This window comes from Microbispora sp. NPDC004025, assembly GCF_053604425.1.
Genome location: NZ_JBSGHN010000002.1, coordinates 397556 through 454407, shown reverse-complemented (window position 1 = coordinate 454407; position 56852 = coordinate 397556). Strand labels below are relative to the sequence as shown.

At 73.5% G+C, this 56852-nt stretch carries 50 protein-coding genes (2 of these 50 running past the window's edge); 24 read left to right on the top strand and 26 right to left on the bottom strand.

Going from position 1 to position 56852, the window contains the following annotated elements:
• Both ACWEQG_RS06430 and ACWEQG_RS06425 read left to right on the top strand, forming a co-directional pair.
• Window positions 1–392 carry the 3' portion of a ferritin-like domain-containing protein gene (locus ACWEQG_RS06430; protein WP_452282285.1) on the top strand. The gene continues 322 nt to the left of window position 1, outside the view, so the window shows 392 of its 714 coding nt (coding positions 323–714); its start codon lies beyond the left edge, outside the window; its stop codon occupies window positions 390–392.
• A 113-nt stretch (window positions 393–505) separates the two neighbouring features.
• The gene (locus ACWEQG_RS06425; protein WP_452282283.1) at window positions 506–871 is read left to right on the top strand and encodes a hypothetical protein; all 366 of its coding nucleotides are present in this window, start codon (window positions 506–508) and stop codon (window positions 869–871) included.
• On the opposite strand, the gene ACWEQG_RS06420 is transcribed toward ACWEQG_RS06425, so the two are convergent.
• The gene (locus ACWEQG_RS06420; protein WP_452282281.1) at window positions 852–2312 is read right to left on the bottom strand and encodes an MFS transporter; all 1461 of its coding nucleotides are present in this window, start codon (window positions 2310–2312) and stop codon (window positions 852–854) included. The two genes, ACWEQG_RS06425 and ACWEQG_RS06420, sit on opposite strands and share 20 nt — an antisense overlap.
• 79 nt (window positions 2313–2391) lie before the next feature.
• On the opposite strand from ACWEQG_RS06420, the gene ACWEQG_RS06415 reads away from it, so the two are divergent.
• The 3 genes from ACWEQG_RS06415 to ACWEQG_RS06405 are packed head-to-tail and all read left to right on the top strand — an operon-like array spanning window position 2392 to window position 3985.
• Window positions 2392–3261, top strand: a complete 870-nt coding sequence (locus ACWEQG_RS06415) for a helix-turn-helix domain-containing protein (RefSeq protein WP_452282279.1) — start codon at window positions 2392–2394, stop codon at window positions 3259–3261.
• A gap of 53 nt (window positions 3262–3314) precedes the next feature.
• On the top strand, window positions 3315–3650 hold the full coding sequence (locus ACWEQG_RS06410) for a YidH family protein (protein WP_363465278.1): 336 nt from the start codon (window positions 3315–3317) through the stop codon (window positions 3648–3650).
• A complete protein-coding gene (locus ACWEQG_RS06405) occupies window positions 3647–3985 on the top strand; it encodes a DUF202 domain-containing protein (protein WP_452282277.1) in 339 nt (112 codons plus the stop codon). Before ACWEQG_RS06410 ends, ACWEQG_RS06405 begins: the two co-directional genes overlap by 4 nt.
• Before the next feature lie 116 nt (window positions 3986–4101).
• Here ACWEQG_RS06405 and ACWEQG_RS06400 read toward each other — a convergent pair whose 3' ends face one another.
• From ACWEQG_RS06400 to ACWEQG_RS06390, 3 genes are all read right to left on the bottom strand, one after another.
• Window positions 4102–5094: a hypothetical protein gene (locus tag ACWEQG_RS06400; RefSeq protein ID WP_452282275.1), complete on the bottom strand. Its 993-nt coding sequence runs from the start codon at window positions 5092–5094 to the stop codon at window positions 4102–4104.
• Window positions 5094–5657, bottom strand: coding sequence for a hypothetical protein (locus ACWEQG_RS06395; protein WP_452282273.1), 564 nt, complete (start codon window positions 5655–5657; stop codon window positions 5094–5096). The genes ACWEQG_RS06400 and ACWEQG_RS06395 overlap by 1 nt, the downstream gene beginning before the upstream one ends.
• Before the next feature lie 109 nt (window positions 5658–5766).
• A complete protein-coding gene (locus ACWEQG_RS06390; RefSeq protein WP_452282271.1) occupies window positions 5767–6876 on the bottom strand; it encodes a ferritin-like domain-containing protein in 1110 nt (369 codons plus the stop codon).
• A 105-nt stretch (window positions 6877–6981) separates the two neighbouring features.
• On the opposite strand from ACWEQG_RS06390, the gene ACWEQG_RS06385 reads away from it, so the two are divergent.
• On the top strand, window positions 6982–7665 hold the full coding sequence (locus tag ACWEQG_RS06385; protein ID WP_452282269.1) for a TetR/AcrR family transcriptional regulator C-terminal domain-containing protein: 684 nt from the start codon (window positions 6982–6984) through the stop codon (window positions 7663–7665).
• 23 nt (window positions 7666–7688) lie between these two features.
• On the opposite strand, the gene ACWEQG_RS06380 is transcribed toward ACWEQG_RS06385, so the two are convergent.
• Window positions 7689–8282, bottom strand: coding sequence for an aggregation-promoting factor C-terminal-like domain-containing protein (locus ACWEQG_RS06380; RefSeq protein ID WP_452282267.1), 594 nt, complete (start codon window positions 8280–8282; stop codon window positions 7689–7691).
• A 317-nt stretch (window positions 8283–8599) separates the two neighbouring features.
• On the opposite strand from ACWEQG_RS06380, the gene ACWEQG_RS06375 reads away from it, so the two are divergent.
• Entirely contained in the window at window positions 8600–9088 is a 489-nt protein-coding gene (locus ACWEQG_RS06375) for a glutathione peroxidase (protein WP_363465296.1), read from the top strand.
• On the opposite strand, the gene ACWEQG_RS06370 is transcribed toward ACWEQG_RS06375, so the two are convergent.
• Window positions 9078–10082 carry a LacI family DNA-binding transcriptional regulator gene (locus ACWEQG_RS06370; RefSeq protein ID WP_363465298.1) on the bottom strand — a complete coding sequence of 335 codons (1005 nt, stop codon included), beginning with the start codon at window positions 10080–10082 and terminating at the stop codon, window positions 9078–9080. The genes ACWEQG_RS06375 and ACWEQG_RS06370 overlap by 11 nt on opposite strands.
• Window positions 10083–10206: 124 nt before the next feature.
• Here ACWEQG_RS06370 and ACWEQG_RS06365 point away from each other — a divergent pair, with 124 nt between their 5' ends.
• Window positions 10207–11427, top strand: a complete 1221-nt coding sequence (locus ACWEQG_RS06365; protein WP_452282265.1) for an ABC transporter ATP-binding protein — start codon at window positions 10207–10209, stop codon at window positions 11425–11427.
• 6 nt (window positions 11428–11433) lie between these two features.
• Here the strand turns inward: ACWEQG_RS06365 and ACWEQG_RS06360 are convergent, their stop codons facing one another.
• Window positions 11434–12543 carry a hypothetical protein gene (locus ACWEQG_RS06360; RefSeq protein ID WP_452282263.1) on the bottom strand — a complete coding sequence of 370 codons (1110 nt, stop codon included), beginning with the start codon at window positions 12541–12543 and terminating at the stop codon, window positions 11434–11436.
• A complete protein-coding gene (locus tag ACWEQG_RS06355; RefSeq protein WP_452282260.1) occupies window positions 12540–13709 on the bottom strand; it encodes a glycosyltransferase in 1170 nt (389 codons plus the stop codon). The genes ACWEQG_RS06360 and ACWEQG_RS06355 overlap by 4 nt, the downstream gene beginning before the upstream one ends.
• A 165-nt stretch (window positions 13710–13874) precedes the next feature.
• Between ACWEQG_RS06355 and ACWEQG_RS06350 the strand changes: the two genes are divergently transcribed.
• Window positions 13875–15113: a nucleotide sugar dehydrogenase gene (locus tag ACWEQG_RS06350; protein ID WP_452282258.1), complete on the top strand. Its 1239-nt coding sequence runs from the start codon at window positions 13875–13877 to the stop codon at window positions 15111–15113.
• 1 nt (window position 15114) lies between these two features.
• Here the strand turns inward: ACWEQG_RS06350 and ACWEQG_RS06345 are convergent, their stop codons facing one another.
• Window positions 15115–15864: an SDR family NAD(P)-dependent oxidoreductase gene (locus ACWEQG_RS06345; RefSeq protein WP_452282256.1), complete on the bottom strand. Its 750-nt coding sequence runs from the start codon at window positions 15862–15864 to the stop codon at window positions 15115–15117.
• A gap of 51 nt (window positions 15865–15915) precedes the next feature.
• Complete coding sequence (locus tag ACWEQG_RS06340; protein WP_363465313.1) at window positions 15916–16242, bottom strand: carboxymuconolactone decarboxylase family protein; 327 nt, start codon at window positions 16240–16242, stop codon at window positions 15916–15918.
• A 346-nt stretch (window positions 16243–16588) separates the two neighbouring features.
• Here ACWEQG_RS06340 and ACWEQG_RS06335 point away from each other — a divergent pair, with 346 nt between their 5' ends.
• The 3 genes from ACWEQG_RS06335 to ACWEQG_RS06325 all read left to right on the top strand — a co-directional run bounded on the left by ACWEQG_RS06335 (window position 16589) and on the right by ACWEQG_RS06325 (window position 21369).
• A complete protein-coding gene (locus ACWEQG_RS06335; protein WP_452282254.1) occupies window positions 16589–17293 on the top strand; it encodes a hypothetical protein in 705 nt (234 codons plus the stop codon).
• A 13-nt stretch (window positions 17294–17306) separates the two neighbouring features.
• Complete coding sequence (locus tag ACWEQG_RS06330) at window positions 17307–20264, top strand: AAA family ATPase (protein WP_452282252.1); 2958 nt, start codon at window positions 17307–17309, stop codon at window positions 20262–20264.
• A 313-nt stretch (window positions 20265–20577) separates the two neighbouring features.
• Window positions 20578–21369, top strand: a complete 792-nt coding sequence (locus ACWEQG_RS06325; protein ID WP_452282250.1) for a ThuA domain-containing protein — start codon at window positions 20578–20580, stop codon at window positions 21367–21369.
• Window positions 21370–21527: 158 nt separating this feature from the next.
• Here ACWEQG_RS06325 and ACWEQG_RS06320 read toward each other — a convergent pair whose 3' ends face one another.
• From ACWEQG_RS06320 to ACWEQG_RS06310, 3 genes are all read right to left on the bottom strand, one after another.
• Window positions 21528–23033, bottom strand: a complete 1506-nt coding sequence (locus ACWEQG_RS06320; protein WP_452282248.1) for an aldehyde dehydrogenase family protein — start codon at window positions 23031–23033, stop codon at window positions 21528–21530.
• 38 nt (window positions 23034–23071) lie between these two features.
• Window positions 23072–26074, bottom strand: a complete 3003-nt coding sequence (locus tag ACWEQG_RS06315) for a helix-turn-helix transcriptional regulator (RefSeq protein ID WP_452282246.1) — start codon at window positions 26072–26074, stop codon at window positions 23072–23074.
• A 210-nt stretch (window positions 26075–26284) separates the two neighbouring features.
• Window positions 26285–26830, bottom strand: coding sequence for a DinB family protein (locus ACWEQG_RS06310; protein ID WP_363472071.1), 546 nt, complete (start codon window positions 26828–26830; stop codon window positions 26285–26287).
• A 147-nt stretch (window positions 26831–26977) separates the two neighbouring features.
• On the opposite strand from ACWEQG_RS06310, the gene ACWEQG_RS06305 reads away from it, so the two are divergent.
• The 7 genes from ACWEQG_RS06305 to ACWEQG_RS06275 all read left to right on the top strand — a co-directional run bounded on the left by ACWEQG_RS06305 (window position 26978) and on the right by ACWEQG_RS06275 (window position 36947).
• Complete coding sequence (locus ACWEQG_RS06305) at window positions 26978–27985, top strand: SWIM zinc finger family protein (RefSeq protein WP_452282244.1); 1008 nt, start codon at window positions 26978–26980, stop codon at window positions 27983–27985.
• A gap of 421 nt (window positions 27986–28406) precedes the next feature.
• A complete protein-coding gene (locus ACWEQG_RS06300) occupies window positions 28407–29759 on the top strand; it encodes a DUF5691 domain-containing protein (RefSeq protein ID WP_452282242.1) in 1353 nt (450 codons plus the stop codon).
• A complete protein-coding gene (locus ACWEQG_RS06295; protein WP_452282240.1) occupies window positions 29756–30823 on the top strand; it encodes an ATP-binding protein in 1068 nt (355 codons plus the stop codon). Before ACWEQG_RS06300 ends, ACWEQG_RS06295 begins: the two co-directional genes overlap by 4 nt.
• 166 nt (window positions 30824–30989) lie before the next feature.
• Entirely contained in the window at window positions 30990–33356 is a 2367-nt protein-coding gene (locus tag ACWEQG_RS06290; RefSeq protein ID WP_452282238.1) for a DUF5682 family protein, read from the top strand.
• Entirely contained in the window at window positions 33356–34489 is a 1134-nt protein-coding gene (locus ACWEQG_RS06285) for a VWA domain-containing protein (protein WP_452282236.1), read from the top strand. Before ACWEQG_RS06290 ends, ACWEQG_RS06285 begins: the two co-directional genes overlap by 1 nt.
• Before the next feature lie 17 nt (window positions 34490–34506).
• Window positions 34507–35871, top strand: a complete 1365-nt coding sequence (locus ACWEQG_RS06280; RefSeq protein WP_452282234.1) for an MFS transporter — start codon at window positions 34507–34509, stop codon at window positions 35869–35871.
• An 80-nt stretch (window positions 35872–35951) separates the two neighbouring features.
• Complete coding sequence (locus tag ACWEQG_RS06275) at window positions 35952–36947, top strand: enolase C-terminal domain-like protein (protein ID WP_452282232.1); 996 nt, start codon at window positions 35952–35954, stop codon at window positions 36945–36947.
• 4 nt (window positions 36948–36951) lie between these two features.
• Here the strand turns inward: ACWEQG_RS06275 and ACWEQG_RS06270 are convergent, their stop codons facing one another.
• Together ACWEQG_RS06270 and ACWEQG_RS06265 are read right to left on the bottom strand one after the other, a co-directional pair.
• Window positions 36952–38499 carry an LCP family protein gene (locus ACWEQG_RS06270; protein WP_452282230.1) on the bottom strand — a complete coding sequence of 516 codons (1548 nt, stop codon included), beginning with the start codon at window positions 38497–38499 and terminating at the stop codon, window positions 36952–36954.
• A 99-nt stretch (window positions 38500–38598) separates the two neighbouring features.
• Window positions 38599–40092 (bottom strand): alpha/beta hydrolase family protein, encoded by a 1494-nt coding sequence (locus ACWEQG_RS06265; protein ID WP_452282229.1) that lies wholly within the window; start codon window positions 40090–40092, stop codon window positions 38599–38601.
• Between the two features lie 126 nt (window positions 40093–40218).
• Here ACWEQG_RS06265 and ACWEQG_RS06260 point away from each other — a divergent pair, with 126 nt between their 5' ends.
• Together ACWEQG_RS06260 and ACWEQG_RS06255 are read left to right on the top strand one after the other, a co-directional pair.
• Complete coding sequence (locus ACWEQG_RS06260; RefSeq protein WP_452282227.1) at window positions 40219–41319, top strand: exonuclease SbcCD subunit D; 1101 nt, start codon at window positions 40219–40221, stop codon at window positions 41317–41319.
• A 67-nt stretch (window positions 41320–41386) separates the two neighbouring features.
• Window positions 41387–44824 carry an AAA family ATPase gene (locus tag ACWEQG_RS06255; protein WP_452282225.1) on the top strand — a complete coding sequence of 1146 codons (3438 nt, stop codon included), beginning with the start codon at window positions 41387–41389 and terminating at the stop codon, window positions 44822–44824.
• 47 nt (window positions 44825–44871) lie between these two features.
• On the opposite strand, the gene ACWEQG_RS06250 is transcribed toward ACWEQG_RS06255, so the two are convergent.
• Complete coding sequence (locus ACWEQG_RS06250) at window positions 44872–45084, bottom strand: hypothetical protein (protein WP_452282223.1); 213 nt, start codon at window positions 45082–45084, stop codon at window positions 44872–44874.
• Between the two features lie 154 nt (window positions 45085–45238).
• Window positions 45239–46522, bottom strand: a complete 1284-nt coding sequence (locus tag ACWEQG_RS06245; protein WP_452282221.1) for a hydroxyacid-oxoacid transhydrogenase — start codon at window positions 46520–46522, stop codon at window positions 45239–45241.
• Between the two features lie 151 nt (window positions 46523–46673).
• Between ACWEQG_RS06245 and ACWEQG_RS06240 the strand changes: the two genes are divergently transcribed.
• Together ACWEQG_RS06240 and ACWEQG_RS06235 are read left to right on the top strand one after the other, a co-directional pair.
• On the top strand, window positions 46674–47396 hold the full coding sequence (locus tag ACWEQG_RS06240; RefSeq protein WP_452282219.1) for a GntR family transcriptional regulator: 723 nt from the start codon (window positions 46674–46676) through the stop codon (window positions 47394–47396).
• 39 nt (window positions 47397–47435) lie between these two features.
• Window positions 47436–48419, top strand: a complete 984-nt coding sequence (locus ACWEQG_RS06235) for a threonine ammonia-lyase (RefSeq protein ID WP_452282217.1) — start codon at window positions 47436–47438, stop codon at window positions 48417–48419.
• 19 nt (window positions 48420–48438) lie between these two features.
• Here ACWEQG_RS06235 and ACWEQG_RS06230 read toward each other — a convergent pair whose 3' ends face one another.
• From ACWEQG_RS06230 to ACWEQG_RS06220, 3 genes are read right to left on the bottom strand one after another with little or no spacing between them, the layout of a single operon-like run.
• Entirely contained in the window at window positions 48439–48984 is a 546-nt protein-coding gene (locus ACWEQG_RS06230) for a hypothetical protein (RefSeq protein ID WP_452282216.1), read from the bottom strand.
• Complete coding sequence (locus ACWEQG_RS06225; protein WP_452282214.1) at window positions 48981–49739, bottom strand: MerR family transcriptional regulator; 759 nt, start codon at window positions 49737–49739, stop codon at window positions 48981–48983. The genes ACWEQG_RS06230 and ACWEQG_RS06225 overlap by 4 nt, the downstream gene beginning before the upstream one ends.
• Before the next feature lie 41 nt (window positions 49740–49780).
• Window positions 49781–50491 carry a M50 family metallopeptidase gene (locus ACWEQG_RS06220; RefSeq protein WP_452282874.1) on the bottom strand — a complete coding sequence of 237 codons (711 nt, stop codon included), beginning with the start codon at window positions 50489–50491 and terminating at the stop codon, window positions 49781–49783.
• A gap of 89 nt (window positions 50492–50580) precedes the next feature.
• Between ACWEQG_RS06220 and ACWEQG_RS06215 the strand changes: the two genes are divergently transcribed.
• The gene (locus ACWEQG_RS06215) at window positions 50581–51075 is read left to right on the top strand and encodes an N-acetyltransferase family protein (RefSeq protein WP_452282212.1); all 495 of its coding nucleotides are present in this window, start codon (window positions 50581–50583) and stop codon (window positions 51073–51075) included.
• On the opposite strand, the gene ACWEQG_RS06210 is transcribed toward ACWEQG_RS06215, so the two are convergent.
• The 6 genes in view from ACWEQG_RS06210 to ACWEQG_RS06185 are tightly spaced (at most 28 nt apart) and all read right to left on the bottom strand, a layout consistent with a single transcriptional unit that may run on beyond the window.
• Window positions 51072–52100, bottom strand: coding sequence for a JmjC domain-containing protein (locus ACWEQG_RS06210; RefSeq protein ID WP_452282210.1), 1029 nt, complete (start codon window positions 52098–52100; stop codon window positions 51072–51074). The genes ACWEQG_RS06215 and ACWEQG_RS06210 overlap by 4 nt on opposite strands.
• A 6-nt stretch (window positions 52101–52106) precedes the next feature.
• Entirely contained in the window at window positions 52107–54335 is a 2229-nt protein-coding gene (gene asnB / locus ACWEQG_RS06205; protein WP_452282209.1) for an asparagine synthase (glutamine-hydrolyzing), read from the bottom strand.
• On the bottom strand, window positions 54335–55777 hold the full coding sequence (locus ACWEQG_RS06200) for an MFS transporter (protein WP_452282207.1): 1443 nt from the start codon (window positions 55775–55777) through the stop codon (window positions 54335–54337). The genes asnB and ACWEQG_RS06200 overlap by 1 nt, the downstream gene beginning before the upstream one ends.
• Window positions 55778–56263 (bottom strand): hypothetical protein, encoded by a 486-nt coding sequence (locus ACWEQG_RS06195; protein ID WP_452282205.1) that lies wholly within the window; start codon window positions 56261–56263, stop codon window positions 55778–55780.
• On the bottom strand, window positions 56260–56529 hold the full coding sequence (locus tag ACWEQG_RS06190; RefSeq protein ID WP_363470670.1) for a PqqD family protein: 270 nt from the start codon (window positions 56527–56529) through the stop codon (window positions 56260–56262). The genes ACWEQG_RS06195 and ACWEQG_RS06190 overlap by 4 nt, the downstream gene beginning before the upstream one ends.
• A 28-nt stretch (window positions 56530–56557) precedes the next feature.
• Window positions 56558–56852, bottom strand: partial view of a class I SAM-dependent methyltransferase gene (locus ACWEQG_RS06185; RefSeq protein ID WP_452282204.1) — the 3' portion only. It continues 425 nt past the right edge of the window; 295 of the gene's 720 nt are visible here — the last part of the coding sequence; the start codon falls outside the window, past its right edge; it ends in the stop codon at window positions 56558–56560.

Below are 56852 nucleotides of genomic sequence, written 5' to 3'. Positions count from 1 at the left end.
CCGCCTTCGTCCGGCTGCGGCGGCTCCTCGGACTGCGCACCGAGCTGATGGTCCTGATGCTCGCGGAGGTCGTCGCGCTCGGCTACTACCGGGCCGTGCGCGACGGCGTCCCGGACCTCCTGGCGGCGGAGGTCGCGGGCCGGATCCTCGCCGACGAACTGCGCCATGTGCCCTTCCATCGGGACCGGCTGCGGCGGTCCTTCCGGGAGTCGTCCCGGTTGTCGCGGGTGATCGTCTCGGCCCTGTGGTGGTCGCTGCTTGCGGGCGTGCTGACCGTGGTCGTGATCGGTCACGGGGATGCCCTGCGCGTGGCCGGGGTGTCGCGGACGGCCTTCGCCTGTGAGGTCACCGGTTATTTCCGCGGGGTCGTCGCCGAGGTCATGGCGCGGTGAGGAACGGGACCCGGCTTCGGCTCACGGCGGCCGGCGGTGCGGGCGGAGGGCCGCGGAAAGGAGCCCGACTTGATCCCGCGGCGGGCGGGCGGCGGTTGGGTAGGGTGACCGGCATGCGACTCCTCCCGTTCGCCGCCGCCTGCGCGGCCGCCGTCCTGTTGGTCACCGGCTGCGCGACGGCGGACAAGGCCCAGTCGTGCGCCGAGGCGACGCAGCTGATCAGCCGGACCGTCAGCGAGATCGGCAAGGTCGTCGACGACCCCGCCGCCATGCGCCAGAAGCTCGAGGACGGCGCCGCCGACCTGGAGGGCATGGCGAACAAGGCCGCCGACACCACGCTCAGGGACGCCCTCCAGGGGCTCGCCGACAGCCTGCAGAAGCTGAACGTCGACGACGCCAACGCGGCGGTGGACGCGGCGCAGAAGGTCGCCACCGACGGCGCGAAGTACCTGGGCCAGGTCAGCGAGGCCTGCCTGTAGACCCGGTGCCGGTACCGCGGCCGGTCGACGTGCCGGCGTCCCGCGGCCCGGTCGCCTGGGCCGCCGTACGGGCGGGCGCCGGTGAAAGGGCCAGCGCGGCCGCCACGCCGATCACGGAGATCGCGGCGGCGATCCAGACGGCCGAGCGCAGGCCCTCGGAGGTGGCGGCGCGCAGGGCCTGCCCGGTGAGGCCGGCGGTGTCGCGGCCGGCCGCGGACACCAGGACGGCGAGGCCGGCGGCGGACCCCGCCTGCAGGACGGTGGAGGACAGGCCGGAGACCACGCCCTGCTCGTGCGGGGCCACGCCGGTCGAGGCGACCATGAACATGGTGGCGAACGACAGGCCCGCGCCCAGGCCGTAGCCCGCGAGGCCGGGCAGCAGGCCGAGGTAGGACGCGCCGGGCGACAGGAGCGACGCCAGCGCGGCCGTGCCCGCCGCGCCGACGCCCAGACTGACCACGAGTGTGCCGCGCAGCCCGAGCCGCGGGATCAGCCGCTCGGCGGCCAGGTTGCCCGCCGTGATCGCGAGGGTCGGCCCCAGGAAGGCCAGACCCGACTCGACGGCGCCGTAACCGAGCACGTCCTGGAAGTGCAGCGTGAGGAAGTACGGCACGCACTGCAGCGTCAGGCCGTAGACCAGGATGGCCACGGCCCCGGCGCTCGTGTGCCGGTTGGCCAGCAGCCGCGGCGGCAGCAACGGGGTGCGGCCGCGCCTCTCGATCACGAAGAACCCGGCGAGCAGCGCCGCCCCGACGACGGCGGAGGCCAGGACGGCGGGGGAGGCCCAGCCCCGTTCGCCGGCCTGCGCGACGGTGAACACCAGCAGCGTCCCGCCGGCGGTCCCGGTGAGCGCGCCGGGAAGGTCGAATCCGCCCGCCCGCCGCCTCCCGTCGGGCGTCAGGACGACGAACGCGGCGGCGGCCGCGGCCACCGCCGGCGGCACGTTCACGAAGAAGACCGCCTGCCAGCCGAACGCGCCGGTCAGCAGCCCGCCGAGCAGCGCGCCGAGGCTCAGCCCGGCCGCACCGCTCACCGCCCACACGGTCATCGCCCGGGTACGCGCCCGGCCCTCGGCGAACATGGTGACGACCAGAGAGAGGGTCGCGGGCATCAGCACCGCGCCGCCGAGCCCCTGCAGCGCCCTGGCTCCGATCAGCGGGGCCGGGGAGGCGGCCAGCCCGCCCAGCAGCGAGGCGGCGCCGTACAGCAGCAGGCCGGAGACGAACATCCGCCGTCTGCCGAGCAGATCGGACAGGCGGCCCCCGAGCAGCAGGAAGCCGCCGAAGGGCACGGCGTAGGCGCTGACCACCCACTGCAGCGCGTGCGGGGAGAAGCCGGCCTCGCGGGCGATCTGCGGCAGCGCGACGTAGACGATGGTGAAGTCCAGGGCGGTGATCATGCTGCCCAGGCCGAGGAGGACGAGAGGGATCACGGATCGCATGGCCGGAAGCCTGGCCGCGGCCGCGGACCCCAGCCATCCCCGCGTTCTGACTACTCAATCTCTGCCTAGGCTGGCGATCGTGAACCGTGGAGCGGAGCTGAGCGAGTTCCTGAAGTCCCGCAGGGCGCGGCTGCGGCCCGAGGACGTCGGCCTGCCCTACCGCGGCAACGGGACACGGCGGGTGCGCGGGCTGCGCCGGGAGGAGCTGGCGCTGGCGGCCGGGGTGAGCGTCAGCCATTACACGCGCCTGGAGCAGGGCAACGGCCGCAACGTCTCGGCGGAGGTGCTGGACGCGGTCGCCGACGTGCTGCGGCTCACCGGGGACGAACGGGCCTACCTGCACGCGCTGGCCCGGCCGGCGCAGCGCGGCCGCGACCTCGCGCCGGCTCCCGTCAGACGGGGGCTGCAGCGGGTGCTGGACTCGCTGGTGCTGACTCCGGCCTTCGTCCTCGGCCGGCACGCGAACGTGCTCGCCTGGAACACACTGGCAGCGGCGGTCTTCGCCGACTTCGCCGCCATCCCCGCGGAACGCAGGACCATCGCGCACCTGATCTTCCTAGACGAGGAGATCAGGCGCATGCACGGCGAGGGATGGGCGCGGCTCGCGCGGGAACACGTGGCCCAGCTGCGCGTCCTGGCCGCGCGCTATCCGAAGAACGCCCAGATCATGGAGCAGGTGGACACGATCTGCCGGCAGAGCCCCGAGTTCCGCGAGCTGTGGAACGAGCACCACGTGGCCGCCGCGACGTACCGCGAGTACGTCCTCGATCACCCGGTCGTGGGCGAGCTGCGGCTGTCCGCCGAGCTCGTCGGCCTGCCGGGCGACCCGGAGCTGCAGGGCATGGACCTGTTCGCGGCGGAGGCCGGGTCGGAGTCGGAGCGGAAGCTGCGGCATCTGGCCGCCACCACCACACGCGTGCCGTCCGGTGCTTCGCCCGACGGTCGATGAAAACGGCAACCCCGACAAATCTAGGGGAAAAGGGGCGGAAATAGCGTTCTCGTATGGAAGAGAACGAACCCGACCCCCGCTTCGTCCTCGCCAACGAGCGCACGTTCCTCACCTGGATCACCACCTCGCTCGCGCTGAGCGCGGGCGGCATCGGCATCGCGGTCGTTCCCGAGGGCGTCTTCGTGCCGTGGGTGCGCACCCTGCTCGCCGTCGTGCTCGTGCTGCTGTCGGCCGTGGCCGCGGGCTCGGCCTACCCCCGCTGGCGGCACATCGACCGGGCGCTCCGGCAGGACCGCGCGCTTCCGCCGCCCGCCTTGGCCCCTCTGTTCGGGTACGGCGTGGCGGGGGTGGCCGTTCTGGCCCTCGTCCTGATCCTCCTGTCGAGGTGACCGGGCCCGTGGGCGGCGTGCCGAGGCCGGGTCTGCACAGCGAGCGGACCCGGCTCGCCTGGGTCCGTACCGCCGTGACGATGTCGGGTTCCGCCATGGTGATGGCGGGGCTCGCCGTACGGCACGACCTGCCCGGCCTCGCCGCTCCTTTCGCGGCCGCCGCGCTGGCCGGGGCGGTCCTGCTTCTGCGTACCGGGGTTCGCCATCGCCGCCTGGAACGGGCGCTGCGGTACGGTCACCCGCTCGACCATCGGCGGGACGGGCTCATCGCCTGGGCCGGCGCGCTGGCCGTCGCCGCCGCGGCGCTGGTTCTCGTGCTGATGCTGGCCATGTGAACCACCCGAGGCCGAGCGGAACCGAACGTGGGCAACCGGCCGCGTGCCGGGACCCGGAGCGGCGCGGCGGCCGAGGCCGAGCGGCACGTCACCGAGCGGATCGCGGCCGGGAACCCTCAGATCGCCGGCACGGCCTCCATGCTGTGCGGGCGCGGGCTGGTCTGCAGCCGGATGCCGCCGATGGCCGTCACCGCCGCCCTGTCCGCGTTCTCGCCCGCCCACGTCTCCGCCTTCGCGCGCAGACTCCTGCTGGGGGACAGCAGAGTGTCCGCCATCTTCGTGAAGAGACTCGTGCAGGCCTTCGCCCCGACGCCGATTTTGCAGTCGGCCTTCACGGACACCACCTTGTCGGGCCCGTCGTACCAGATGAAGACGGACATCTGCTGCCTGGCGGAGTCGCCGGGCCGGCAGATCATTCCCGTCTTGGCGCCGGTCAGCGGATCGGATGCCGCGGACTTCGCGCATGTCCAGCCATTGGCCGCCTGCAGCCACTTCACCGCGACCATGTCGACCGTCACCTTGGGCAGGTACCGCTGCTTCGCCGTGGGGAACCTCGCCGGGAAGGCAGGCGCGGAGGCGTCCGTCACCGGTTCGGTGGTCGCCAGGCCGATGGCGGCGCCGGTGGCTCCGCCCAGCGCCAGCGCCGCGATCAGCGTGCCCGCGGTGACCAGCACGAACACCGCCGTTCCACGTCGGCGGCCTTGGGGGGCCACGCCGGGAGGAGGGGGACCCCCGGCGCCGGGCGGCGCGTAGGGCGGCCCCTGCTGGGCGGCGTACGGCTGAGCCGGCTGCGGCCCGGGCGGCTGCGGCCAGGGTGAGGCGACGGACGGATGACCGGTCGTCGCGGGCCCCGGCGGCGGTGGCACGGTGACGCCCCGCCGGCCGGGAGAGCCGGGAGGCGCTGGCACGGTGCCGCCTTGCCAGGCGGCGGACCCGGGGGGCGGTGGCACGCCGAGGTCCTGCTGCGCGGAGAACCCGGGGGATGGTGGCACGCCGGGGTTCCGCTGGGCGGGGGACCCGGGAGGCGAAGGCTGCACCGGCTGCCAGGCGGCGCCGTCCCACCAGAACCTGCCGTCGGGAGAGTACGGCCGGCCGGGGGGCGCCGCCATCAATATCTCCTCTTCATCGTGAGTTCGACGGACCGGGTGTTCGCCTCGCGCTCCAGCGCGTACTCCCAGTCGAGAACGAAGGTGATGTCCCCGTCGCCCGTGATCTGCTCGGCCAGCCAGCCGTGGACCTTCTTGACCGTCGAGGGATCGTCACGGTGCGGCAGGGCCGCGAACCACGACATGTAGTCCAGCCCGGCCGCCGCAGTGGTGCTGTCCGGGTTGACGATCCTGGCCTCGACCTTGCCGATGTACTCGTAGAAGTCCGCCACGTTGGGGACGCGGAAGAGATCCGCTTCGAACCGTACCTTGCCGACCTTGAGCTCACAGGACCAGAACTGCCTCTTGTCGGCGCAGGTGTGCCCCTGACCCTGCAGAGCCTCGACCACGGTGCCGATCCTGATGCCGGGGATGCAGTCGTGGCCGCAGTATCTCGTGTCCTGTTCGCGGTCGGCGCGCGCGACGGCGTACGAGCCCAGGCCGGCGATCAGGAAGAGCACCAGGCCGATCGCCCCGACCATGAGCCGGCGGGACCCGCGGCCACTCCGCGTCAACTCCAGTGTCACGAAGACGGAGTATGGCAAGGATCCCGCACGGGTGGGGACAACGGCCGCGAATCAACTGCCCGATGTGCGGCCGGGACGTGGGGATCGCCCCGGCCGCCCAGAGTGACGGTCAGTCGGCGGCGGCGATGGTGCCGGCGACCTCGTCCGCCCGCTCCTTCTCCTCGCGCGCGAAGCGCTCCGCGTCGAGCCGGTCGGCGATCTCCTCGTCCTGCCGCATCAGCGCGTCGAGGCTCTGCCCGGCCATGTCGAGCACGCCCATGTCGGCGTACGCCTGCCGCAGGCGGGGGCTCCACAGGCCGATGTCCTTCACGCACGGCACGATCCGGCTGAACAGCAGCGCGCGGAACAGCCGCAGGTACTCCGACCGGTCGACGCACTCCATGGCGTCGCCGACCTCCTGTCGCGACAGGCCGAGGTTCTCCCAGATCTCCTGGCCGCGCAGCCGGTCGCGCATGAGGTAGCACCCCTCGATCACGAAGTCCTCGCGCTCGCGCAACTCGGCGTCGGACAGGTTCCGGTAGTAGTCGCGCAGCGCCATCCGGCCGAAGGCCACGTGCCTGGCCTCGTCCTGCATCACGTACGCCAGGATCTGCTTGGGCAGGGGCTTGGTGGTGACGTCGCGCATGACTCCGAACGCGGCCAGGGCCAGGCCCTCGATCAGCACCTGCATGCCGAGGTAGGGCATGTCCCAGCGCGAGTCGCTCAGCGTGCTGTCCAGCAGCGCCTTGAGGTGCTGGTTGATGGGGTAGGCCAGGCCGACCTTCTCCTGCAGGAACCGCGCGTACGTCTCGGCGTGCCGCGCCTCGTCCATCGTCTGGGTGGCGGCGTAGAACTTGGAGTCGAGATCGGGGACCGACTCCACGATGCGGGCCGAGCAGATCATCGCGCCCTGCTCGCCGTGCAGGAACTGGGAGAACTGCCAGGCGGCGTTGTGCCTGCGCACCTCGTCGCGCTGCCGCCGGTCCATCCGCTCCCACAGCGGGGTGCCGTGGATCGCGAGGGTGGTGTCGGGGACGCCGAGCACGTCGTACGGGTCGACCTCGATGCCCCAGTCGATCCGCTTGACGGAGTCCCACTGCTTGTCCTTGCCCTTCTGGTAGAGGGCGAGCATGCGGTCCCGGCCGTCGTCGTACTCCCAGGTGAAACGGGCCGCGCCGGTCATCTCCACGTCCCAGGTGGAGAGCTCGGCGGGGATGGTGTAGAGCTCGTGGGTCGACACGGGGGACCTCCTCTGACGTACACCGTACGTTTCCCGCGAGCGTGTCACGTATGCTGTACGTACGTCAATGGAGGCCGGACGTCCGCGGTGAGGGAGGATTCGGTCATGCTCAACCGGAACCGCATCGTCACCGCAGCCGTGGAGCTCATCGAGAGGGAGGGCGCCGACGCCGTCTCCATGCGCAGGATCGCCGCCGAGCTCGGTGTCGGCGTCATGTCGCTGTACAACCACGTGCCCAGCAAGGCCGCGCTGCTCGACGCCGTCGCCGAGGACGTGCTGTCGCGGATCGGCTTCACCGACGACCCGTCCGCCCACTGGACCGAGCGGGTGCGCATCCAGGCGCGGGCCTTCCGGCGCATCGCCCACCACTACCCCCGTTCGACGATGGTCGTGGTGAGCAGGCAACTGGGGTCGACGGCGGGCCTCCTCCCGGTGGAGCGCGCCCTGGCGACCCTGCGCGACGCGGGCTTCGACGGCCGGGAGGCCGTCCGCATGCTGCGCATGTTCATCGCGTACGTCGTCGGCTCGCTGCTGCGGGAGGTGGGGGTGACCCCGACGTTCGCCCCGGTGCCGGTCGACGCGGTGCGGGCCGGCGCGGCGATCGCGGATGTGGATCCGACTCTGTTCCCCGTGGTCAGTGAGCTGCGGCCGCATCTGGACTTCTGCGATCACGACGAGGAGTTCGAGTTCGGCCTGGAGCTGCTCGTCCAGGCCATGGCCGTACGGGCGGGCGCGCCGGCCGATCGCGGCACCGGCGAGCCGACCGGCGGCGGAGGCGCCCGGCGGTAGGCCGCCGGGCGCCTCCGCCCGGGTCAGTACCAGTTGTGGGACCGGAAGTGGCCCCAGGCGCCGCACGGCGAGCCGTAGCGGCCCTTGATGTAGCGCAGACCCCACTTGATCTGGGTCTGCGGGTTGAATCTCCAGTCGTTGCCGGCGTAGCCCATCTTGTCCCCGGGCAGCGCCTGCGGGATGCCGTAGGCGCCCGAGCCCTGGTTGTAGGCCCGGTGATCCCAGTTGCTCTCCCTGGTCCACAGGCTGTCCAGGCACTGGAACTGCTGGCCGGACCAGGTGCGGCGGGTGACGAGCCGGAAGGCGTACGCCTTGCTGCGGACCTTCGCCGGCGCCCGGCGGAACCGGGGCGGCTGCGCCGCCGCCCGCGTCGTCCACACGCCCAGGTGGGTGACGGGCCGCACGCTCTCCGCGGTCCGCTCCGTAGCCTCGGTCTGCCCCGTAGCCCCGGTCTGGCCCGTTGCCTCGGACTGGTCGGTCTCCCCGGTCCGGTCCGTCTCCCCGGTCTGGTTCAGGGCGGTCCACTCGCCGGCCCACGCCACTCCGCTTCCGCCACCGGTCACGGTGGCCGCGATGAGGGCGGCGACTGTGTTGCGTAGAAGGCTTTTGCTGTCCAAATCGGTCCTTGTCGTCGGGTCGCGTGCGGAAGGCGGGCGTGCGTGACGCCCTCCGTCCGGCGGCGCCCATGGCGTGGGCGCCGCCGTCCGCTCGGCCCGCACCGGATCACCAAGAGCTTCCGGCGGGCACCGCGACGGGTCCTCACGCGGATTGAAATACGGACAGCCGCCTCGCCGACGGCATCGCGACACGCCGCGGCCGGTTCTTTGCCGTTCCGCCCCCCAACGCCGACCCTCCGGCGAGGCGCGGGTTACCGTGCGGCCGTCCGGCGCGCCCTGCGGCGAGCCCGGACGGGACCCTCGTTTAGGGTGCGGACATGAGCGTTCTCGAGATTCCGGTGACCACGATCGACGGCGAGGGCACGACCCTCGGCGGCCTGCTCGGCGGCGGGGCCGCCCTGGTGGTCAACGTGGCGTCCAGGTGCGGGCTGACCCCGCAGTACGAGGGCCTGGTCGCCCTCCAGCGGACGTACGCCGACCGGGGGTTCACCGTCGTCGGCGTGCCCTGCAACCAGTTCATGGGCCAGGAGCCCGGCACGGCCGAGGAGATCAAGGAGTTCTGTTCCACCACGTACGGCGTCGACTTCCCGCTGCTGGACAAGACCGAGGTCAACGGCCCGGGACGGCATCCTCTCTACGCCGAGCTGACCGCCGTGCCCGACGAGGAGGGCGAGGCGGGCGACATCCAGTGGAACTTCGAGAAGTTCCTGGTCGCCGCCGACGGCCAGGTGGTCGCCCGGTTCCGCCCCCGCGTCGTCCCCGAGGCCCCCGAGATCGCCGAGGCGATCGAGAAGGTCATCTCCTAGGGCTCGCGACCCTGGGCCCGCAACTCGCCCGTACGACGAGCTGGGTGGGCAGTGTGACGGTCGGAGGCCGCCTGCCCTGCCGCAGCACGAGCTCGGCGGCGCGGTAGCCGATGTCCTGGGCCGGCTGGGCGATCACCGTCAGCGGCGGGGAGCACAGCTCGGCCCACGGCACGTCGTCGAACATGATGAGCGACACGTCCCGGGGAATCCGCACGTCCAGCTCCCGGGCGGCCAGCACGGCCGCCTCGCCGAGCACGTTGCCGCCCGCGATAACCGCCGTGACGTCCGGCCGGTGCTGCAGCAGCCCCGCGGCGGCCGCGTAGGCGGAGTCGCGGCTCGACCGGGCGTGTACGACGAGGTCCCGGTCGGCGGGCAGCCCCAGCGAGGCGAGCGCGGCGGTGAAGGCGCTCACCCGCTGCGACTGCGCGTGCCGGCCGAGGTAGGCGATCTTCCGGTGGCCCAGCCCGGCCAGGTACTCCACCGCCGTCAGCACCCCCGCCCGGTCGTCGGGCACCACGCTGGGCACGTCCGCCCGCACCCGCCGGTCGGCGAACACCACGTTCAGCCCCGCGCGCAGCGCGGGCGCCCACATGTCCCCGTCCCCGGACGGCACCGCGATCAGCCGGTCCATGCTCTGCTCGATGAGCGTGCCGATCAGCTCGGCCTCCCGTTCGGGGTCGTCGCCGGTGACTCCCACCGTGACCGGCTCGCCGTACGAGCGGGCGCACGACAGCACGCCGTCGGCCAGCCGGGCGTAGAAGCTGTCGGTGATGTCGGGGACCAGCAGGCCGATGCCGCCCGTCCGCTGGCGCCTCAGGTTGCGGCCCAGCGCGCTCGGCCGGTAGTCGAGGCGCGCCGCCGCGGCGAGCACCTTCTCGCGGGTCCCGGCGCTCGCCGAGCCGCCCGACAGGACCCGGGACACGGTGGCCACCCCGACCCCCGCCGCCTCCGCCACTTCCTTGATGGTTATCCGCCGCTGCGCTGGACCGTTCATGGAAACGATTCCATCATCATTCCATGCCCTGTGTCATCGAAATCTTGACAATAGACGGCATTTCACGGGACAGTCTTGAAAACGTATCCACATCATCATGTCTCGGACACGCGAAGGACTGGGGATGGCTTCAATCGTTCTGAACAGCGTCGACAAGATCTACGCGGGCGGGGTGAAGGCCGTGAACGGCCTCAACCTCGAGATCAGGGACGGCGAGTTCATGGTGCTGGTCGGCCCGTCGGGCTGTGGCAAGTCCACGGCCCTGCGGATGATCGCCGGCCTGGAGGACATCAGCGGCGGCGAGATCGTCATCGGCGACCGCGTCGTGAACCACCTTCCCCCGAAGGACCGCGACATCGCGATGGTCTTCCAGAACTACGCGCTGTACCCGCACATGACGGTCGAGGAGAACCTCGCCTTCGGCCTCAAGCTGCGCAAGATGTCGAAGCCGGAGATCCAGAAGCGCGTCAACGACGCCGCCCGCATGCTCGGCCTGGAGCAGTACCTCAAGCGCAAGCCGGCCGCCCTGTCCGGTGGTCAGCGGCAGCGTGTCGCGATGGGCCGCGCCATCGTCCGCGAGCCCCAGGCCTTCCTCATGGACGAGCCGCTGTCCAACCTGGACGCCAAGCTCCGCGTCTCGATGCGCGCCTCGCTGAACCAGCTCCACGAGCGCCTCGGCGTCACCACCGTGTACGTCACCCACGACCAGGTCGAGGCCATGACCCTCGGCGACCGCGTCTGCGTCCTGCGCGACGGCGTCCTCCAGCAGGTGGACACCCCGCAGAACCTGTTCGACGACCCGGTCAACCTGTTCGTCGCCGGCTTCATGGGCTCCCCGGCCATGAACTTCACCTACGCCGAGCTGATCCGTGACAACGGCGGCGCGGCCGTGGCGTTCGCCGGCTACCGCCTCCCCGTCCCGGACTCGACCTTCGCGGAGAAGCCGGGCCTCGACCGCTACATCGGCCGCAAGATCATCCTCGGCATCCGGCCCTCCGACTTCGAGGACGCCGGTTCGGCCAGCGGCAACGGCGCCGGGTGGGTGCGCATCCCGGTCCGCGCCAACGTCACCGAGGAGCTGGGCTCGGAGATCAACGTCCTGTTCACGATCGACGCTCCGCCGGTCGAGCACAAGGACACGGTGGCCGCCGCCCACGACGGGGACGACGAGGAGACGACGCTGCCGCTGACCGGCGACAAGTCGCTGTGGACCGCGCGTGTCAACGCCCGCAGCCACGTCCGTCCGGGCCAGGAGATCGAGCTGGTCGTCGACACGCACAACCTGCACTTCTTCGACGTCGACTCGGGCCTGTCCATCGGCCACGAGGCCAACATCGGCCGCTGATCCCGGTCACCCCCGCCGTACGTAGGGCGGCGGGGGATTTCCTGCGGAGCGCGGGCGCGGCACGCGCCCGCGCTGTCGTTCTTCACGGGACGGCGCCCGGACGGAGACTCCCACCGGCCTCCCGCGCACGACCTCGTCGCGCCGGAGGGGCGGCGCGTCGAACGGGTGGAACGCGTGGAAGCGGCCGCGCCGCAGGCACGCATGGGAGAGGTAGGCGGCGGCGGTCGCGGCGGTGACCGCGGCCGCGGCTCCGGCGGGCACCCAGCCGAGCGCGACCGCGAGCCCGGCCGTCCCGGTGCCGGCCGAGACGCCGCACAGGGTCGGCGTGGCCTTCCGGGCCTGCCCGGACCGCCGCGGCCGGCGGGCGGCGTACGCCCCCGCCCCCACGAGGGCCGCCAGCGCCGGCAGCAGCAGCCCGGCCGCGATCACGGCGGTGTCCCGTCCGGCCGTCAGCGCGGCGGCCGTGCAGGTCAGGACGAACCCGGCGAACAGCGAGCCGGACGGCCCCAGCCGGACCCTGCCCCGCGCCCTGCCGTACGGAAGGGCGCCGAGGGACGCCCCGGCCAGGGCGGCGGCGAGCACCGCGAGGAACGGGTCGCCCAGCACGAGCGCCGTCCCGGCGAGGAACGCGCCGGTGACGGCGGCGACCGCGGCCAGCGCGCCGCCGAGCCGGTCGAGCAGCCCGTACGCGTTGGTCATCGCCACGATCCACATGACGCTGACCGGCCCGTCGAGCCAGTCGCCCGTCAGCGTCACCTGCACGCCGCACAGCACGACCCCGCCCGCCGCCACCGACTCCACGATGAGCCGGGTGGCGAGCGGCAGCCTGCCGACGTCCGCGATGAGGCCGAGCAGCGCCACCGCCGCGGCGGCCAGCAGGACCGCGCCCACCCGCCGGTCGGGCAGGCCGGGGATCACCATCGCGGCGCCCGCGGTGGCCGCCGCCAGCGTCACCCCGCCCAGGTAGGGAACCGTACGGCGGACCGGGCGCAGCCCCACGGCGGCGAGCAGGCAGGCGGCGGCTCCCGCGAGCACGGGCGCCAGGGCCGGAACGGATTCCAGTGCTGGAAGGGATGCCAGTGCCGGAACGGACGCCGGCATGGGAAGGGGCGTCAACGGCTCCCCACCTCCGACCGCGTCGCGCCGCGCAGCGCGCGGTAGAGGGCCTCGGTGTCGGCCACCAGCCGGTCCACGCAGAAGGCGCGCCCGGTCCACGTGCGGGCCGACTCGCCCATCCGCCGCGCCAGGCCGGGATCCACGAGCAGCCGTACGACGTGGTCGGCCATCTCGTCCGCGTCAGGTTCGGTCAGGAACCCGGTGCGGTGGTCCATGACGACCTCGGGGACGCTGCCGACCCGGGTGGCCACCACCGGCAGGCCCGCCAGGCCGGCCTCCACGAGCGCGAGCGGGGTGCCTTCGCTGTCGGAGGTGAGCAGCACCACGTCGGCCGCGGCGTACACGGTCTCGACGTCCCGGCGCCAGCCGAGCAGCCGGAAGGAGTCCCACATCGGCATGACGGCCCGCTCCACCTCCTCCTTCAGTTCGCCGCTGCCGCAGACGAGGAACCGGGTGCCGGGCAGCCGGGCGAGAACCGCCCTGGCCACCTCCGCGAGCCGGTCGGGCCGCTTGGCCTTCTTCAGCCGCCCGACGTACGCCACTACCGGCGCGTCGAGCGGGACGCCCAGCGCGGCGCGGGCCCGGGCGCGTTCGGGAAGCGGGCCGAGCCCGGTGCCGGGCGGGATGACGACGTACTGCTCGGGCCTGCCGACACCGGCGGCGAGGAGGTCGTCGCGCACCCGGGCGCCGACCGTGACGAGGCGGTCGGTCATCCTGGCCAGCCGGCGCTCGATGCGGACGTAGACGGCCCGCCGGGGACGGGACAGCTGGCCGTCGAGGAGATGGCCGTGGTAGCTGTGCACCCGCGCCGCCCCGACGCCGGACAGCCGCACCGCGAGGCGGCCGAGCGTGCCCGCCTTGGTGGTCCTGGTGTGCACGATGTGCGGCCTGAACTCGCGCATCGCGTTCGCCAGCCGGAACAGAGCCCGGTAGTCGTCGGCCGGCTTGATCGCGCGGCCGAGGCCCGGCACCCGGTGGACCGGGATCGTCGCGTCGCGAAGCTGCAGATGGTCGCCTTCGCCGCCGTCGACGTAGCCGGTGTACAGACGGTGGTCGAACTCCACCGCGCTGAGCCGCTCGCACAGCCCGGTGACCTGGGTGGCGGGACCGCTCACGTTCATCCGGGCGATTATCTCCATGACACGAATCCGGTCGTCCGGTTTCATGCTGGCTCCTCCCTGATCATGTGGAGAAGCTAGCCCCTGCTCCCACCGCCGACGGGGTGCCCGGAGGCCGCCGGAAGAGACTTTTCCCTATCCGTACCCAAGCCTTAAAGCGGTCCCGTCCGTCAATTCCGCAGATGACGGCGGGGTCACTCCTACAGTCGTAGCGTGGCGGAGAAGTTGCTGGTCGTGGGCCAGGACCGCGCCGGGCTGCCCCTGGCGATGCGTGCCGTGGAGGCCGGGTTCCGCGTCGTCGGCCTCGACGAGGACGAGTGGCGGGTCAAGCGGCTGAACGCGGGGGAGCCCTGCGTCGAGGGAGTCGGCGCGGGCGCGCTGGCCGCCGCGCACGCCTCCGGGCGGTACGCGGCCAGCGCCGACGCGGCGGACGCGGCCGGTTTCGACGTCTGCGTGCTCACCACGCCCGTGCGGATGCGCAACGGCGCCCCCGACCTCGGCCCGCTCGGCACGGCCGCCGGCCGGGTGGCCCCCTCCCTGCGGCCGGGGGCGACGGTCGTGCTGGAGAGCGTCGCCTACCCCGGCACCACGGAGGAGTTCGTACGGCCCCTGCTGGAACACGGATCGGGGCTGTGCGCGGGGGACGACTTCCACCTCGGCCACAGCCCGCATCGGGCGGCGCCGGGCAACCCGCGCTGGCGGCTCGGCAACACGCCCAAGGTCGTCTCGGGCATCGACGCCGCCTCGCTGCGGGCGGTGACGGAGTTCTACGGCCGGCTGGTGCGGGAGACCGTCCCGGTCTCCTCACCCCGGGTGTCCGAACTGTGCGCCCTGCTGGAGAGCGCCCGCGCGCACGTCGACGCGGCACTGGCGAACGAGCTGTCGATCTTCGCCGCGCACCTCGGCGTCGACGTGTGGGAGGCGGTCGAGGCCGCCGCCACCACGCCCTTCGGGCATGCCGCCGTGACGCCCGGCCCCGGGATCGAGGACCCCTGCCTGCCGCTCGACGTGGCGTACCTGCCGTGGGGGATCCGGCGCGGGGTGGGACCGGCCTTCCGCCTGGTGGGGACGGCCAACGACGTCAACGCGCACATGCCCGCCCAGGTCGTGGACCGGCTGTGTCTCGCGCTCAACCGCAGGTGCCGCTCGATCAGGGGCAGCCGGATCCTGCTGCTCGGGCTGTCGCCGGTCGAGGTCGCCAAGACGCTGTGCCGGCTCGGCGCCCGGGTGCGGGCCGCCGACCCCCGCACCGCGGGCTGGGGCGCCCACGACCTCGTCGTACCGGCCGGGGTCGAGGTCGTCGAGCCGGACGCGGCCGAGCTGGCGCGGGCGGACGCGGTCGTCGTGCTCGGCGGGCAGGACTGCTACGACTACGACATGGTCCAGCGGGCGAGCCGGTTCGTCTTCGACACCCGGGGCCGCTGCCGTGGGCCGAACGTCGAACGTCTGTGAGTCAGCGGTAGCGCACCTTCGCCACGCGGCCGACCAGGTTGAGCGGCAGGAGCCTGGCCAGCGCCGCGACCGTCTTGTACCGGGCCGAGGGGACGCTCACCCAGGCCCCGCGGGCCAGGTCGCGCATCGCGGCGGCGGCGACGCGGTCGGCCGACAGCCACGCGAAGCGCGGCAGGCCGGACATGTCGAGTTCGGCCCGGTCGTGGAACTCGGTCCGCACGAATCCCGGGCACAGCGCCATCACCCGCACGCCGTGCCGGTTGACCGTGTTGGCCGCAGAGGAGCTGTAGTTCACCACCCACGCCTTGGAAGCGCTGTAGGTGCCGCCGGGCAGGAACGCCGCGACCGAGGCCACGTTGATCACTCCGCCCCGCCCCTTGGAGATCATGTACGGCAGGGCGGCCCGGGTCAGCCGCAGCACCGCCTCGCAGTGCAGCCGCAGCATCCGGACCTCGTCCTCCACCGGGGTGTCCAGGAAGCCGCCGTGGTGCCCGAACCCGGCGTTGTTGACCAGCAGGTCCACCCCGGAGCGCAGCCGCTCCTCGGCCGCCGCCATGCCCTCCTCGGTGGTCAGGTCGGCGCGCAGCGGCTCCACCGGCACGCCGTACCGCTTGTGCAGGGTCTCGGCGGAGGCGGCGAGCCGTTCCTCGTCGCGGGCCAGCAGGATCAGGGAGAATCCGTCGGCGGCCAGACGGCGCGCGAAGGCGGCGCCGATGCCGGCGGTCGCGCCGGTGATGAGTGCGGTGGGCATGACGGCAGCGTACCCACCGCACCGGCCGGTCCGTCCGGCTCCGTAGCGGGGTCACACCTCGGCGATGCGGCTGATCAGCTCCTCGACCTTCGCGCTCAGGCGGGCGGCGCGGGGCCATCCGGCGTACAGGGTGAGGAACACGACCGTCTCGCGCAGCTCGGCCGGGCTCAGCTCGCCCGAGCGCAGGGCGGTGTCGAGATGCAGTGCGAGCATGTCGTCCATGTCCTGGCCGACGAGCAGGCCGAGCAGCAGCAACCGCCGTTCCCTCACCGTGAGGACCTGCCGGGACCACACCTCGGAGAACATGCGCTCCGCCGTCGATCCGAAGAAGCCGTCCGGCCCCTCGCCGGTGCCGTCCTCTTCGTAGACCTGCTTCATGTCCTCCAGCCCCTCCCACGGCGATTCCTGACGTCATGCATCAAGTTGTCGTGTTCGATGCAGTCAGGCGTTACATCATCGGCCCATCCGGCTCGGCTGTTCGACATGCCGCGTGCGCTTCCGGTGGTCGTCCACTGGGTATCGCCAGGAAGGAGCAGTACGGCGCCGCGGGCGTTCTGGTGCCGCGGCCGGCCGGAAGTCGAACAACCTCCGTGTAACGAGAGGAATCAGAATCCGGCAAAGATTCGGTCTAGTTTTCTGGCGCATCGCCGACTTACCGTGAGATGGACAGGTGGAAAACGGGCACTACTACCTCGTAGACCCGCAAAGCGGAGGTTTGGCCCTGGTGGAAAAACCGCGGGTAAGGGCCGGGGCGGTGGGCACGGTCGTGGGGGCGGCGATGGCCGCCTCCTTGCTGTCCGGCTGTGCCGGCCCCGAATACACGTACGTCCGCGACGACTCGGGCGGCACCTATTTCAAGGTCCCGGCGTCGTGGCGGCAGATCGACGAGAAGACGCTCGACGAGGCGGTCTACGGCGAGACGGAGTCGGCCACCGCGCAGGTGCAGAAACAGCTGGTGTGGACGAGGGCGTTCGACGCCCACGCGCAGCCGTCCGCGGGGCATCTGCTGCAGGGGTCGCCCGGAGGCGACGACCAGCCGTTCGTCTTCGTCAAGGTGGAGAAGCTCACGGAGGACGCGCAGAACGCGGTGTCGCTCAACGAGCTCCGCAACTCCAGCGGACTCTACGTGGCCGTGCCGCAGGAGACGCGCAAGAAGATGGAGGAGGCCACGGCCTTCAAGGGCTTCGAGCTGCTGGCCGACGAGGTGCTGCCCATATCGGACGGCGTGCGCGGGGTGCGCAGCGTGTTCAACTACCGGCTGCTGGGCGGCCCGGTGCAGACCTTCGACGAGACCGCCTACCTGTCCGCCGACGGGACGACGGTCTCCACTCTCCTGATCCGCTGCTCGCCCGCCTGCTTCCGCCAGCGGGCCGCGGAGATCGAGACCGTCGTCAAGTCCTTCAAGGTCAAGCGCGTCATCAACCCGTGAAGGAGCCCTTCACATGAGCACGGCCCTCCCTCCGAAGCACCACGAGGGGCTTCGCGAACCGGGGTCGGGTCCGGTGGACCGCGACCCCCGCACCAGGAAACGCCTCCCGATGTGGGACCGGACCAAGTTCCTGATCCTGCTCGCCGTCGCGTTCGGCGTGCTGGTGTGGAACGAGATCGTGACGTACCCCGGGATCATCCCGCTGTACGACGCGGTCGCCAAGACGGTGGTGAACGCTCCCTGGGTCCTGTGGCTGGCGGGCGTCGAGGTGCTCCGGCAGATCCACTTCCTGATCAGCGAGCGGTCGGCCGGCTACCACGGGTTCTGGACCCGGAAGGTCTTCGGCGGCTGGAACCGCTGGACCCACCGCAGGTTCAACGACTGGAACCGCTACCGCATCGCCCGCGCGATCAAGTGGGTCGTCTGGATCGCGGTCATCGCGCTGGTGCTGGGCAAGGTGCAGCAGGTCTCTCCGCTCGAGGCGCTGTACAGCGTGCCGGCCACCGTGTGGGGCTTCCTCCCCATGGTCCTGCAGCTCATGCTGATCATGGTGGTCGCCGTGGGGCAGTTCGTGGCGATCTTCTGGTTCCTGTCGCGGGGCGGCGTCGACGTCTACTACCCCGACGACATCAAGACGCGTTTCTCGGACGTCTGGGGCCAGGACCACGTCGTCGAGCGGGTCAAGGAGAACATCGTCTTCCTGGAGAAACCGGACGAGATCGAGGCCAGGGGCGGCTACGTGCCCAGCGGCATCCTGCTGTGGGGCCCGCCCGGCACCGGCAAGACGCTGATGGCCGAGGCCGTCGCGGGCTCCACCGGCAAGCCGTACGTGTTCGTCGACCCGGGCGCGTTCATCAACATGTTCTTCGGCGTCGGCGTCCTCAAGGTGAAGTCGCTGTTCCGCAAGCTGCGCAAACTGGCCCTGCGGTACGGCGGCGTCATCGTCTTCTTCGACGAGGCCGACTCGCTCGGCAACCGCGGCGCGCTCGCGCAGGGCGGCCCGGGCGGCTGGGGCCGGTCCGTGCCCGCGCCGTTCGAGCACTCGGGGTGCAACGGCTTCGCCTACCTCGACCCGCACACCCGGACCGTGCTCGGCCGTCAGGCCGCGGGCCCGGCTTCCGCGGCCGAGCCGGCGCGGATGCCGCGCACCGGCGCCTTCGTCAACCGCCTGATGTACGGCGGGGGCATGGGCGGCGGTGGCGGGATGGGCACGCTGGAGGCGCTGCTCACCGAGATCAGCGGCCTGAAGAAGCCGCGCGGCTTCGTCAACCGCTACGTGCGCAGGCTGCTCGGCATGCGGCCCAAGCCGCCGCCGAAGTACCGCATCCTCATCATGATGGCCACCAACCTGCCCGAGGCCCTGGACGAGGCGCTGCTGCGGCCGGGCCGCATCGACCGCATCTACAAGGTCGGCTATCCCTCGAAGGCGGGCCGGATCCGCACCTACAAGGGCTACTTCGACAAGGTCAGCCACGAGCTCGACGACGAGCAGATCGACAAGCTCGCGACGATCACGCCGTACGCCACCGGCGCGACGATCAAGGACCTGGTCAACGAGTCGCTGATCACCGCGATCCGGGACGGCCGGGAGACGATCACCTGGTCGGACGTGATGCGGGCCAAGCGGCTCAAGCAGCTCGGGCCGCCCGAGGACGTCGAGTACATCGAGCGCGAACGGCACGCGGTCGCGGTGCACGAGGCGTGCCACGCGGTCGCCGCCTACCGCACCCGCCACCACCTGGAGATCGACCTGGCGACGATCGAGAAGGGCGCCGACTATCTCGGCATGGTGGCCAGCATCAAGCCGGAGGACCAGTTCACCCGGTGGAAGTCGGAGTACGAGGCCGACATCATGGTGTCGCTCGCCTCCCTGGCGGGGGAGCGGATGTTCTTCGGAGAGGACAACTCCTCCGGCGTCTCGGGCGACCTGCAGAGCGCGACCGCGATCACCGGCCTGATGGAGGCCCATTGGGGCATGGGCATCGGGGTCGCCTCGCTGCCCGCGCTGCAGGAGCTCGGCCTGCGCGAGGGCAAGGCGGCCCAGCCGCAGCCCGGGGGCGGCGGCATCGGCTTCACCGGCACGCCGGCCGGGCGGCGCGACGAGATGGTGCCCGACATGCTCCCCGAGCGGATCGAGTTCAACCTCAGCCGGCTGCTGGAGAAGACGGCCGAGCTGCTGCGGGACAACCGCCGTGAGGTGCTGTCGGTCGCGCATGCCCTGGAACAGCACAAGACGCTCAACGGCGACGACGTGGTCGCGGTCATCGAGGGCAGGATGGGCCCGCTCATCGACGGCTCGGTCTACACCTCGGACGAGTTCTACGAGGAGATCGAGGCGTACCACACGGCGGCGGTGGCGGCCCACAAGGCGCACAGCGAGGTCCCGGCCGGGCTTCCGCTGCCGCGGACGCGGGTGATCGAGGCGTCGGTCGTGGCGGCGTCCTCCGGCGGCGCCGCGCCGGTGCTGGTCGCCCCGCCTCCGAACGGCATGGCCGGCGGCAACGGGCACGCCCCGGCGGTCCAGCCGGCGGCGGCGCAGCCGGACTTCGTGCCGTGGAACGGCACGCCGCCGCCGCTTCCCCCGGGCGCGCTGTTCGCCACGCCGCCCGCCGCGCCGGCCCGCCGGTCGCACGGCGCGCTGTGGGCGGTCGTCGGAGTCGTCGTGGCGGTGGTGCTGCTCGTGCTGCTGGGGGCGCTGCTCCTCGCCCCGCCCCGGGGAGCCGCAGGGGCGGCCGCGGTCGGCGGGGTGCCCGCCGGCACGGCCGTGCTGCTGGCCGTCGCGCTGGTGGCGGTCATCGGCGGCATCACGGTCGCGATCCTGCTGGTCCGCTCCCACCAGGCGGGGCGGCGGCGGGCCGAGGAGGCCAGGGACCGGGCGGCGGACCGGGCCCAGCTGCTCGCGGCGGCCATGGACCCGGAGGTCGCGATGCGGCTGCTCGGCTACGACGGCCGCCGAGGTCCGGAGGCGTAGGTCATCGATCCGATTCCCGGCGAGCCACCGCCCGCCGGGGATCGGCGTGTTCCGGGCCTGGTGAAACACGCCGCCCCGGCTCCGCTCGGCAAAGCCCTGATGTCATCACGACTTTGTCCTACCACAAGCGAAAGTTCTTGAAACTTGTACGTAACTTCTTCCATGCGATGACCAAAGGGGGTAATTTGGCGCCCACTTGAGGCCGTAAAGACCGTTTCGGCGGTGCGCGGCCCTGCCGGGCGTCACGGAACCGCCGGCCCACCGCCCCCCAGTGGGCCGGCCTCCATGACGCATGAGAAGGAGGACTGTCACCATGTCACGTAAGCGACTGCTCGCTCTGGCGGCACTGTCCGCGATCATCGCGCCGGCCTTCGCCGGCACCGGCGCGCTCGCGGCCCCCGCGGACGACTCCGAGGTCCGCGTGCTCGTCTTCGGCAAGACCACCGCTTTCCGGCACGACTCGATCCCCGCCGGTGAGGCGGCGATCCAGAAGCTCGGCCAGGAGAACGGCTTCGCCGTGGACGTGACGGAGGACGCGGCCCAGTTCACCGACGCGAACCTCGCCAAGTATCAGACCGTCGTCTTCATGTCCACGACCGGCGACCCGCTCGGCCAGCCCGAGCAGAAGGCGGCGTTCGAGCGCTACATCCGCAACGGGGGAGGCTTCGTCGGCGTGCACGCCGCGGGGGACTCGGGCTACAGCTGGGCCTGGTACGGCGGCCTCGTCGGCGCCTACTTCCGCAACCACCCGGCGCAGCAGAACGCCACGGTGAAGATGGTGGGCCAGGGCGCGGCGTCCAACCGCGGGCTGCCGAACCGCTGGAACCGCTGGGACGAGTGGTACAACTACCGCACCAACCCGCGCGACGCCGGCGTGCGCGTGCTCGCCGAGCTCGACGAGAAGTCCTACAACCCCGGCTCCGGCGCCATGGGCGACCACCCCATCGCCTGGTGCCACAACTACGACGGCGGGCGTTCCTGGTACACCGGCATGGGCCACACGAAGGAGTCCTTCAGCGACCCGCTGTTCCTCAAGCACCTGCTGGGCGGAATCCAGATGACCGCCGGTGTGACCAACTTCCCCTGCGACCCCCACGGCGACTGAGGGTGAGCGGGGAACGTCCGGCCACGTGACGCGGCCCCCGCTGCCGGAGCCGGTCCTCCGGTGACCAAGGCACGCCGTCCGGTGCGTTCACCGGGACGGCGTGCCTGCGCGTGCCGGGACCACGGGCCGTCGGAGGCCGGGAGGAGGTCCTCAGGGGATCAGAGCCGGAAGCCCAGGTCCGGCGTGATCTCCGCGACGTCCATCTGGGCCTTCTGCAGGCGGCCCGAGTAGTCCCAGTTCATGGCCTGCCAGCGGGTGAACTGGTCGAGCACCCACATGCCGCTCTGCCTGCTGCCGTTGCCCGACTTGCCGTTCCCGCCGAACGGTAGATGGGCCTCCGCGCCGGAGGTGGAGTTGTTGACGCTGACCATCCCGGCCGACACGCCCTCGCGGAAGCGGAACACCGCCTTCGGGTCGCTTGTGTAGATGGACGACGACAGGCCGTATCCCGGCCGGTTGGCCAGGTCGATCGCCTGGTCGAGGGTGGAGAACGTCGTCACGCCCACGATCGGGCCGAACGTCTCCTCCAGGAACAGCCGGTCGTCCGGGCGGACGCCGTCCACGACCACGGGGTGGTAGTAGAGGCCGTCGCCGTCCATCCGCCCGACCGGGCCGGGCAGCACGGTGTGGTGCGGCTGGATCCAGTCCAGGTATTCCTCGTACCGCTCGGCGAACCTGTGGTCGAGCAGCGGGCCGTACAGGACGTCGCCGTTCGGGTCGCCGACCTTCGCGTCGCGTACGGCGGCGGTGAACCGGCGCAGGAACTCGTCGTGCACGTCCTCGTGGACGATGACCGTGCCGAGGGAGGTGCACCGCTGCCCGGCGGTGCCGAACCCGGAGAACAGGGCGCCCTCCGCCGCGAGGTCGAGGTCGGCGTCCGGCATCACGACCATCGGGTTCTTGCCGCCGAGCTCCAGGCAGGGCGACTGCAGATGCCGGCCGCACAGCTCGCCGACGGCCCGGCCGACCGCGCTCGACCCGGTGAAGCCGACCTTCTGCACGGTGCCCTCGCCGAGCGCGCGGTCGAGCCCCGCGTACGTCTGGTCGCCTGCGGCGAACACGAGGTTGAGCACGCCGTCGGGGAGGCCGGCCGCCGCGAACAGCCGGTAGAGCGCGTGCGCGGACGCCGCGGCGTACTCCGCGGGCTTCCACACGACCGCGTTGCCGCACAGCAGCGCCGGAACCAGGTACCACGAGGGCACGGCCACCGGGAAGTTGCCGGCCGTCACGACCGCCGCCACGCCGACGGGCACCCGGAACGTGAACAGGCTCTTGTCGGGCATCTCCGACGGCACGGTCTGCCCGTAGAGACGGCGGCCCTCGCCGAGGAAGAAGTCACAGGTGTCGACGATCTCGCGGACCTCGCCCAGCGCCTCGGCGTAAGGCTTGCCGATCTCCTCGGTCACCAGCCGGGCCAGCGTCTCGGTGTTGGCCTCGACGAGGCGGCCGATCGAGGCGATCACCCGTCCGCGCACGGGGGCGGGGACGCGGGCCCACTCCCGCTGGGCCGCCGCCGCGGCGCGGCACGCGCCGGCGAAGCCGTCCGCGTCCGCGAGCAGGACGGTCGCCACGGTCTCCGCGGGCCGCGCCGGGTTCACCGACTCGTAGGGCGTGCCCGAAGAGAGCTCCTCACCCGCGACGACGGAAACGATCTGCCGAGCCACCGCTGACCTCCGGAAGTGTTGCTGGTGCCGAGCCTCGATTACACAGTATTTCCACGCGCGGTGCCCGGCGACAGGCCCTCTTGCAGGGCGACCGCCGCGGCCTGGGTGCGGCTGGTCACGCCGAGCTTGGCCAGGATGTTGGAGACGTGCACGCTGACCGTCTTCTGGGAGATGAACAGCCGCTCGCCGATCTCCCGGTTGGCCAGGCCGTCCGCGACGTGGGCCAGCACCTCACGTTCGCGTGCGGTGAGCGCGGCCAGCCGTCCCGATTCCCCGCCCGCGGTGGCGGCCGGGGCGGAGGTCCCGTCGTCCGCGGCGGGGACGCCCGGCGCGGGCACGGCCGGGCCGCCCGTCGTGCCGCCCGTCGTGCCGTCCGTCGTGCCGGTCGCGGTCGGGTCCGGGAACCCCGCCCGCGTGCCGACGGACCTGAGCGTCTCCAGGAAGGGCCGGGCTCCGAGCGTGGCGGCGACGCGCACCGCGTGCTCCCACTCGGCGCGGGCCGCCGCTCGATCGCCCGCCCGCAGCAGGCTCTCGGCCAGCCGCCACCGCGACCGTGCCTCCTCGTACACGAAGCCGAAGCCGAATGCGTCGACGGCGCGCCGCCAGACCTCCGGGTCCGCCGTGCCGTGGGCGCGGTGCCACTCGGCCTCCGCCCGTGCCAGCCAGGCGCCGCCCTCCGGTCCCAGCCGGGCGCGCGGGCCGTTCGGCCCGTTCTCCGCCGCCCACCGCGCCCGGCGCAGCAGGTCGTCGCAGGGCTCGCCGGTCCGGCCGAGGTCGGCCAGCGCCCACAGGCCGGTGGCCGCGATGCGGATCACCCCGGGGTCGAACGGCTCGAGCGTGGCGATGACCGCGCCGGCGTGGTCGAGCGCGGCCTGGGGGTCGCCGCGCCACAGGGCCTGCTCGGCCGCCATGCCGCGCGCCATGTAGCCGACCAGTTCGTCGGACCAGAACCGGGTCAGCCACCGCAGCCTCTCGTCGGCGCCCGGGCGTCCGCGGCCCACCTCCACGAAGAGGGCGAACGACGACAGCCGGGCCTCCGCCAGGGTGCCGACCCGGACGCCGAATCCTCCGGCCAGCCGTTCGGCGGTGTCCCAGTCGCCGTCCGCGTAGTGCACGAGGTAGTGCAGGAAGCTCAGGTCCGTGCCGTAGGTGCTCCAGGTGAGCCCGGTCTCCCCGGCCAGCCGTACACCCTCCTCGGTGATGCGGGCGGCCACCGCGAGGGCGCCGTTCTCGTAGTGGATGCGGGCGAGGTTGAAGTGCGCCCGCAGGTCGATCGACAGGTCGCCCGAGGGCCGGCGGGTGGCGCGGGTCAGCAGGTCGACGGCGTGCTCGACGCCGCTCGCCGCCTCCTCCTCGACCAGGGCGAGTGAGACGAGGGCGCTGGCCTCCGCGTCGCGGGCGCCGGTGGCCTGCGCGACCTCCAGCGCCCTGGACGCGGTCGCGGCCGCCTCGTCGAAGCGGTACTCCCGATAGAGCGCGCGGGCGTAGGTGGCCAGGGCCCTGGCCGGCAGCGGGCCGTGCGGCGCGACGTCGACCGCCTCCCGGGCGACGGCGATCGCCTCGGCCTCGTCGCCGCCCGCGTCAGCGAGGTAGTAGGACAGGCGCTCGCCGGCCTCGGCGATCAGGACCGGGTCGCTCGCCTCCCGCCGCAGCCGCCGCAACTGCTCGGCCGCCCGGTGGTAGTCGCCGCCCGCGGCCGCCGCCGCGGCGCTGGCCAGCGCGATCCTCGCCCGGCTCTCCCCGGCCAGCCGTTCGGCCTCCGGCACCTGGTCCCAGATCTCAAGCGCCCGTTCGAAGTGCCGGTGCGCCTCGGCCGGCGCGCCGAGCCCGGCGGCAAGCCGGCCCGCCTCCACCGACGCCCGCAGCGCGCCCGGCAGGTCGTGCCCGGCGAGATGGTGATGGGCCAGCTCGGCGGGGGAACCGCCACGCTCGGCGAGCAGCGCGGCGAACGTGGTGTGCAGCCGGGTCCGCTCGCCCGGCAGCAGGTCGTCGTAGACGGCCTCCTGCAGGAGCGCGTGCCGGAACGCGTACCCGTCGCTGCCCGCCGTCAGCAGCCGCCGCGAGACGATCTCGCGCAGCGCCTCCTCCAGCGGCAGGTCGCCCAGCCCGGTCGCGTCGCGCAGCAGGTCGTGGCCCACGCGGCGACCGGCCACCGCGGCGACGCGCAGCACCTGGCGGGCGGTGTCCGACAGGGTCTCCACCCGGGCCAGGAGCAGGTCGGCGAGCGTCCCGGGCAGCCGGGCCCGTTCCGCGCCCGCCGCCAGCAGTTCCTCCGCGAAGAACGGGTTGCCCCCGGCGCGCTCGATCACGGTCGTCAGGCCGTGTGCCGCCATCGGTTCCGCGGCGGCCTCGCCGTACCGGTCGAGGACGGCGAGATACTCCGCCATGTCGTCGTCGCCCAGCGGCGGCAGCTCGACGGAGGTGACCAGCGGCAGCCGGCGCAGCTCGGCCAGGACCGGGCGCAGCGGGTGACGCCGGTGCAGGTCGTCCGTACGGTAGGTGCCGACGAGGCAGACCCGCTCGCGCTGCAGCATGCGGGTGAGGAAGACGAGCAGGTCGCGGGTGGAGCGATCGGCCCAGTGCAGGTCCTCGAACACGAACAGGACCGGCTGCCGCCCGGCCACCTCCGACAGCATGTCGAGCACCGATCCGAACAGGCGCTGCTGGGCGAGCCCCCCGGTGGTGGCCTCCGCCGGTTCCGCCTCGTCGCCGGGCAGCAGCCGCCGCAACGCGGGACGGGCCGTGACGGCCGGAGCGACCGGCCCGCCGGGATCGGCCGCGGCGCCGCGCAGGGCGTCCGCCAGCGGCAGGTACGGCAGGGCGTCGCCGAGCTCGGCGCACTGGCCGACGAGCGTCACGAACCCCTGCCGTTGCGCGAGGTCGCACAGCTCGGTGACGATCCGGGTCTTGCCGATCCCCGCGTCGCCGCCCACCAGGGCGACCCCCGCGAGCCCGGCCGCGGCGGCGCCGAGCACGCCCGCGAGCTGATCGAGCTCGACAGAACGCCCGATCAGCACCTTTCGCGGCGTACGTGCAACCACGCAGGTGAGTATGGCACGCAGCCCCGACAGAACCACGACGGCGGCATCGGCACCCCGCCGGTTACACCAGGTGCGACGACGTGAGCTCCCGTTCCATCGAGGGCGAGAACCCGTTGCACCGTCCGAGCGCGACGGGCACCGGACGCAGCGGTCGCGCACCGGCGTCACGCACGCCGGGGGAGCGGGCCGGGACCCGTCCGGCTCGTGTCCTCATTGGCCGGTGGCGCCGTCGATCCGCTCGCGGAGCAGGTCGGCGTGCCCGTTGTGGCGCGCGTACTCGGCGATCATGGCGACCAGGATCCGGCGCAGCGAAACGGGCTGCCCGGTGGCGCGGTGCACGCCGGTCTGGTCCAGCGAGCGGGCGGCGGCCACGATCTCGCGGGAGCGCTCGCACTCCGCCTGCCACACGGCGAACGCCTCGTCGACGTCCCCGTCCAGATCCCCGAAGTCCTGGTCGGGGTCGTCGTCGGAGTAGTAGAGGAGAGGGACGTCCTCACCGGCGAACTGGATGCGGAACCACCACCGCTCGACACCCCCGAGGTGCCGGAGGATTCCGTGGAGGCTGAGCCCCGACGGCGGCACCCCCTTCTCCGACAGACGCTCCTTGGGGATGCCCGAACACTTGAGCGCGAACGTCGCGCGGTGCCATTCGAGGAAGGCCGTCAGTATCTCCCGCTCGTCGCCGACGAGGGGAAGGACCGGCCGGGAATCGCCGTCCCACTTCTTCGAGTAGTTCGCCTCGGGAATCTCGCTCATGGCCGCGACCCTGCCACACGGCACCGACAACTCCTTCGCCCGGGTCTCCGGCCGTCCGCCGCCGGGCCCGGTGCCGCCGGACGCGTTCGCCGGCGCGCGTTTTGTAGGAGCGCGTTTTTGTCGGAGCGCGTGGCTACTGTGCGGCGGGTGACGAAACGGTGGGGCCAGGCCGCGATCCGGGGCACCGGTGACGCCGAGCCGGGGCGCGACCGTGCCATCGCCGACGCCGGTGGCCGGGCGGCGGCCAGGCGCGCGCAGGCCGAGCAGCGGGAGGGCAGGGTCGCGGCGGGCCTGTCGGAGCTGGAGCGGTGGCTGGCCGACCAGGTCGCGCAGGGGATCGCGCAGGCCCGCCAGACGGGCCGCGCGGACTGGGACGACCTCGCCAAACGGTTGATCGACGCGCAGGCGCCCGGCGTGGCGGGGACCGTCGCCCGGCTCTCCCGGGTGCTGCACGCGGAAGACTGGCCCGGCCTTCTCCTCGGGGAGTACGCACTGCTCAACCTGCTCGCGGTCGCCCACCGCCGCGCCGCCACGTTGCCCGAGCCGCTGCGGCAGACCGTGCGTGCGCGGGTCGGCTTCCCTGTCACCAGGGAGTCCGTGCTCGCCACCGCCGCCGTACGGGACCACTGGGACGTCGTCGGCGGGCGGGACGAGGAGCAGGAGCGGCTGGTCGCGCGGCGCGTATGGCTGGCCGGCCGCAGGACGGGCCGTGCGGCGATGGTGCTGTCGTTCGCGCCGGCCGGGCAGTCGCCGGACGCGTCACTCGCGCCGGGCACGACGATCGACGCCGACCTGGCGTTCTACCCGGGAGCCTCGCCGTTGCGGGCTCTCGTGGCCGAGCAGCACGGCCTCGTCGAGGCGGGACCACCGCCGGGAACGAAGCTCTTCCGGGTGCCCGCACTGATCGCTGAGGTGCTGGCGGCCGATCCCTGGACCGATTCGTGGCCGCTGGTGCTCGCCGACGTCGTCCCCTGCCTGGACGGCCTCGCCGACGAGGAGGGGAACGCGCTGCCCCTGCATCCGTCCGCGGGCGTCCCGTGGCGGCTGCTGGCCGTCTCCGGCGGGCGGCCGGTCACGGTCGCCGCCGAGTGGACGCCGCGCGGGGTGCTCCCGCTCACCGCATGGGACGAGGAGGGCGGGGTGGTGCGGTTATGACACCGGTTCCGCCCGTGCCCGTGTTCGTGCCATGCCCGGCTGTCGCCGCGCTCCGCTTGGCCACGCTTGTGTCGCGCCTGGCCGTGCCCGTGTTGTGCCCGGTCGTCGCCGTGCCGACCTTGGGCATGCTCGTGTCGTTCCTGGTTGTCGCCGTGCGGGGCTTGGGCGTGCTCGTGTCGTTCCTGGTTGTCGCCGTGCCGGGTTTGGGCGTGCTCGCGCCGCGCGCGGTTGCCACCGTGCCGCGCGCGGTCGCGGCTGCTGGTCGCCCTGCCGCGCCCACATCTTGTCGCGCGGCACCCTCCCGGCGACCGGGTCGTCCGGCGGGTCGCCCCGGCCGCTCGCGCCGCCGTCGCCCCGGTGCGGCCGGCCTCGGCGTAGGGCATCCGGCGAAGAGGGGCGCCACGCGGAGGAGGGCCGCCCGGTGACCGGTTCGTGGGAGGAGCTGGTGTCCACCGCGCTGGTGGGGGCGGACCGCCGTGCCGTCCCGCCGGAGAGCCTGCTGGAGGAGGCGGCCGAGCAGGTGGTGAGGACGCGCGCGGGGCGGCGGCCGGGCAGGGGCAGCCCGCCGCCCCCCGCGCCGGGGGAGACGTTGCCGCCCGTGTCCGGCGCCGCCGCGAAACGGCTGACCCGGATGCTCGGCGGTGAGCAGGGCAGACTGCTCACCGAGTGGCTGGAGACGGCCGCCGCGCGGCGGGTTCGGGTCCCGGCCGAGCTGATCCCCGGGCTGCTCGACCTCGGAGCGCGGGACCGGTCGATCCGCGCGTGCCTGGGGGCGGTCACCGGAGCCCGGGGCCGTTGGCTCGCCGCTCTCAACCCCGCCTGGGCGTACCTGCTGTCCGAGCCCGCGCACGTTCCTCCGGACGAGGTGTGGGAGCTCGGCACGAGCGGGGACAGGCGGGCCTTCCTGGCCGCGCTGCGCCGCCGCGACCCCGCCGCGGCCAGGGAACTGCTGGCACGGGGCTGGGGCGCGGAGACGCCCGAGGACCGGGCCGTCTTCGTGACGATCCTGGCCGACGGGCTCGGCATGGCCGACGAGCCGTTCCTGGAGGCGGTGCTGGACGACCGGCGCCGCGAGGTGCGGCAGGCCGCCGCCGACCTCCTCACCCGCCTGCCGCAGTCGCGGATGGCCCGCCGCATGACCGCGCGGGCGCGCCGGTTCGTGACCGGGCAGGGCGCCCGGCTGCGGGCGGAGGCGCCGGCGGCCTGTGACGCCGCGATGGAGCGCGACGGCGTCCGGGTGCGGCCGCCCGCCGGCATGGAGACGCGGGGCTGGTGGCTCCAGCAGGTGGTGGCGCACACGCCGCTGTCGTTCTGGCCGGTTCATCTCGGCATGGCGCCGGACGAGATCGCCGGGGCCCGGATCGGCGAGTGGGAGCGGGAGGTCCGCATGGGCTGGACCCGGGCCGCCATCCTGCAGCGGGACACGACGTGGGCCCGCGCCCTGTTCGAGGCCGAGCCGCTGACCGACCTGCTGGCCGTGCTCCCGCCGGAGGAGCGGTCCCAGCGGGCGGCCGACCTGGTGGCGGGCCATCCCGTGGACGGCCAGATGGTCATGATGCTGGGCGGCGTGCCGCGACCGTGGGGGCCCCGGCTGGCGACGGCCGTGCTCAAGAAGATCGTCGAGACCACGCGGACGCAGCCGTGGAACGCCGGCGAGCTGATCCGGCTGGCCGGCGAGCGGTTCGACCCCGCGATGCACACGCGGGCGGCGGAGGTCCCCGAACTGGCCGCGATCCTGCGGTTCCGCTTCGACATGCTGGAGGAGCTCGCATGACCAGCGTTCTGCGTCCGCACGCGGAGGATCAGTTCGCCGACGAACTGGCCGTTCTCGCGAAGACCGACGACCGGCCGCGCCCGCCGGGCTGGCGGCTGTCGCCCTGGGCGGTGACGGCCTACGTGCTGGGGGACGGCGGTCAGATCACGCCCAAGTACATCGGACCACGCAGGATCGTCGAGGTCGCGGTGGCGACGCTCGCCACCGACAGGGCGCTGCTGCTGCTCGGCGTGCCGGGCACTGCCAAGACCTGGTTGTCCGAGCACCTCGCGGCGGCGATCAGCGGCGATTCGACCCTGCTGGTGCAGGGCACGGCGGGCACGGCGGAGGAGGCCGTCCGCTACGGATGGAACTACGCGCGGCTGCTGTCGGAGGGCCCGTCCCGTGAGGCGCTGACGCCGAGCCCGGTCATGCGTGCGATGGCGGAGGGACGGCTGGCGCGGGTCGAGGAGCTCACCCGCATGCCGTCCGACGTGCAGGACGCCCTGATCACCGTGTTGTCGGAGAAGACGCTGCCGATCCCGGAGCTGGGTGAGGAGGTGCAGGCGGCCAAGGGCTTCAACGTCATCGCCACCGCCAACGACCGCGACCGCGGGGTCAACGACCTGTCGAGCGCGCTGCGCAGGCGGTTCAACACCGTCGTGCTGCCGGTCCCGGCCACGACCGAGGAGGAGGTCGACATCGTGGCCCGGCGCGTGGCGCAGCTCGGCCGTTCCCTGGAGCTGCCGGAGACCGTGACCGGGCTGGAGGAGATCCGCCGGGTGGTGACGGTCTTCCGGGAGCTGCGGGCGGGGGTGACCGCCGACGGGCGGACCAAGGTCAAGTCGCCCAGCGGCACGCTCAGCACGGCGGAGGCGATCTCGGTCGTCACCAGCGGGATCGTGCTCGCCGCCCACTTCGGGGACGGCGTGCTGCGCCCGGCCGACGTCGCCGGCGGCATCGTCGGTGCGGTGGTCCAGGACCCGGTGTCCGATCGCGTGGTGTGGCAGGAGTACCTGGAGACCGTCGTCCGCGGCCGCGACGACTGGCACGACTTCTACCGGGCCTGCCGCGATGCCGGCTGAGATCGCCGCCGGCGCCTCGTCCGGCCCGCGAGACGGGGGCGACCGCGACGGCACCGCGAGCGGCGGTGGTCCGGGTGACCTGGGGAGTGGTGCGGGCCTCGGTCCGGCATCCGCCGGGCGCCACGGGACCCGCCGAGGCCGTGGGGGCGCGAGCGGGGACCGGGGCGTGCCGGAGGTGTGGATCCTGGGGGTGCGGCACCACGGGCCGGGATCGGCCAGGGCGGTGCGGGACGAGCTGCACCGGATCCGGCCCGATCTGGTGCTCGTCGAGGGCCCGCCCGAGGCCGACGACCTCGTCGGGCTCGCCGCCGACCCGGGCATGCGCCCGCCGGTCGCGCTCCTGGCGTACGTGCCGGGGGAGCCTGCGCGGGCCGCGTTCTGGCCGTTCGCGCAGTTCTCACCGGAATGGCAGGCGCTCGCCTACGCGGCCGGGGCGGGCGTCGAGGCTCGGTTCTGCGACCTGCCCGCCGCCCACGCTCTCGCGCTGGACGCCGACCCCGTACGCCGCGACCCCGTCGGCGAACTGGCCCGCGCAGCGGGGTACGACGACCCGGAGCGGTGGTGGGAGGACCTGATCGAGCACCGGGGTGAGGCCGGGACGCTGGACGTGGTCGCCGAGGCGATGCGGGCCGTGCGCGACGGGCACGTCGCGGAGGGCGTCGAGGCCCGGCGCGAGGCGTACATGCGCAGGACGCTGCGGAAGGCGGCGCGGGAGGGTTACGCCCGCATCGCGGTGGTCTGCGGGGCCTGGCACCTGCCCGCGCTCACCCCGTCCGCGCAGACCCCCTCTGCGCAGACCCCCTCCGCGCAGACTCCGCCCGTGCTCACCTCGCCCGCGCAGCCCCCGCCCGCGCAGACCCCGCCCGTGCTCACCGCGACGGGCCGCCGCGCCCGGGGGCCCGGCACGACGGCGCCCGAGGGGGCGCCGGGCGGGTCCGGCCGCCCGCCCTCCGCCGCCGAGGACGAGCGGCTGCTGCGCGGCCTGCCCAAGGTCAGGGTCGAGATGACGTGGGTGCCGTGGACCCACGGACGGCTCGCCGCGGGCGCGGGCTACGGCGCGGGTGTCGCCGCACCCGGGTGGTACGAGCACCTGTTCACGGCGCCCGACCGGCCGGTGGAGCGCTGGCTCGCCCGGGCCGCCGCGATCCTGCGCGAGGAGGACCTGCCCGTCTCCTCCGCGCACGTCATCGAGGCCGTACGGCTGGCCGAGGGGCTGGCGGCGCTGCGCGGCAGGCCGCTCGCCGGGCTGTCGGAGGTCACCGAGGCGGTCAGGGCGGTCCTGTGCGACGGCGACGAGCCGAAGGTCGAGCTGGTCCAGCGGCGGATGGTCGTGGGGGAGCGGCTCGGGCGGGTGCCGGAGGCCACGCCGATGGTGCCGTTGCGGCGCGACCTGCGCGACGAGCAACGGCGGCTGCGCATGAAGCCGGAGACCCTCACCGGGGAGCACGACCTGGACCTGCGCAGGCCGCTCGACCTCGGCCGCAGCCGGCTGCTGCACCGGCTCGCCCTGCTCGACGTGCCCTGGGGGACGCCCCGGCGGGCCCGGAGCAAGGGGACGTTCAAGGAGTCCTGGTCGCTGGAGTGGCGGCCGGAGCTCGACGTCGCGCTCATCGAGGCCGCCGTGTGGGGGATCACGGTCGAGGCGGCGGCGACGGCCCGCGTCCGCGACCTCGCGGACGGCGCCGGTCTGCCCGAACTGGCCGCGCTGGTCGAGCGCTGCCTGCCGGCCCACCTCCCCGGCGCGCTGCCGTACGTCCTGGCGCGGATCGAGGACCGGGCGGCGCTCGACGGCGAGGTGCGCCACCTCATGGCGGCGCTCCCCGCGCTCGTGCGGGCCCGCCGGTACGGCGACGTGCGCGGCACCGAGGGCCTCGCGGACGTCACCGAGTCGATGCTCGCCCGGATCTGCGCCGGGCTGTCCCCAGCCCTGACGGGGCTGGACGAGGACGCGGCTCGTGCGATGGCGGCGCTCGTCGACGGGGTGCACGCGGCCAGCGGGTTGATGGGCGACGCCGGGCCGACGGGGGCGGCCGGGCCGGCAGGGGGCGGGCGGTGGCTCACGACGCTGGCCGCGGTCGCCCGCCGCGACGACCTGCCGGGGCTGCTCGACGGACGCGTCGTGCGGATCCTGTTCGACGCCGACGCACTGGAGGACGACGTGGCCGCGCGCATGGCCCGGTCGATGTCGCCGGGCAACCCTCCGGCACGCTCGGCGGCGTGGATCGAGGGCTTCCTGTCCGGGGGCGGCCTGCTGCTCGTCCACGATCCGCGCCTGCTCGCCACCGTGGACGCCTGGCTGACCGGCCTGTCCTCCCAGGAGTTCGCGGACGCGCTGCCGTTGCTGCGGCGCACGTTCGGGGCGTTTCCGGCGCCCGAGCGGCGGATGATCGGCCGGCGGGTCCGCTCCGGCTCCGCGCTCCGCTCCCCGGAACCGGGTGGCGAGGCGGGGGCGGACGTGGACGAGGGGCTGGCGGCGGGAGCCGTACGGACCGTGCGGGAGATCCTGGGGCGCGAGACGGGAGGGAGGCCCTGATGGACGGCGAGGACGAGCGGCTGCGCCGCTGGCGGCTGGTGCTCGGCGGCGCGGCGGAGGGGACGCTCGAAGGAGCGGACGCCCGCATGGACGCCGCCCTCGCGGCCCTCTACGACGAGCAGGATCGGCGCGGCGCCGGCCTCGGGGTGTCGGCGCCGAGGGTGGCCCGATGGCTGGGGGACATCAGGGAGTACTTCCCCGCCAGCGTCGTGCGGGTCATGCAGAAGGACGCCATCGAGCGGCTCGACCTGACCCGGCTGCTGCTGGAGCCCGAGATGCTGGAGGCCGTCGAGCCCGACGTGCACCTGGTGGGCACGCTGCTGTCACTGGGCCGGCTCATGCCGGAGCGGGCCCGCGAGTCGGCCAGAGCGGTCGTCCGCACGGTCGTGCGGGAGCTGGAGGAACGGCTGACGCGGCGCACGCTGGCGGCCGTCGGGGGCGCGCTCGACCGCTCGGCCAGGACCCGCCGGCCGAGGAGGGCGGCCGACGTCGACTGGGACCGGACGATCCGGGCCAACCTGCGCAACTACCTGCCCGAACGGAAGACCGTCGTGCCGTCCCGGCTGGTCGGGTACGCCCGGGGGCAGCGGGCCGTGCAGCGGGAGGTCGTGCTGGCCGTCGACCAGAGCGGCTCGATGGCCGCCTCGGTGGTGTACGCGGGGGTCTTCGCCGCGGTGCTCGCCTCGATGCGTTCGCTGAAGACCTCGCTCGTGGCCTTCGACACGGCCGTGGCAGACCTCACCGACCGGCTGCGCGATCCCGTCGAGGTGCTGTTCGGCACCCAGCTCGGCGGCGGCACCGACATCAACCGGGCTGTGGCCTACTGCCAGCAGCTGATCACCCGGCCGACGGACACCATATTCCTGCTGGTCAGCGACTTGTACGAGGGCGGGTCGCGGGAGGAGATGCTGCGCAGGATCGGCGCGCTGACCGCCGCCGGAGTCCAGGTGATCGTGCTGCTCGCGCTGTCGGACGAGGGGGCGCCGCAGTACGACCACGACAACGCGGCGGCGCTGGCCGCGATGGGCGTGCCGGCCTTCGCCTGCACACCGGACGCCTTTCCCGGTCTCATGGCCGCCGCGATCGAGCGCCGGTCCTACGACCATGGTCGCATTTCCGTGCCCGGACGGTGATTTGTAATGTCCGTATCATGACTTCGGTAATGACCGCCCCGGCCGTCTTCAGCCAGCGATACCGGGCCCTGAGCGTCGGAATCGTGGCCCTGGTGATGCTTGTGGCGTTCGAGTATCTCGCGGTGGCCACCGCGATGCCGCTGATCGGCCGCGAGCTGAACGGCTACCACCTGTACGGCCTCGCGTTCAGCGGCGGCATGGCCGCCACCGTGATCGCCACCGTGCTCGGCGGACGCTGGGGTGACGCGCGGGGGCCGTTCCCGGCCCTCTGGACGGGAGTGGCGGGTTTCGTCGCCGGGCTGGCGGTCTCCGGGTTCGCGCCCACCATGGAGGTCTTCCTCGTCGGCCGGTTCCTCCAGGGGCTCGGGGGCGGCCTGTTCAACGTGGCGCTGTACGTCCTCGTCGCCCAGGCGTATCCCTCCGCCATGCACCCGCGGGTGTTCTCGGCGCTGGCGGCGGCCTGGGTGCTGCCGTCCGTGGTCGGCCCGGCGGTCACCGGGTTCGTGGCGGAGACCTGGACCTGGCGCTGGATCTTCCTGGGCGTCGCGGTGCTGTCGGTCCCCGCCGCGCTGATCATGTGGCGCGGCCTGCCCGCGACGGGCGGGCAGCCGAGGGAGGCGATGGGCCGGGCCTTCCTGCCCCGCTTCGCCTGGGGCGTGTGCGCCGCGGTCGGCGCGGCCCTGCTGCAGTACGGCAGCGGCGCGGCCGGTGCGGGCATCCCCCTGGTCGTGGCCGGGCTGGCGGTGCTCGCGCTGACGCTGCCGAGGCTGCTGCCCCCGGGGACGCTGCGCGCCGCCCGGGGCCTGCCCACCGTGGTCGCGCTGCGCGGCCTGGCCGCCGGGTCGTTCTTCGCCGCCGAGGTGTTCGTGCCGCTGATGCTGGTGCAGGAGCGGGGGCTGAACGCGGCCGAGGCCGGTCTCGCGCTCACCGGCGGGGCGCTCGCCTGGTCCCTCGGTTCATGGATTCAGGGTCGCCGGCCGCACGCGCGGGCGCTGACCATCCGTCTCGGCGCGACGCTGATCGCCGCCGGGATCTGCGTCACCGCGTCCGCCGTCATCCCCACTGTGCCCGTCCCCGTCGTGTTCGCGGGCTGGGTGGTGGCCGGGCTGGGCATCGGCATGGTCTTCCCGACGCTGTCGGTGCTGGTCCTGGAGCTGTCGGCGCCGGGGGAGGAGGGCCGCAACAGCGCGTCGCTGAGCGTCGGCGAGTCGGTCTTCTCGGTCGTCGCCGTCTCGCTGACCGGCGCGCTGCTCGCCGCGTACGGAGGCCTGCCGTGGGTCTACCTGACGTGCCTGGGCCTGCTCGTCGTCATGGCGGGCACGGCCGGACTCGTCGGCGGCCGTTTCGAGCACCGCCGCGAAGCGGGCACCATGGAGGTCTAGGGAATCCCGGAAATTTCGCGGGCGCCGTGTCCGGCCCGGCCGCAGGCGGGGATCCCGGGGAAAGAATTGAGGGGATCCGAGTGCCGCGTGTCCGGGAACTGGAGGTCTTCAGGATGACCCTGCCGTACGGCAGGCGTCCGGAGACCCTTCTGGTAAAGATCACGGACTACGGCGGCATGGTCGGCTGGGGCGAGGCCGTCGATCCCGGCGAGGCCGGCCCGCTGGAGCGGGCCCTGCCCGCGCTCGTGGGCCTCGACTGGGAGCACCCCTCGGAGCTGGGGGACAACCCCGGCGGCGCGGCCGGCGACATGGCCTGCTGGGACCTGTGGGGGCGCATGAACGGCGTCCCGCTCGCCCACGCGCTAGGCGGCAGCCGTACGTCGTTGATCGCGACCGTCAGGCTGACGGCGGACCGCTCGCTGGAGAGCATGGTCGCGCGGGTGAACCGGCACGTGTGCGCCGGCTACGGGCACGTGACGCTGGACGTCCACCCCGGCTGGGACGTGGAGCCGCTGCGCGCTGTGCGCGCCGCCTACCCCGGCCTCGCCATCGCGGTGGACGGGCGCGGCGCCTACACCGAGATCGCCCAGCTGGAGGCGCTGGACGCCTACGGGGTGGTGGCGATCGAGCGCCCGTTCAAGGACCTGCTGACCAGCGCCGACCTGCAGGACAGGGTGTCGGCCGCGGTCGCGGTCGAGGTGAGCTCGGTGGCCGAGTTCGACGAGGCGGTGAGCGTCAAGGCGGGCCGGGCGCTGCTGCTGCGCCCCGCGAAGATCGGCTCGCTCGGCGCCGTACGGCGCGCGCACGACCGCGCGGTGGAGGCCGGGTGGGACATCGTCTGCGCGGGCGGCCTCGGCGCGGGGCTCGCCCGGGCCGCGACGGTCGCCGTCGCCAGCCTGCCCGGCTGCTCCCTGCCCAGCGACGTGGCCGAGCCGCCGCGCAGCGCACAGGTGGTGCTCCCGCCGGTGGGCGCGTCCGGCGGGGTCGTCGCCGTGCCGCTCACCCAGCCCGGTCTCGGGCACAACGTGGACGAGGATCGCGTACGCCGCCTGGCCCGCGAGACCTTCCGCGTCTGACGGCTCAGCGGGCCATCGCCGAAGGCGGCGTCCCGCAGCCGTCGTCGATCGGGCTCGGCGTCCCGGGCGTGGGGAGCACGGGCGTCGGAGAGGCCATTGGCGAGTGCCGGTGCCGGCGCGGGGCGGCGGCGGGCGAGGAGCCGGCCGGCGCGGCGGACGGGCCGGCCTCGTCGCGGATCGAGGTGCGGATCGGGGCGCGGACCGAGGCGCGGATCGCCCTGGCCGTGAGCAACCGGATCCGGTCCCAGTCGGGATAAGCGGTGCTGATCAGGGGCGGCACGAACTGCAGGCTGTCGATCGCGGCGTGCTTGACCTTCCATGCCAGCGGCACCAGGTGCTCCAGCATGGATCGGGGCATGTCGGTGCGGAGGAGCCCGCGCGTGGCCGCCGCGATCTCGGTGAACCTCGTCAGCACCGTGGCCGGGTCGGCCTGGGAGAGCAGGGCCCCGAGGACGCACCGCTGCCGGTGCATGCGGTCGAAGTCGTCGCTGCCGGTGCGGGAGCGGGCGTACCACAGCGCCTCGGTGCCGGTCAGCCGCCGGGTGCCCGCCCTGACCACGCCCTCGTCGTACAGGCCGTACACGATGTCGCGGTCCACCGCCACCACGAGCCCGCCGAGGGCGTCGATCATCTTCGCGAAGCCCCAGATGTTGACCAGCGCGTACCAGTCGATCCGCAGGCCCAGGGTGTGACCGACCGTCTCCTTGAGCACCTCGGCGCCCATGTGCCGCCGCCCGCCGAACAGTTCGGGATGGTCGTCGGCGTACTGCCACACCGAGAACAGCAGGTCCTCGCGCCAGCCGGGACGGGACTCCGGCAGCTGGAACCCCAAGGGGAACCGGGCCGCCATGGGGCTGCCCGGGGGGAAGCGGACGTGCTCGAGGTTGCGGGGCAGCCCGAGCAGCACCGTGTTGCCGGTCCGCACGTCCACGCTGGCGACGTTGATGCTGTCGGTGCGCATCCCGATCCGGTTGTCGCCCCAGTCGCCGCCCAGCAGGAGCACGTTGACCCGGTCGCGGCCCGCCCAGGGGTCGTCCCGGCGTACGGCGCCGCCCACGTGGCCGGACCCGTCCGGCGCGGCGAAGAGCGAGTCGAGGGTCTGCTCGGACACGCGGACGTACCGCGCGGCGACCGCGAACGGCACCGCGACGGCGACCGCGAGCACCCCCGCGACCAGGCCGGTGAGGACTTGCCCGGAGCGGGGCAGCCGCCCGGGACGCAGGACGACGTAGGAGCGGACGACCAGGCAGAACCAGGCGACGGCACAGGCCGCGAACACCAGTGAGATCTGGCTCAGCCAGCCCAGGGCGTGCCCGGCGAGGCCCGCGTCGGCGCCCGCGGCCACGACCGCGACGGAGACGGCCACGGTCAGGTAGCCGCCGAGCAGGAGCAGCCCGGTGCGCCACCGGCCCGCCCGCAGGTGCGCCGCGCCGGGCAGCACCGCCGACAGCGCCACCCAGCCGATGAGCGCGGCGGCTCTCCGTGCCGGCCCGCCGCGACGCGCCGGCGGCGGCGCGGCGCCCTTCCGGGGCGCCAGATCAGGGGTGACCACGCGTCAATTGAAGCGACGCGGGCCGCGGAAAACCGGCGACCGGCCCGGGCCGGAGCAGTCCATACCGGCATTTGACCAGAACTCGACCCGGGACTCGCCCTACCAGGGGAAGGCGAACAGGCCGTAGTAGGCGGCGGTCAGCAGCAGCAGCGCGGTCCCGCCGAGCACGCCGGCGAGGACGCTCTTCTGCCAGAGCGTCGGCTCCCACCCGTCCCGCAGGCCGCCCACCACCGCCGCGAACGCCGTGACCGTCTGCACGAGCATCACGATGGCCAGCAGCCGTACGACCAGCCACCCGGCCTGCACGGCGGGCCAGGCGCCGGCCTGGTTGACGGAGAACAGCACGATGAGCGTGATGAAGGCCATGACGGCGGCCAGCTCGCCGAGCCCGGTCCACGCCATCCGGCGCAGCCGGCGCCTGAGGGCGGGCCACAGGTGGACCCTGGCCTGCAGTCGCAGGTCGCGCCCGCGCAGCCGGACGACCATCTCGGTGACCGGCGCCGCGACGTATCCGACCGCGGCCAGGCAGAGCGTGAGCCACAGGATGGTGCTGTCCCCCCACCACGGCGCGGCGGGCACGTCGCTCGCCTCGAAGCGCTGCACCGGGGTCGCCCCCGCGATCGGCACCGGGGACCTGGCCGTACGCGGCAGGTCCTTGATCCAGTTCGCCAGCGTCGGCAGGTAGTCCGCCGCGTACGGCCCGCCGCGGATCCGCATCGCGTGGTCGGCCCCCGCGAGGAAGCGGATTGTGTAGTCGGTGTTGCCGCTCCGCGTCAGGGCGCCGGTGAGCGTCTCGGTGCTCTCGACGAAGGGGATGGACGGGTCGTCGGTGCCGTACAACGCGAGGACGGGCTGGCTGATCCCGCGCAGGGCGGGCACCCCGTCGTAGCGCAGGAAGTCGAAGCCGACCCCGCCCATCACCCGCGTGAGCAGATCGCGCACGCCGGTCGGGGCGTGCAGGCGCAGCAGTTGCTCGTTCAGCGCCCAGGCGACCTGGCGCAGCGGCGAGACGTTGGGGGAGGAGACCAGGACCGCGAACGCGGCCTGCGGATCGCGGGCGGCGGCGACGGGGACGACCCAGCCGCCCTCGCTGACCCCCCACAGGCCGGCCCGCGCCGGGTCGACGTCCGGCCGCTCGCGCAGCACCCGCAGCATGCGCAGGGCGTCGTCGGCGAGCAGCCCGAAGTCGCGGCTGCGGAAGGAGTAGCCCACCGTCCGCTTGTCGTACGCCAGCGTCACGATGCCCGCCCGGGCCAGCCACTCGGCCTGCTGGGTGAACTCCCCGCCGTCGCCCGACCCCGAGCCCTGCACGAACACCATCGCCGGGTGGCGCCCCGGGGACAGGGGCGCCCTGATCGTCGCCTTCAACGTCTCGTTCTTCGCCGGAACGAGGATCGTCTCGGTACGGAACCTGTCGGTGCGGGCGACCGGGCGCACTTCGGCGGCCGGCTGCGGAGGTATCTCGCGGAACAGGGGCGAATCGGGCAGAGGTGGGGGGTCGAAGGCCGGAGGGGAGAGCAGGTGGCCGACGGCGGCGAGCATCACCATCAGCACACCGGCGATCACTCCGAGAGTGCCCCGGCCGACGTTCATGAGGCGCTCCCCCATGCGTGCGCGCGATACCGAATCCAGGCTAAGTCATTACTCGCTATTTACGATGCGCACCAGAGGGGTGGTTGGGGCCGCGTTTGTCGGCGGGACCTGTTAGCTTCCTGCGACATGCGTGTCCTGCACAGCTCCGACTGGCATCTGGGCCGGTCGTTCCACCGCGAGAGCCTGCTCGGCGCCCAGGCGGCGTTCGTCGACCACCTGGTCGAGACCGTGCGGGCCGAGCGCGTGGACGCCGTCGTGGTCTCCGGCGACGTCTACGACCGGGCCCTGCCGCCAGTCGACGCGGTCGCGCTGTGCAACGAGGCGCTGGCCAGGCTCAAGGCCCTCGGCGTGCACACCGTGCTGATCAGCGGCAACCACGACTCCGCCGTACGGCTGGGCTTCGGCGCCGACCTCATGAAGCGGGTGCATCTGCGCACCGACCCCGGCCGGGCCTGGGAGCCGATCATGATCGGCGACGTGGCGTTCTTCGGCATCCCCTATCTGGAGCCCGAGCTCGTCCGGGGGCCGTGGGAGCTGGCCGAGCGCAGCCACACCGCCGCGGTCTCGTACGCGATGGAGCGTGTCCGGGCGCATCCGGCGGCGCGCAAGGTGGTGCTCGCGCACGCCTTCGTGACCGGGGGAGAGGCGAGCGACAGCGAGCGGGACATCAGTGTCGGCGGCGTCTCCCACGTGCCGCTGAGCGCCTTCGCCGGGGTCGACTACGCGGCGCTCGGCCATCTGCACGGGCGCCAGGTGATGAGCGAGACCGTCCGCTACAGCGGATCGCCGATCGCCTATTCCTTCTCCGAGGCCGGCCACACCAAGGGTTCCTGGCTGGTCGACCTCGCCACCGGCGGGACGGAGTTCGTCCCCGCCCCCGTGCCCCGGCCGGTGAGCACGGTGCGGGGCCGCATCGAGGACCTGCTGACCGACGCCCGCTACGACCGGTACGAGGACCACTGGCTGCAGGTGACGCTGACCGATCCGGTGCGGCCGCGCGAGGCGATGGAGCGCCTGCGCCGGCGCTTCCCGCACGCGCTGGCGCTCGCCTTCGAGCCGGACGGCGTGGCGCGGGGACCGGTGGCCCGGGCGAGGATCGCCAGCAGGCCCGAGATCGAGGTGGCGCTCGACTTCGTCCGAGAGGTCCGCGGCGAGCCCGCCGACGACGACGAACGGCGTCTGCTGGAGGAGGCGGTCGAGGCGTGCCGCATCAAGGAGAGCGCATGAGGGGCCTGTCCGCGCGGGTGGCGGTGTGGGGGCGCGGGCCCGGTCCGTGGACGAGTTCGGAGGTCCGGTGAGGCTGCATCGGCTGCGCCTGGTCGCGTTCGGGTCGTTCCCCGGGACGGAGGAGGTCGACTTCGACGCGCTCGGCGAGGCGGGCCTGTTCCTGATCCACGGGCCGACCGGCGCCGGGAAGACGACCGTCCTCGACGCCGTCTGCTACGCCCTCTACGGCAAGGTGCCCGGACAGCGGGAGAGCGCCCGGAGCCTGCGCTGCGACCACGCGCCGCCCGACCGGGGGCCGTCGGTGACGCTGGAGGTGACGATCCGGGGCAGGCGCCTGCGCATCACCCGTTCGCCCGCCTGGATGCGGCCGAAGCTGAGGGGCTCGGGCCTGGTGGAGGAGAAGGCGAAAGCCCTGGTCGAGGAGCTCGTCGAGGAGCTGACCGAGCCCGGCGGGCGGTGGATCGCGCGCAGCACCCGCAGCGACGAGGCCGGCGACCTCGTGAACACGCTGACCGGCATGACCATGGCGCAGTTCTGCCAGGTCGCGATGTTGCCGCAGGGCGAGTTCGCGAAGTTCCTGCGAGCCGGCGGCGAGGAGCGGCGGGAACTGCTCGAACGGCTCTTCTCCGTGCGGGTGTTCGGCGACGTGGAGCGGTGGCTCGCCGACCACCGGACGCGCACCTGGCGGGATGCGCAGGAGCTGGGCCAGCGGGTCGAGTCGGTGCTCGACCGCATGCGCGGCGCGGCCGGAGACGACCTGCCCCTGCCCGAGGACGCCGCCGAGCCCGCCGCCTGGTCGCGGGAGGTGCTCGACCTCGCCCGCGGCGCGCTCGCCGACGCGGTCGCGGCCGGCACGGCGAGCCATGAGGCGCTGCTGTCCGCCCGCGCCCGCCTGGAGGAGGGCCGGTCCCTGGCCGACCGGCAGCGCAGGCACGCCGCCGCCCTCGCCCGGCGGCAGGAGCTCGACGCGGCGGCCGACGAGCGGTCGGACCTGGAGGCCATGCTCGACGAGGCCGCGCGGGCCGACCGAGTGGCGCCGCTGATCCGGCAGGCCGGCCAGCGGGCGGAGACCGCGGCCAAGGCGCGGCGGCTGGCCGCCGACGCCACGCTCCGCGCGCTTCCTGGCCTCGCGGCGTCACGCGCCCTCGCGGGACCGGGCGTGGACCCGGGTGAGGAGCCCGAGGGAGGCAATCCCGAGCGGCTGGCCGCGCTGGAGCGGGAACGGCGCGACGAGGTCGCCCGGGTGCGCCAGATCCTCCCGGAGGAAGCGCGCCTCCGGCGGCTTCGCGACGAGCGCGCGGACGCCGAACGCGGGCTCGCCGAGCTGACCGAGGAGGAGGCCGGGCTGACGCGACGGCTGGCGGCCCTGCCGGCCGAGCGGCTCGACGTCGAGGAACGGCTCGCCCGGGCGCGTACGGCGGCGGCGAGCCTGCCGGGCCTCACGGCCGCCAGGGACGCCGCGCAGCGGTCGTGGGAGGTCACCGAGCAGGCCGCGCTGCTGGACGCCGAACTGACGCGGCTCGCCGAGGAGGAGGCGCGGGCGGGGGCCGCGCAGGCGGAGCTGCCCGCGCTGCTGGCCGGCGCCGAGGAACGGCTCAGGGGTTTACGCGACATGGCCGCGCGCGTCCCCGCCCTGGAGGCCGCCGCCCACCTGGCGGAGGAGCGTCTGGAGGCCGCGCGGCTGCGTGACACGCTGACCGCCGAGCTGGAGGCGGCCGAGCACGACCGGCGCGCGGCCGTCGACCTGGCCCAGGAACGCAGGGACCGGCTCCAGGAGGTCCGCCAGGCCAGGATCGACGGCATGGCCGCCGAACTGGCGGCGGGGCTCGTCGCCGGGGAGCCCTGCGACGTCTGCGGCGCCACCGAACATCCGCGTCCCGCCGCGCCCGCGGCACGGGCCGCGACCGCGGACGACGAGCAGGCCGCGCAGGAGGCGTTCGAAGCCGCCCAGCGGGCTCGTGAGGAGGCGGAGGCGACCGTCGCCGCGCTCTCGTCGCGGCTCGGCGACGCGGCGGCCCGCGCCGGGGACCTGTCCCGGGACGACGCGTCCGCCGCCCTCGCGGACGCCCGCGAGGAGCTGTCGCGGCTGCGCGCGGCGGAGACGGCGGTCGCGGCCGCCGAGGCGGAGGCCGGGCGGCTCACGGCGGAGCTGGAGTCGGCCCGCGACCGGGCCGCGGAGCTGAGCGGGCTGCTGACCGAGACCAGGACCAGGAGGGACGCCCTGCTCGCGGAGGGCGAGCGGCTCGCCGCCGGCCTGGAGGGCGACCTCGCGACGGCGGAGGCGGACCTGGAACGCGCCCGGTCCCTCGCCGTGTCCGAGGCGGAGCTGGCCGCCCGCGCCACCCGGCTCGCGGCGGAGCTGGAGGAGCTGGGCACACGGGCCGCGCGCACCGGCGCGGCGGTCGCGGAGGCGCGGGCGCACCGGGACAGGCTGGTGGCCGACGAGCGCAGGCTGGCCGAGGTGATCGACGCCGCCCGCGGCGAGGACGCCTCGCTCGCCGCCCGTCTCGATCGGCTCGAGGAGGAGGCGGACCTGCTCAGGGAGGCCGCCGAGGCGGCGGTCGCGGCGGCCGCCGCCGACCGCGAGAGCCGGGCGGCGCTGGCGGAGGCGGACAGGGCCGCCGCCGAGGAGGGGTTCGCGAGCCCGGAGCACGCGGCCGCCGCCGTCCGCGCGCCGGAGGACCGGGAGGCGATGTCCGAGCGGCTGGGTCACCTGGACGCCGAGCGCGCCACGATCGAGGGGCTGCTCGCCGACCCCGAGCTGGTGACGGCGGCGGCCCAGCCTGCCGCGGACCTGCCCGAGCTGGAGGCCGGCCACGAGCGGGCCGAGCGGGACCACGCCGTCCGCACCTCGGCGCGTGACCGGGCGCGGGGCAGGCTCGACCAGCTCACGGGGCTCGCCGGCGAACTGGACGCCGCGCTGCGCGCCTACCGGCCGGCCGAGGAGCGTCACCGTCTGGCGCGCCGGCTCGCCGAGCTGGCGACCGGAACGTCCGGCGACAACCGGTGGCACATGAGGCTGTCGGCGTACGTGCTGGGGGAGCGGCTCCGCCAGGTCGTCGACGCGGCGAACGAGCGCCTCGACCGCATGTCGAGCGGCCGCTATCTGCTGCGGCACGACCTGAGCCGGTCCGCGGGCGACCGGGGGCGGTCGGGCGGCGGGCTGGGCCTGCGCGTGCTCGACGCCTGGACCGGCGTGGAACGCGACCCCGCCACGCTCTCCGGCGGCGAGAGCTTCATCACCTCGCTCGCCCTGGCGCTGGGCCTGGCCGACGTGGTCACGGCGGAGGCGGGCGGCGCGGAGATCGGCAGCCTCTTCGTGGACGAGGGCTTCGGCACGCTCGACGACGAGACGCTCGACGACGTGCTCGACATCCTCGACGGCCTGCGCGAGGGCGGCCGTGCCGTCGGTGTCGTCAGCCACGTGGCCGAACTGCGGGTGCGCATCCCCGCTCAGCTCCGCGTGCTCAAGGGCCGTTCCGGCTCCACCCTGTCGCACCGCTGACCGGGGTGAACCCGTACCTGCTCTTGGGGGCCGAAGGCCGGCGCGGGTCAGCTCGGCTGGTAGGTGCTCTCCTTGTCCGGAACGGTGAGCCGGACCTTGGTTTCCCAGGACGAGAAACGCATGTCGGTGCGGCTGCTCATCGCTTCCGTCGGATAGTCCGGATCGGCGAAGGTCGTGTAGAGCCGGGTCGGCAGGCCTTTCCGGTCCGTCCACAACCGCCAGTGGACCTTCAGCTCGGCCTCTCGCCGGGTGGGCTTCATCTCGGGCTGCGCGCGCAGGGACGGCGAGGCCTTGTACAGCGTGCCCAGGGTGACGGCACCCTGGTAGACCCCGCCGGTCCGCTTGGTCGTGGTGGCTCGCCGAACAGGCGAGTCGCCGGCCGCAGGTCACCGTTCCTGGTGCGGCCGGAGCGGTTCACCAGAGCGTGAGCGACCGGGTCAGGATGCCGGCGAGGTCCTCCTCCGCGACGGGCCTGGGCGAGGTGGTGAGCAGCCGCTGCTGCTTCATCGCCCCCTCCACCAGCGCCGGCACGTCGCTGTCCGCGTACCCGACGCCGCCGATGCCGTTCGGCATGCCGACGTCGCGCATGAGCGCGGTCAGCACGGCGGGCAGGAAGTCCGCCGGGTCGTCCGGCGTGGCCGCCGTGGGGTCGAGCAGCCCGGCCGCGCGCAGGTGCCGCGCCGGGTCCGCCTCGAAGGTGAACCGGAACGCCTCCGGCGCGGTCAGCGCCACGGCCATGCCGTGCGGGACCATCGGTTCGCCACCGGGATAGCCGGCCGGGTGGAAGTCCTTCACCCGCCCGGCGATCGGATAGGCGTTGGCGTGCGGGATGTGCACGCCCGCGTTGCCGAACCCCAGCCCCGCGAACGTCGCCGCCAGCGCCATCGCGCCCCTCGCCTCCGCGTCGTCGCCGTGCCGTACGGCCGTGCGGAACGAGCCGGCGAGCAGCCGGAGCGCCTGCTCCGACCACATGTCCGCCACCGGGTTCGACCCGCAGTACGGCACGCGCTCCTCCGGCCGCCTGCGCTCGTAGGAGGTGTACGGCCGGGCGGTGTAGCTCTCCAGGGCGTGACAGAGGATGTCCATCCCCGCCGCGGCGGTCACCTCGGGCGGCTGCGTCATCGTGAGGCCGGGATCCACGACCGCCAGCACCGGGCGGAGGCGGGCGTGGCTGATCCCCGTCTTGACCTTGAGGCCGAGCACGTCGAGCACGCAGATGGTGGTGCTCTCCGAACCGGTGCCCGTGGTCGTGGGCACCGCGACCAGCGGCTTGAGCGGCCGCGAGGGGGCGCGTCCGGCGCCGATCGGCGCGTTGACGTAGTCCATCAGCTCGCCCGGGTTGGTCGTCAGCAGGTTGACGGCCTTGGCCGTGTCGATGCTCGACCCGCCGCCGACCGCCACGAAGGCGTCCCACGGGCCGCTCGCGCGGGCGTGCCCGATCGCCGCGAGCACGCTCTCGTCGGTGGGCTCGACGTGGACGCCGTCGTACACCTCCGCGTGCATGCCGAACCCGGCGATCTGTTCCGCGATCCGCGCCGGAGCGCCCGTCGCCGCCACGCCGGCGTCGGTCATCACCAGCACGCGGCGCACGCCGTACTGCCCGAGGTCGAAGCCGATCTCGGCGGACGCGCCGGGGCCGAACTTGAGCGCGGGCGCGCCGTACGTGAAGACGGACTCGGGGTTGCTCGGGACGATCACGATCGCTGGCCTTCCATCCGGGGGCTCATGCGGGCACGCGCGATGCCGGTGCGGGGGCGTTCCCGATGGGAACCTGGCATGTAGCATGCTGCATGTCAATGCGCCGCCGGGACGCGGGCGGGCTCACGACCCTCGGAGGGGTGGTCAGACGGTGCGAGCGGTCGCGGGCACGTCCAGTCTCACCGAGCAGGTCGTCGAGGCGGTCAGGGAGGCCATCCACTCGGGCGAACTGCGGCCCGGGGAGCTGTATTCGGTCTACCGCCTGGCCGGGCAGCTCAACGTCTCCCGCACCCCCGTACGCGAGGCGATGCTCCGGCTGGCCGAGGCCGGCCTGGTGCGGTTCGAGCGGAGCCGGGGTTTCCGGGTGCTGCGCCGCGACCCCCGGGAGATCGCCGAGGTGTTCCACCTGCGGCTGCTGCTGGAGGTGCCCGCGACGAGGCGGGCGGCGCGCCACGCCGGTCCCGGCCTCGCCCGTGTCCTGCGCGAGGAACTGGACGCGATGCGCGCCGCGGCGGCCGACCACGACGAGCCGCGTTTCATGCGGCACGACCGGGCCTTCCACGACGCGATCCTCGCCGCGGGAGCCAACCGGCGGCTCGCCGGGGTCGTCGCCGGGCTCAGGGACGCCACGGTGACGCTAGGCGCCTCCACCGTCGACCGCTCCCGCTCGCTGGCGGACGTCGCCGCGGAGCACGAGCCCATCCTCGCCGCCGTCCTCGCGGGCGACGCGGACGCCGCCGCCGCGGCGATGCGCGGTCATGTGGCGCACACCGGCGAGTTGCTCGTGGCCCAGGCCGCCGCGGAGAACGGCCGGCCCGCCGAACCCGCCGACATCGCCCTCATCCACGAGGCGCTGAGCGAATCTACGACGTAAAGGACCGCACGGATCACACTTCACCCGCATGATCGGGATATGAGCGAGAACCGATCGGCAGGAGACGTCGTCATCCCTCGCCGGGACGACCTGGAGAACGCCAGGCAGGTGATCCGCGCGCACCTTCGTCCCACTCCGGTGGACCCGGGCGCGGGCACGCCCGGCGACCCCGGGCTGAAGCTGGAGAGCCTGCAGCCCACGGGGTCGTTCAAGGTCCGGGGCGCGCTGAACGCCGTGGCCGCCGCGCCGGGCACCCGCGTGGTGACGGCGTCGGCCGGCAACCACGGGCTGGGCGTCGCCTACGCGGCCGGGAGGCTCGGCCGGCGGGCGACGGTGGTGGTTCCGGAGACCGCCTCGGTCGCGAAGGTGGACGGGCTGCGCCGCCTGCACGTGGACCTGGTGCGCACGGGTGACGGTTTCGACGAGGCGGAGGAACACGCGCTCGCGCTCGCCGAGGCGCCGGGCTGCCACTACATATCGGCCTACAACGATCCGTACGTCATCGCGGGCCAAGGCACGATCGGCCACGAGCTGGACGAGCAGTTCGACGGCCCGCTGACCGTGGTGTGCGCGATCGGCGGCGGAGGGCTCGCGTCCGGGCTGGGGCTGTGGGCGGCGGGCCGCGCGGACGTGCGCGTCGTCGGAGTGGAGGCCGCGGCCTCCACCGCCGTGTCCGCGGCGGTCGCCGCGGGCCGTCGCGTGCCCGTCGAGGTCGGCCTGACCCTCGCCGACGGCCTCGCCGGGAACATCGAGCCGGGTTCGGCCACCATCGGCCTCGTCGCGCGACATGTGCACCAACTGGTCACGGTGACCGAGGACGAGATCCGAGCCGCGCTGCGCTACCTGGCCGCGGAGCGCGGACACGTGGCCGAGGGCGCCGGAGCGGTACCGGTCGCCGCCCTGCTCGCCGGGAAGGTCGCCGTGCACGGACGGGTCGTGGCGGTGGTCTCGGGCCGCAACATCACCCCCGCCGCGCTCGCCGCCGTCCTCGCCGCCGGCGAGGCGGCACCGGCCGCGTCGTGACCCCACAGGCCCGGACAGGTCAGGGGGCGGGCTCGCCCGTGGTCGTCGTGGTGAGCGCGGCGACGGCCCGGACCGCGGCCGCGGGATCGTCGGCGAAGAAGCGCACCCGCCGGACGGCCGTCGCCGGGCGTGCCGCCTGCCAGGGACGGCGCGGAGGGGACACCTCGATCGGTTCGCGCAGCTCGACCACGAGGTTGGTCTGGGACGAGACCGCGAGGGCGAGCTCGCCGTCCGTGAGGCGCAGGAGCCTCTTCTCGTCGTAGCGGCGGTCGACGCGCGCCGACGCGACGAGTCGAACGGGGACGTCCACGCTGAACAGCCGGCCGTACCGCAGGCGCAGCGCGTCCGGCGAGACGGTGTGCGGCCGGCGGGCGCAGCTCACCATGACGCCGAGGACGCCGAGGGCCGACGCCGCGTCGAGGGCCAGGATCACCAGGCACGGCGCGTCCGGCAGCCCGAACCGGCGCAGCAGCAGGTCCATGGCCACGGTCTCCAGGACCAGTACGACCAGCAGCACCGCCATCGTCGGCGTCTGCTCCCGGCTGTAGCCGATCGCGTGCCTCACGACGCCGCTCCGTCGGCGAGCAGCATCATGGCCCGCCGCGCGACCTCGGCCTGCGCGGGGGACAGATCGGCGAGGAACGCCTGGGCGAACGGGTCGCCGGCGGCGGGCATCGCGGAGGCCAGCGAGGCGGCGAGCTCGCGGGGCAGGTGGGCGGCGAGGTCGGCGGCGAGGGCGGCCACCCGCGGGTCGGCGGGGTCGGCGCCGTCCAGCTCCGCCAGCCTCCGGTGCAACGCCTCGGCCCGGGCGACCGCATCCGGTGTGGTCATGGGCCGCATCAGCTCCAGCAGGCGATCCCGGTCCTCCGGGTCGGCCGCCGCGTCGAGGAGGGCGAGCAGTTCGGCCTCGGCCGCCGCGAACGGGGAGTCGCGCACGGGTTCGAGGCACCGCAGGAACTCGGCCATCGCCGGCGAGACGGCGTCGTCCGGTGACGGCGACTCCTCGCTCAGCAGCGCGGCGAGCCGCCCGCGCCTGGCCCTGATCGCCGCCTCCTGCCGGGCGAGGTCGGCGTCCAGCTCCAGCAGGATCTCCCGTAGTTCCCGGGCGGAGTCGCCGGTCAGCACGTCGCGCACCTCGTCAAGCGACAGGCCCAGCTCGGTCAGCCGGCGGGCCCGGGCGAGCAGGAGCGCGTCGCGCAGGCCGTACTCCCGGTAGCCGTTGCGCCGCCGCGACGGTTCGGGCAGCACGCCCTGGTGGTGGTAGTGCCGCACGGTGCGGGTGGACACCCCGACGAGCGCGGCCAGTTCGCCGATCCGCATGCCCCCATTAGAGACGTTGACGTCGCGGCAAGGTCAACAGCTCACAGAGGCAGCCAGCGGGCCGTGAGCAGAAAACCGCCGTAGACGAGCGCGGCGGCGGAGACGAGCAGAAACAGCAGCACCCAGAACGTGCCGGGCACCCGGGTCAGGCGGGCGAGCTGGTCGGCGTCGGAGTCGGGCGCGCGTCCGACGCGCCGCTTGCTCTGCAGTTCGAGGATCGGCCGTACGCCACCGAGCAGCAGGAACCACGCGGCGACGTACGCGCAGGCCGACTGGACGTCGGCCGGCGCGAACCAGGACAGCGCGAAGACCGCGCCGCCCACGGCGAGCAGCGACACGGCGCCGAAGAAGTTCCTGATCATCAGCAGCATGCACGTCAGCAGCGCGAGCACGCCCCACAGCAGCATCGTGATCCGCCCGTCGGCGACGAGCCGGGCCGCCCCCAGCCCGATCAGCGAGGGCGCGACGTACCCCGCCGCGGCTGTGGCGATCATGCCGGGCCCCGTGGGCCTGCCTCTGGTGAGCGTCACGCCCGAGGTGTCCGAGTGGAGGCGGATGCCCCGCAGCTTGCGCCGGGTCAGCACCGCGACCAGCGCGTGGCCTCCCTCGTGCGCGATCGTGATCAGGCCGCGGGAGATGTGCCACGACGCCGGGTAGGCGACGACGATGAGGGCGGCGAACCCGGACAGGACGACCAGCCAGAGCGGGGGCGCGACCTGGACGGCGGTCAGGTGGTTCCACAGGGCCTTCAGGGGGGTCACCCCCGGAATCGTACGGCGGCCGCCCCCCGGCCGCGGACACGCCCACCACCCCGGCCGGCGTTGATCGGTACACTCCGGGCATGCCCATCGCCGAGCGAGCCGTCACCGTCGGTCCTGCGGAGCCGGCGGACGCGGAGTCCGTCAGGAGCATCCTCGCCGAGTCGTGGGGCGGCCCTCACGTCGCCGTTCACGGCGAGCTCATCGACGCGTCCGCGCAGCGAGCGCTCCTCGCCAGGGTGGAGGGACGGCCCGTGGGACTGCTGACGTACCGGGCGATTTCGGACGTCGAATGGGAGATCGTGACACTCGACGCGACCGAGGCCGGGCGGGGTGTCGGGCGGGCACTGCTGGACGGGGTGCGCGCCGAGGCGGAGCGCGCGGGCGTCCGGCGGCTCTGGCTGGTCACCACGAACGAGAACACCCGCGCCCTGCGCTTCTACCAGCGGTACGGGTTCGACCTGGTGGCGGTCCACCGCGACGCGGTCGAGGCCGCGCGCGGGCTGAAGCCCTCCATCCCCACCCGCGCCGACGGCATCCCGATCCGTCACGAACTCGAACTCGAACTGCTCCTCTAGCGTGCGGGCTGAGACGGCGCCTGGGGCGGCACCACGTTCAGCATGCGCGCGAACCCGAGAGAGCGGCGGAACGAGCCCTGGGTCTCCTGGTAGGGATCGAGCGCCTGGTCGCGCTCGCCCAGCAGGTCCTCCGGGGTGAGGCGGGCCAGCCGCGCCCCCGCCTCGCGCAGCGCGCGTTCCACGTTGGCGCGCGCGTCGGGAGTCAGTTCGCCGTCCGCGTCCGTCCAGACCAGCTCGCGCCACTCGTCGAGGTCGAGCAGGCCGCGCCGCACGGCGTGCTGGACGAGATCGAGCCAGGTGGGCTGTCCGAGCGTGATGTTGATCGAGAGCGTCGCCTCGCCCGAGGCGGTGCAGTGCCACAGGCCGCGCGGGAGGAAGAGCATCGAGCCGGGGCGCAGCACGACCTCCCGGCCGTCGGGCAGCCCTTCGGCGGGGGGCTCACCCGTCCAGACGCGCTGGACGCCCTCGGGCAGGTACGGATACTGGGCCAGGTCGTAGTGCTGGATCGGCAGTGTGGTGTTCTCGTTCTCCCGGACCCGCCACACCTTCTCGCCGGCCACCTGGAAGACGAAGTTGACGTACGCGTCGAAATGCACGGGGAAGCCGCCGCCGTGCTTGGCCGCGTAGACGATGCCCTTGGCGACCGTGCCCCCCGGCAGGCCGAAGAACTTCCGCGCGGCGGACACCAGGTGGGACATGCCGGGCAGGAAGAAGTGCGCGAAATCCATCTCCAGGGCGGCCCCCTGCTCGTACCACGCGAGTGCCTCGTCCGGAGGGACCAGGAAGCGGTCCGTGATCCCGCCGGTGGCGTCGACGACACAGGGGCCCACCACCATGACGGGGTTGTCGTACACCGCGAGCACGTCTTCCAGGCTGGTCATGGCCCGTCCGCCGGTGAGGGCGGCCAGCCGCTCGGGGGAGCCCTCCGCCGTGACGAACCTGCCCGGCCAGTACTCCTGCCGGAACTTCTCGATGCCGCCGACCGGTTCGAAGAGGAGGTCGAGCGCCTCGGTGGTGTCGTTCATGGCCTCTCAGCTTTCTGTGAGTTCGGCGAGTGCGTAGCGCAGCAGCGATTCGGCCGCCGTCTCGACCTGTTCCTGCGGAATGCCGGTCGAGCCGGCCAGTTCGGCGATCGTCCGGGGTGCGGTCAGGGCGCGCAGCACGTCGAAGAGCGCCGGGTCGGCCTCCCGCGTGACCTCGTACTCGATCGTGCCGGCCCGCGCGATCAGGAGCGTCTCCTGCCCGTCCTGTCCCGGGCCGTGGGGAGTCAGCAGGACGACGTCCCCGAGGAGGCCGACGACGGTGTCCGCGCCGATCCGCGGCCGTGACTCCCGCACCCGGGCCCGTACGGTCTCCTCGTCCACGCCGGGGGAGGCGGACAGGGACGACGCGGGGGCCTGGAGTGTGCCGCCGGCCGGCCGTGCCCGCCCTCCGGGGGACGCGAGCACCGTCTCCAGGGCGCCGAGGGAGATCAGGCGCAGGACCTGCTCCAGGCCCGCCCCCAGCGGATGGTCGAGCGCGTGCCGGATCGCCGACCGCAGCACGTCCGGGTCGAGGACCGTCCCGGAGACGGCTCCGGCCGTCGCGGCCTCGACCAGCGTGTCCCCGTGCCGGGTCAGCAGGTTGCGCAGCATGGCGAGGGCGACGGTGCGGTCGGCGGCGTAGAAGAACGGGGCCTTCCCGCGTTCGGCGATCTCGGGCGGCACGAGGCCGCGCACGGCGTCGCGGAGTATCCGCTTGTCGTCGAGGAGGACCGGGCGCAGGCGGGCCGGGAGGCGGATCGAGAACTCCACCAGGTCGACATCGAGGAAGACCGGCCTGCTCTCCGCGGCGTACGCCGAGGCCACGCGGTCCTCGTGCCAGCAGTTGAACCGCTGGAGATCGGCCGCCTTCCCCAGGATGTAGCCGTCGTAGGGATCGCCGGCCCGCCCGCCGAGCCGCCCGGCCAGCCATTCCGTGCGCAGGCAGGGGCCCACGGCCTCCTCCAGCGAGCCGTACGAGCCGGGGAGCGCGTCGAGCAGGGAACGCCGCTCGCGGGACGCGAGCGCCGCCTCGAACCCCGCCCACGAGCCGTCCCCGGCGAGGTTGACGACGGTGGAGTAGCCTCCGTTGAACTCGTCGCTGCCCTGGCCGGTGAGTATCGCCTTGAAATCCATCCCCGCGGCCCTGGCCGACGCCAGCATGAGCAGCTTGTAGAACTGCTCGGGCCCCGCGAGCGGCGTCTCGGCGCACCGGAGGACCCACAGCCAGTCCTCCGCGGTCAGGCCGCGTTCGACGTCGCAGGTGTCGACCCAGTGCAGGTCGATGCCGAGCTTGCGCGAGGTGCCCACGGCCGCGGCGAAGTCGCCGCTCTCCACGGTGCTCGGGCTGAGCACGGTCCACGCCGTGAGCTGCCGTTCCCTGGCCGCCAGCGCGGCCACGGCGACCGAGTCCACCCCACCGCTGAGGAAGACGGCCATGGGCGTCTCGGTCATGCAGGAGCGCCGTACCGCCTGCTCGAACAGCCGGCGGTACTCGCGCGTGTACGCCTCCGGCTCGCCCGTCGCGGCCGGTTCGGGGACGGCACCGACAGGGGGCCGCCAGTGCTCCCACGCGCGTTCCTCGCCCGTGCGGAGGTCGATCGTCACTCCGCCGCCGGCGGGCACCGTGCGGGCGTGCAGGAAGTACGTCTGGTCGGTCTGCGTGGAGACGCCGCCGGTGATGGTGAACGAGGAGTCGCGCAGCGCCCGGCCCCAGTCGGGGGTGGCCGGGGTGCCGCCGGCGAACAACCCCTTCAGCTCGGACGCGACGTGGATCCGGTCGCCCAGCCGCGAATAGTAGAGGGGCTTGACGCCGAAGGGGTCCCTGACCAGGTGCAGCTCGTGGCGCTCCCGGTCGAGCAGGCACGCGGCGTACATCCCCCGCAGCATCGGGAAGACCTTCTCCCGGTGCTCGGGGAACAGGTCGTGGACGACGGCGCAGTCCGACGTGCCGGTGACCGGCCGTCCGGGATGGCGCGCGCGTAGCTCGGCGTGGTTGTAGATCTCCCCGTTGACCATGGTGAGCAGCCGGCCGTCCCGGGAGGCGAACGGCTGCCGCCCGTCGGCCAGCCCGAAGACGGCCAGCCGCGCGAACCGCAGCGCGTGCCCGGCGCCGTCGGCGGCGTGGTCGCCGTCGGGTCCGCGGTGCGCCATGGCGCGGATCATCCGGTCGGCCGCCGCCCTGTCCTCGTCGTCCAGAACACTGCCGCCGATCGCGAACACGGCCGCGATGCCGCACATCACTCCACCTCCTGAACCGCCATCGGCCGTGCCGCGAGCGCCCCGGCGTGCCGCTGATCCGGCCGGCGCTCCGCGCGGCGTGCCAGCAGCAGGGCCACCAGGAGCAGCAGGGCCGAGATGACGAGCACCCATCGGTATCCCGCGGTGTCGAAGCCGCCCGTGCGGCCGTCCTCGACGAGCCGCCCGAAGGCCGCTCCCGCCAGCCCTCCGGGGAGGAACTGGGCGAGCTGGAAGAACCCGGCGAAGGTTCCCGTGTCGCCCTCGGGCATCGCCCGCATGCCGAGCTTGTTGAGGCCGGGCGTCAGGAGGACGGAGCCCACCGACGACAGGACGAGCGCGGGGACCGCCAGGTAGAGCATCGTGCCCGGCCCGCCGGGCAGGAACAGCAGGATCGCCGCGATGACCAGCACGACTCCCACGCTCAGGGACTTGGACAGGTCGGCGTCGGACCGGCGTCCGCCCCACCCGCCGAGCGACACCCGGATGATCGCCGAGGCGAGCAGCAGCGCCCCCGCCAGCCCCGCCGGAAGCTGCCCCGACTCCCGCAGGTGGCTGGGCAGGAAGAAGAAGACGGCGTTGACCGCGGTGAAGACGATGAACCCGCGCACCATCGCGACCAGGAAGTCCCGGTGCAGGAACAGGGAACGCGGGGCGAACCGCCGGTCGTCGGCCGCCCGGCTCTCCAGCAGGCGGAAACACGCCGCCGCCACCGCCAGCACCGGCAACCAGGCGTACCCGCGGCCGGACGCCCACTCGCCGGGCATCAGCAGCGCCTGCACACCGACGACCATCACGGCGAACAGCACGGCCGCGGCCAGCGGGAGCCGCACGGTGCCGCCGCCCTCCGGAGGGCTCGCGGGGATCAGGACGAGCGAGGCGATCGCCGCGAGGATCCCGACGACGCACATGAACCAGAAGATCATCGGCCAGGCGCCGAACTGGAGGATGAGCCCGCCGATCCCCGGGCCCACGACGTTGGCCGCCGCGATCACCGAGGCCATGATGCCGAAGGCCCATCCGCGCCGTTCCTCCGGCAGGACCTGCCGGATGATCACCGACTGCGCGGGGACGATGAACGCGTCCGCCAGCCCTTGCAGCGCCTGCCAGCCGAGCCACAGGCCGAAGGTGCGGGTGGTCGCACTGCCCACGGCCGAGACCAGGAACAACGCGAGTCCCGTGAGGATGAGCGTGCGGGGCCGTACGGACCGGCAGAGCCGGCCCAGGGTCGGCATGCCGACCCCCAGGGCGGTCCAGAAGACGACGTGCCGCCACTGCAGCGACTCGTATCCCACCCCGAAGGCCCGGACGAGGTCCGGCTGGGCGAGGTTCAGCATGGACGTGCTCATCACGCTCGCGATCACCGCGGCCGAGGTCGCCAGCACGATGAGACGGGCGGGGTGGGGCGTTCGCGCCCGGGCTCCCTCTCCTGCCCGCGAGCTCATCTACACCCCTTCCGTCTCGTCCGGTGTGAGTTCGGCGATCTCGTGGGCGCCGTCCGGGGTGACCACCGCGCGGATGCCCTGCAGCGAGAGCTGCCGTGTGGCCAGCAGCGCCGCGTAGGAGCGGATCTCCTCGATCGGGACGCCGAACAACGCGGCCGTCTCGATCTGCCGGTCCGCGTACCAGACGCGGCTGCGGATGCGGTATCCGGGCCTGTCCGTGAGCTCCGCCACGTCGACCTCGTCGTAGAGGAGCCGGCGGCCGGCGGCGAAGCGCTCGGCCGCGAGTTTGAGCCGTTCCGCCGCCGGGAGCCGCGCCAGCTCCGCGTACAGGCCCAGCTCCTCGTACGGCCGCTGAACCCACTGGGCCAGGTCCTCGGTGCCGCGGCCCGTGTCCCTCGCCAGCGCGATCAGCAAGGCGATGTAGTTGACCATTCCGTTCGCGCGCGAACGGGCGAGAGACTGATAGTCGACGCCGCCGGCCGTCACGGCGAGACGATTTTCACGACATTGAACTCGACGAGTTCCGAGGCGGTGCCGATCACGTCCGGAAGGCAGTCGTCGAGGCTTATCTGATATTCGCGGGTAACGGCTTCGGCCACCTGCTTGAGCGACCTTTCGCCGTCGAACTGACTGAAGATGAAAGAGGCCACCTCGTTGAGGGAGATGCCCGGGTCGATCACCATTCCCTTGAGATATCTCCGGGTTTCGACGCCGGGTGCCGGAGCGACGATCGTGTCGGCGGTGATGGCCACGGAACGGTCCTTTCGCTGTGGACGGCGATCAGCGGGGTTTTCTTATTACGAGTTCCCAGGAAACGGCTCCCAGCTCCTTCTCGCTCACCGCCGGGAGTGACCGCCCGGGCGGGAGGTCGTCGATGGCCGACATGACGTCCTCCTCCTCTAGGACGAAATCCCGCAGCGTGAATTCCGGCACTCCTGCGGATTGGACGAGTGCGGCCACGGCGGCGCGGTCGACGCTTTCCTCGAAGGCCTCGGCCACGAATCGGAAATACTCCGGTTCGACCACCGTCTCCTCGATGATCGAACCGGCGTCGCGCCGCGCTCCGTCGGTGTCG

Excerpts from the sequence above, each read along its gene's own strand:
- ACWEQG_RS06345 (WP_452282256.1), bottom strand. The coding sequence starts at position 15,864 with ATGCCCACCGCACTCATCACCGGCGCGACCGCCGGCATCGGCGCCGCC.
- ACWEQG_RS06285 (WP_452282236.1), top strand. The coding sequence starts at position 33,356 with ATGGACGGCGAGGACGAGCGGCTGCGCCGCTGGCGGCTGGTGCTCGGC.
- ACWEQG_RS06370 (WP_363465298.1), bottom strand. The coding sequence starts at position 10,082 with ATGAACGGTCCAGCGCAGCGGCGGATAACCATCAAGGAAGTGGCGGAG.
- ACWEQG_RS06260 (WP_452282227.1), top strand. The coding sequence starts at position 40,219 with ATGCGTGTCCTGCACAGCTCCGACTGGCATCTGGGCCGGTCGTTCCAC.
- ACWEQG_RS06375 (WP_363465296.1), top strand. The coding sequence starts at position 8,600 with ATGAGCGTTCTCGAGATTCCGGTGACCACGATCGACGGCGAGGGCACG.
- ACWEQG_RS06225 (WP_452282214.1), bottom strand. The coding sequence starts at position 49,739 with ATGCGGATCGGCGAACTGGCCGCGCTCGTCGGGGTGTCCACCCGCACC.
- ACWEQG_RS06420 (WP_452282281.1), bottom strand. The coding sequence starts at position 2,312 with ATGCGATCCGTGATCCCTCTCGTCCTCCTCGGCCTGGGCAGCATGATC.
- ACWEQG_RS06400 (WP_452282275.1), bottom strand. The coding sequence starts at position 5,094 with ATGGCGGCGCCCCCCGGCCGGCCGTACTCTCCCGACGGCAGGTTCTGG.
- ACWEQG_RS06280 (WP_452282234.1), top strand. The coding sequence starts at position 34,507 with ATGACTTCGGTAATGACCGCCCCGGCCGTCTTCAGCCAGCGATACCGG.
- ACWEQG_RS06330 (WP_452282252.1), top strand. The coding sequence starts at position 17,307 with ATGAGCACGGCCCTCCCTCCGAAGCACCACGAGGGGCTTCGCGAACCG.
- ACWEQG_RS06310 (WP_363472071.1), bottom strand. The coding sequence starts at position 26,830 with ATGAGCGAGATTCCCGAGGCGAACTACTCGAAGAAGTGGGACGGCGAT.
- ACWEQG_RS06325 (WP_452282250.1), top strand. The coding sequence starts at position 20,578 with ATGTCACGTAAGCGACTGCTCGCTCTGGCGGCACTGTCCGCGATCATC.
- ACWEQG_RS06265 (WP_452282229.1), bottom strand. The coding sequence starts at position 40,092 with ATGAACGTCGGCCGGGGCACTCTCGGAGTGATCGCCGGTGTGCTGATG.
- asnB (WP_452282209.1), bottom strand. The coding sequence starts at position 54,335 with ATGTGCGGCATCGCGGCCGTGTTCGCGATCGGCGGCAGTGTTCTGGAC.
- ACWEQG_RS06250 (WP_452282223.1), bottom strand. The coding sequence starts at position 45,084 with ATGAAGCCCACCCGGCGAGAGGCCGAGCTGAAGGTCCACTGGCGGTTG.
- ACWEQG_RS06365 (WP_452282265.1), top strand. The coding sequence starts at position 10,207 with ATGGCTTCAATCGTTCTGAACAGCGTCGACAAGATCTACGCGGGCGGG.
- ACWEQG_RS06295 (WP_452282240.1), top strand. The coding sequence starts at position 29,756 with ATGACCAGCGTTCTGCGTCCGCACGCGGAGGATCAGTTCGCCGACGAA.
- ACWEQG_RS06235 (WP_452282217.1), top strand. The coding sequence starts at position 47,436 with ATGAGCGAGAACCGATCGGCAGGAGACGTCGTCATCCCTCGCCGGGAC.
- ACWEQG_RS06385 (WP_452282269.1), top strand. The coding sequence starts at position 6,982 with ATGCTCAACCGGAACCGCATCGTCACCGCAGCCGTGGAGCTCATCGAG.
- ACWEQG_RS06425 (WP_452282283.1), top strand. The coding sequence starts at position 506 with ATGCGACTCCTCCCGTTCGCCGCCGCCTGCGCGGCCGCCGTCCTGTTG.
- ACWEQG_RS06355 (WP_452282260.1), bottom strand. The coding sequence starts at position 13,709 with ATGAAACCGGACGACCGGATTCGTGTCATGGAGATAATCGCCCGGATG.
- ACWEQG_RS06200 (WP_452282207.1), bottom strand. The coding sequence starts at position 55,777 with ATGAGCTCGCGGGCAGGAGAGGGAGCCCGGGCGCGAACGCCCCACCCC.
- ACWEQG_RS06340 (WP_363465313.1), bottom strand. The coding sequence starts at position 16,242 with ATGAAGCAGGTCTACGAAGAGGACGGCACCGGCGAGGGGCCGGACGGC.
- ACWEQG_RS06215 (WP_452282212.1), top strand. The coding sequence starts at position 50,581 with ATGCCCATCGCCGAGCGAGCCGTCACCGTCGGTCCTGCGGAGCCGGCG.
- ACWEQG_RS06210 (WP_452282210.1), bottom strand. The coding sequence starts at position 52,100 with ATGAACGACACCACCGAGGCGCTCGACCTCCTCTTCGAACCGGTCGGC.
- ACWEQG_RS06410 (WP_363465278.1), top strand. The coding sequence starts at position 3,315 with ATGGAAGAGAACGAACCCGACCCCCGCTTCGTCCTCGCCAACGAGCGC.